Below are 57,671 nucleotides of genomic sequence, written 5' to 3'. Positions count from 1 at the left end.
AGTTTCACGCCTTCGAGTCCGTCGGCCTGGGTGGCAAGCAGGCTGCCGTCATTCAGGCCCTGCAGGCTGATCAGCCCGGCAACCTGGCCATCTTCCGTCTGCCCCAGCCAGAGTGGTCGCCAGGGTTCGCCCAGCGGTGCTGCGAGCACCGCCTCGATATCCGGGGTTGGCAGGCTCTGCAGATGGCGGACCTCCGCTGCGATGGCCGTGAGGGGGATGCCGAGTGCAGTGAGTGCGCCGCTGTGCTCGGTGAGCGCCCCCACGGCCTGACGCAGCCGCTGCTGTTGCGTTTCGGTGGCGACCAGCTGGCTCAGCGCCAGGTAACTCGTCAACTGTCCCTGTTCCACCAGCGTATCGAGACGCTTGCTCAGCAGCTGCTGGCGTTGCAGCAGTTGTTCCTCGTCCTGCCCGCGAACCAGGAAGAACTGGCTGGTGGGGCGGGTGCCGATGATCCGACCGATGGCTGTCGATTGCTCCAGCAGTTGCGGCGGTATGCTGGCCCACTGGCGCAGGTCGTCCTTGTGCGACAGCTGCAGCACGCCACCCAGGCAGAACAGCGCGAAGATCAACAGCAGCCAGGGTGTCGGTACCCGGCGCAGCAGGGCGTGGCGCCAGTCGATCAGGCTCTGTGCCAGCGCCATGGGCGCCTGCCTGGGGCGGATCTCGGCCTTGCCAAGCAGCGGTGGCAGCAGGTACAGGGTGCTCAGGTAGGTGCCGAGCAGGCCGGCGGCAGAGAAGACGGCCACCTGCTTGAGTGCCGGAAACGGGGTGAAGGCCAGCGCCAGATAACCGATGACGTTGCTCAGCAGGCCCAGCGTCAGGCCAAGCAGCGTGGCGCGCAGCGCACGCCTGCTGTCCCATGGTTGCAGCGTCCAGCTCTTGGACAACAGATGCAGGGGGTAGTCGATGGCCACGCCGATCAGGCTGGCGCCCAGCACCAGTGTCATCACATGAATATGGCCGAAGACCGCGACGCAGGCGGTGAGCCCGGCGAGCACGCCGATAGCGGCCGGAATGAAGGCCAGCACGATGCGTATCCGGCGGAACACCAGCAGCATCAGGAGCACGGCGCCGACGCTGGCGATGCTGCCCATCAGGCTGATCTCGCGTGTGGCCTCGCGCTGGCCATGGGCTGAATAGAGCAGCCCGCTGCTGGCGAGCAATTGCCCGCCGCGCGCTTGTACCTCCTGGCGCGCCTGTGAGACCAGATCGTCCACGCTCATCGCCAGGTTGCCGTCGAAGGCCCCGGCTGTGGTGCGCGCGCGCAGCAGCGCCCAGGTAGTGCCTTCGCTTTCGGCGATCAGGGCGCCGCTGAGATCGACCTGCAGGTTGTGGATGTGAGGCAGGCTCTTCTCGATCAGGGTGCTCAGACCCAGGAGATCGTCATTGGTGGCGACCAGGCCCTGGCTGCGGAACGGGTCGAACAGGTCCTGCACGCGCCTTTCGATGAATGCTTCGGGATCGTCGATCAGCAACTCGCGTTCGGCAGCCGGCAGCAGCGCCAGGCGCTGCTCCTGCAGCTGCTGGCGCAGGCTGCCCAGGTCGAGCTGGGCAGCCCATTGCACCTTCTCGAACGGTGCCTGCTGCTGCCAGCGCTTGCCCAGCTCGGCTGCGAGCGCCATGGCCTGTTCGCGTCGAGGGTGACTGATCAGCACCAGCAGTTCGCGGTTGAGCGGCTCCTGCATGCGCTGCACGGCCTGCTCTTCGAGCGCGTCCGGCGTGCCGCTGGGCACCAGCTCCAGCAGGTTGGCGGAAATCGGTGCGGCACCACGCCACTGCCAGACGGCAACTGCGATGAGCAGGAGCAGGGCGAGCGGAAAGAGCCGTGAGCCCCAGTGTTCAGCTCTGAAAGTCATGCCGCTCCACATCGCTGAGGGATTGATCGGCTCGGCTGTTTTCGAGACGCAGCACGGTGCTGTCACCCTGGGTTTCCTGCAGCTCGATGCGTTGCACCAGGTCGCCGCCGTCGATCAGGATGCGGCTGAACACCTGCTTGAGCAGCATGCTGCGTGGTGTCAGCTCGAGCTGCCAGGCCTCGGCGCTGCCGCTCAGGCTGAGCTCGAAATCCTCGCGCAGGCCGCTGCTGTCACCTTTGAGCACCGCAAGGAAGAGGCGGTTCTGCTGGGCGGTGGCGCTTCGCTGAGCGATCGGTTGCCAGCCCTGCTTGGTGCGCCTGGCAATACCTTGTGCGTCGATACGGTAGTCCTGGCGCAGCGGGCTTGCGAGCAGCCAGAGCAAGCCCAGCTCCTTGGCCAGAACGAAGGTGCCGCGACTGGTCAGCGGTTGTGGCAGGGCACGCAGGTGTTTCTCCTGAACGAAATCGCCACGTACAACCTGAGGCTGGGACAGTCGGGCACTGAGCTCATCGAGGTCGAAGGCATGAACGAGCGGCGCAAGGGTGGCGAGCAGCAGCCCGGAGACGATCCGCGCCACGAGGCCCCGTGCACTGGTGGCCCGTGCCGATGCTCCGCTCGACGGGCGTTTCACGCGATGGCCCTCTGTACGGCATCGATGAAGATCTGTGGCGAGGCGAACTGCATTTCCCGCGTGGCGATTTCCACCGCGACCTGCACGCTGCTGCCACGAGTCATTCGCTCACCGGTTTCGGCATCGCTGATCAGGTAGTTGATCTTCAGGCGACTCTCCCACTCGACGAGATCGGCCCGCACGACGAGGCGCTGGCCGAACTGGGCGCCGCGCACGTAGCGCACCTGCAGGTCGATCACCGGCCAGGCGTAGCCGGAGTCGCGCATCTGCCGATAGTTGTGGCCCAGCTTGTCGAGCAGGGCGCAACGCGCCTGCTCGAAGTACTTGACGTAGTGGCCGTGCCAGACGATCTCCATCATGTCCACGTCGTAGAACTGCACCTGCAGTTCGACCTCGGCCTGCAACACGCCTGACTTACGCATGCCGAGCTCCTTCGCGGGCACACCCAGCTCGCTCGATGGCCACGGGGGGGAGCAGAACGGATTCAGGCATACAGCCTCCAGTGCTGGTTGCGGATACGCTCCAGGCACAGACGCAGCTCGCCCTCCAGCGCCCGGTCTTCGATCACCGGGGGGAAGTCGCCGGCCAGTTGCTCGCGCATTGCCGCCAGCGGCGCCGGAATGTCGCGCTTGCCGGCGCGCTCGCGCAGCCACACCCCCTGGTTGGCCGCCAGCAGGGTGGCGGCGGCGACCTGCTCGGTCAGCTCGAGGCTGCGCAGCGCATCGCGTGCGGCGATGGTGCCCATGCTCACCTTGTCCTGGTTGTGGCACTCGGTGGAGCGCGAGAATACGCTGGCCGGCAGCGTGTTCTTCAGGGCTTCGGCCGTCCAGGCGCTGGCGCCGATCTGCACGGCCTTGAAACCATGGTTGATCATCGCGGTTGCCGCCGGTGCACCGGACAGGTTGCTCGGCAGGCCATGGTTGTAGCGGCTGTCGACCAGCAGGGCGAGCTGACGGTCGAGCAGGTCGGCGACGTTACCGACCAGGTTCTTCAGGCTGTCCATGGCGAAGGCGATGTGCCCGCCGTAGAAGTGGCCGCCGTGCAGGGTACGCTCGGTTTCGGCGTCGAACAGCGGGTTGTCGTTGGCGCTGTTGAGCTCGATCTCGATGAACTGGCGCAGCAGGCCCAGGCTGTCAGCCAGCACGCCGAGCACATGCGGGGCGCAGCGGATCGAGTAGCGATCCTGCAGGCGATGCAGCGGCGGCAGCGGTGCCTCGACTGCCAGATCCTGGCGAATCCAGGCTGCGACCTGGGTCTGTCCCGGGTGCGGCTTGGCGGCGAACAGACGCTCGTCGAAGTGCTCCGGGTTGCCTTCCAGGGCGATGACGTTGAGCGCGGTGATGCGTGTGGCCAGCTTCAACAGGTAGTCGGCGCGGGCGTAGGCCAGGCAGGCCAGTGCCGTCATCACAGCGGTGCCGTTCATCAGTGCCAGGGCTTCCTTCGGGCGCAGGGTCAGGGGCGTCCAGCCCAGTTCCCGGTGCACGTCGGCGGCACTGCGGCGCTCACCCTTGTAGAGCACCTCACGTTCACCGGCCAGCGTCGCGGCGACGTAGGACAGTGGCGTCAGGTCGCCGCTGGCGCCAACCGAGCCTTCCTCCGGGATCAGCGGCAGCACGTCCTGTTCGATGAAGGCCTGGAGGCGTTCGAGCAGCTCCACACGTACCCCGGATACCCCGTGGCACAGCGACTGCAGGCGGGCTGCAAGCACGGCGCGGGTGCTTGCGGCATCGAGCAGCTTGCCCAGGCCACAGCCATGGAAGGTGAACAGGTGCTTGGGCAGCGCCTCGACCTGATGCAGCGGCACGGCCACCACGCAGGAGTCTCCGTAGCCGGTGGTGACGCCGTAGATCACGCCCTCCTTGTCCAGCAGGGTGTCGAGAAAGCGCGCGCCCTTGGCGATTTTCTCGCGATAGGCGGCGTCGTCCTGCAGGCTCGCGCGCGCCTGGCGCTGCGACAGGGCGACGATGTCCTCGATGTTCAGGTGGCGCTCGCCGAAGATCACCGGCTCAGGCTGGTATGTCGTCATCTTGCTTCCAGAAGGGGTAGAAGTTGAACCATTGTTGTGGCGCGTCCAGGCAGTGCTCACCCAGCCGCTGCGCGTAGCGTTGTGCCCACTCGGCGATGACCCGCTCGCGATCGCGGCGTGTCCAGCGCACGCTGTCGGCAAAGTGTTCGAGACGCACCTGATAGTGGCCATCGATCTTCAGGCAATGCATCAGGCTTACCGGGCATTGCAGCAGCCCGGCCAAGAGCCAGGGGCCCTGTGGAAAGGCGGCTGGGTGGCCAAGGAAATCGACCACGGCATGGCGACCGCCATGCAGCGGCACACGATCACCGGCGATGGCCAGCCATTCGCCGCGCTCCAGGCGTTCGGCCAACTGCAACATGATTGCCGGATCCAGCTCGCTGACCTGGATCAGGCGCAGGCGGCTGGCGCCTGCTTCGCCGAGCAGGCGGTTGAACCGCTCGGCATGCTTGGTGTGTACCAGCACGTTCATGCGTACGCGCTCGCCAAGCTCGGCCAGGGCTCGGCAGACCTCCAGGTTGCCCAGGTGGGCGCCGACCAGCAATTGCCCGCGGCTGCCATCATGCAGTCGGGCGCGCAGGTTGTCGGGGTCGACGAGCTGCAGTTGCTGCAACGGCAGGCGGCCGTTCCACACGTCGAGCTTGTCCAGCAGGCTGTCGGCGAAGGCGAGGAACTGACGCAGCACCGAGCCGGGCCTCGGGTTCAACTGCGGCCGCCCGCTCCAGGTCGCGAGGTACTGCTGATATTGTCTGATGCTGCTGCGCGCCCGGCGCCCGAAGATGAAGAAGTACAGGACGATCAGATACAGCAGCGGGGTCAGCGGGCGCCTGCCCAGCAGGCGTACGGCAGCCGCGGTAAGACGCATCAGCAGGAAGCTGCCGCGCTCGCCCTGCCGGGCCCAGTGATCGCTCTGCCGCATCGCCTTCATGCGACCAACCTGCGCCAGATGATCCGGGGAGCACGTACCAACATGCCGAAGAAGAGCCGGGCGTGCATGCCCGAGATCAGCACGTTGTCGTGCCACAGGCGAAAGTGCGACAGGCCATCCTCCGGATAGTGCACGCGGGTCGGCAGCCAGTGCATGGGCTGCTCGCGCCAGGCCATGCGCACCAGTATTTCGGTGTCGAAGTCCATGCGCTGTCCGATGCGACAGCTGTCCAGCACGGCCAGGGTCTGTGCCAGCGGATAGATGCGAAAGCCGCACATGGAGTCGCGGATCTGCAATGACAGGCAGTTGATCCACACCCAGACATGGGTCAGGTAGCGGGCGTAGAGGCGACCCTTGGGTACGCTCGCGTCGTACTCGGGGTAGCCGCAGATCACGGCCTGGGGATACTGCCTGGCAGTGTCGATGAAGGCTTCGAGCGTGCTCAGGTCATGCTGGCCGTCGGCATCCACCTGCAGCGCATGGCTATGGCCCAGACGCGCTGCCTCGCGCAGGCCAGCCGCTACCGCTGCGCCTTTGCCCTGATTGCTGGGTAGACGCAGCAGCTCGACCTGCGGTTGGCGGGCCAGCTCATCCATGACCGCGGCGCAACTCGCGTGCGAGCCGTCGTCCACCAGCACGCAGGGCAGGCCGGCATTGCGCAGTGCGCCGACCACATGAGGCAACGGCTGTTCGTGGTCGTACACGGGGATCACTGCGCAGGGGGCGAAGCTGGCCTCAGCCATGGGCAGGCTCCAGCAGAATACGTCCGGAGGAGCAGGCCGCCTCGCCATTGCGGTAGGCAAAGTACAGCTTGCACCGTTCTGCATCGAAACGCAGGGACAGCTGCAAGGTGTCGCCAGGGCGCACCAGTTGCTGGAACTTGAGCACCTCCATGCCGGCGAAGCGCGGTGGCAGGTCGCTGATCAGCTGACGGGCCAGATGCTGGGCCCAGTCGACCTGAACTACACCTGGTAGCACCGGGGTCTGCGGGAAGTGGCCGGTGAAGTGGGCAAGATCCGGCGGCACGGACAGTTGCAGCAGCCACTCGCCATCACGTTCTTCACAGCTGCTGGGCTCCACGCGGGTCGGTCGCGGTGCCAGCAGCAGTGCGTCGATCGCTTTCTGCGGCAGTTTGCCCTGGCTGCTGTAGGGCAGCTCCAGCAGCAAGCGCCAGCGCCGGGGCAGGGCCATGACCTCGCTGTGTTCGGCCAGGTGCCGGCGCAGGGTTTCGGTCAGTGTGCGGCGGCCCCGGTTGCGTAACGCATGCATGCCCTCAGGGCTCAGCGCCAGCACGGCACCCAGGAAGGCTCGGCCCTCCTGGATCACACCTACACGGGCATCGGCAACCCATTCGTGGCTGATCAGCGCCTGCTCGATCATCGGCAGCGAGATGCGCTTCTCTTCCAGCTTGACGATCCGGTCGAGTCGACCCCGCAGGAGAAAACGGCCGTCGGCCTGCAGCTCGGCGGCATCCATGCTGTGCTCCACGTGTCCGGCAGGCAGATAGGGAGAGGCGACGAGCAGGGCACCGTTTTCATCGAGGCCGAGCTCGACGCCCGGGAATGCCTGCCAGGGTGTGTCTCCCTGGCGCCAGCCGATACCGCCGGTTTCCGAGCTGCCGTATATTTCGCTGGGCAGTTGGCCAAGACGCTGATGCAAGCTGTCCGCTGCATCCTGAGGCAAGGCTCCGCCCGAGGAGAACACTCGCTTTACCTGGGCCAGGGCAGCCCAGTCGAGGTTGTCGCCCATGCGCTTGAGCAAGGCAGGGCTGGCCACCCAGGCAAACGCGCTCTGGCTCAGGCTGACGCGCTGCAGGTCTTCGGGAAATGGCAGGGCCTGGCGGTAGAAGGGCCGGCCGGCGCACAGCGGCCAGAGCAGGCGAAACAGCAACCCGTAGATATGCTGGCAGGCCACGCTGCCGAGGATGGTCGCCTGGCCGAGGCTGTCGCCCCACAACCTTTCCAGCGCGCTGACCTCGTTGCTCAGCTGCACCAGGTTCTTGTCGATCAGCTTGGGCTCACCACTCGAGCCAGATGTGCACAGGGTCAGGCGACAGTCTTCGGGGCGCAGGCGTGCGGCGGCCAGTGGCTCGGCATCGAGCCCGTCGAGGTCGTCCAGCCACAGGTCGACCTGCTGCGCCAGGCGCTGGCGGGTCTGTGCCTGGGCATCGGCCGGTAGCAGCACCTGAACGCCGGCACGCCAGGCACCGAGCAGGGCGATGCTCAGTTCGCCGGCATCTTCCAGGTACAGTGCAACGCGCTGTGCTCCGCGCGCTTGCAGCGCTGCGGCCAGCGACAGCGCCCGCAGGCGCAGTTGCGCGTGATCCAGATTCGGCTCCACGGCAACCTGGCGCTCGGGATGAGCCTCCAGCAGCAGCTCGGTGAGGGGCAACCAACTCATGCGTGTTTCCTTACTTGCTGGCGCACCAGCCATTCACCCGCGAACAACAGGCCGATGAGGCCGTAAGAGATCAAACCGGTATACAGCGTCCACCACGACAGCGGTGCCCACATCGCCAGCGCCATCAGCACCAGGGTGTTGCCGAGAAAGAACAGCGCCCAGACCTGGGTCACCTTGCGCGTGTAGCGCACGGCGACTGCCGGCAGTTCCGGTTCACGCAAGCGAGCCATGCGCTCTACCAGCGGCGGGCCGAACCTGAGGCTGAGGCCGAACAGGGCCAGCAGCATCAGGTTGAGCAGGACCGGATACCAGCGCAGCAGGGCCGGGTCGCCCGCGATGCCGAGCAACAGGCAGAACGCCAGCGCCGAGATCGCCAGCCACAGGCCGCCAGGGCGGCGACTGGCCGTCAATGCGCGGGCCAGCCACAGCCCGCCGAGCAGCACCGCGAACCAGCGTGGTGAAAGATGCTCCATGCCGAAATACACGGCGAAGGGGTAGAGCACGCCAGCCAGTAGCAGGAGCAGGCCAAACAGCCGAGCCATGGTGTCAGTCTTGTGCCTGGGGGGTGTTGATCAGCCGATAGACCGCTTCCACCACGTCGCCCACCGTACGTACGCTCTTGAACTCTTCGGCGGCGAGCTTGCGGCCTGTCTGGCGCTTGATGTGGTCGATCAGGTCGACGGCGTCGATGCTGTCGATTTCCAGGTCTTCGTAGAGGTTCGCATCCAGGGTCACACGCTCGGCGTCCAACTCGAACAACTCCACCAGCGCGCTGCGCAAGGTGGCGAAGATTTCATCGCGGTTTTGCATGGGCGGCGATCCTCAGGCGGCTTGGCGGGCAGAGATGAACTCGGCCAGGCTGGCGACATTGGCGAAGTGCTTGCGGGTGTCCTTGGCTTCGGCGTCGATCTTGATGCCGAAGCGCTTCTGGATCGCCAGGCCAAGTTCCAGTGCATCGACCGAGTCCAGCCCCAGCCCCTCGCCGAACAGCGTGAGATCAGCGTCGATGTCGTCGGCGCTCATGTCTTCGAAGCCAAGGGCATCAATGATCAGGTTCTTGATTTCAAGTTGCAGATCGCTCATCTGTTGCGAGCTCCTTCATGAAGTGTTGGTGCAGATGGTCATTGAGCTTGCGCGATGCAATAGGCAATGGAGCCTGCTCGGTGAATTGCCGCGGGTCGATATCCTCCCCGACTCGCAGGCGAAAGTGGAAACGGCGCGACGGAATGCTGTACCAGGGTTCGGCCTTCGTCAGGGTCGTCGGCGTTACGCTGATCACCACCGGCGTGACGATGCTGGCGCCGCGCACGGCGATTGCTGCAGCTCCCCGGTGAAACGCCGGGTTGCAACCGGGGACGGTGCGTGTGCCTTCGGGAAAGACGATCAGCGTCTCGCCGTTGTGCAGGGCCCCGGCGGCTTCGTCGAGCATGTCCAGGCTGCCGCTGTTGCTGATGTACTGGGCTGCGCGAATCGGTCCACGCATGCAGGGGTTTTCCCACAGGCTCTGCTTGACGACGCAGTTGGCGTCGCGGATGAAGGCGATGAGCACGACGACATCGATCAGCGAGGGGTGGTTGGCGATCACCATCTGTCCGGGACGACCCAGTCGCTCCGCACCCTCGACCTCGTAGGTGAGTACGCCCATGCGGTACATGAACTGGACGAACACGCGAAAGGTCCAGCTGACCACGGCACGGGCACGGGTACGCCGTTGCAGGGTATCGCCAGGCAGGAGCGCGAGCAGGGGGAACACCAGCACGCGCAGGAGCACGCCACCGATGCCGAACAGGGCAAAGCTCAGTGCCGTGGCGACCAGCCTCCAGACATAGGGCGGGCTGTAAGGGCTCAGTCCTCGTTGCGTGACCAGGTCCATTGGCGGCCTTTGCAGTAATGAGTCAGTGTTCGCTGCTCGCCGTGAAGGGCGCGTAGCAGATTCAGCGGATGTGGCCAGGCGGCGGGTAAGCCGGATTCGGCGGGAGCGAGGCTCAAGGTCCAGGTTTTGCCCGGTTTCAGCAGTAGCGCCATCGCGTAGGAGAAGGGTACGTCATCTATGTAGGGCGTGTAGAGGTCGGGCGGCAATTCTTCGGCGATGACCAGCAGCACTGCGGGGGCACCTTCCGCAAGCAGCCCGCCGGCCTCGAGCATGGCTTGTTCCAGGCCGTCTCCGGCGGCGGCCATGGCCGTCATTTCACTGGTGTCGCCGCGCAGTATCGACCACAGGCCGATGACGGCGTTGTGCACCGACAGGCTGAACTGGGTCGGAGACAGCGGCTCGTCCCGCGCCAGGTCGCCGAGAATGGCCAGCGTCCGTGGCGTTTCACCGTGGCGGGAGGCGAACACCAGCGGCAGGTGGCCTTGCTCATCGGCCAGCGGCCAGGCCACATGGAACATCATCCGCGCCAGTCGGCTGAGGCGCCGGCGCTGCATGGCCGGCAGAAAACTCACGTCAGGCTGTTGCTGGTCGTCGGGCACGACCCTGGGGGCGCTGCTCCAGGCACGCCAATCATCCACTGACTCCAGGCCCGGGGCCCAGGCGCGCAATCCTTCGATCTGGAAATTCATAGCACGAGGCTTTTCGCCACTCCGGGCAGACTGATGGGCACGACAGGACGCCTGAAAGAAGCGGTATCAGTCAGTGCCATGGCATAGTGCCGGTACTAGTTCGGTCGGGCATTATCTAGATGCGCGCGGCACTGTGCAAATGTTGCGCAGTGTCTTCTGATGGGCGGATGATGGCGATGTGGTCTGCGTCTCGTGCTTGTCATGGGCTTTGCATAGAATTCGGAACATTCGAGATCAGGGAGAGCAACGATGCGACGTGTGGTGTTCAACCAGAAAGGGGGCGTAGGCAAGTCCAGCATCGCGTGCAATCTCGCTGCGGTGAGTGCCGCGCAGGGTTATCGGACGTTGCTGATCGACCTCGACGCCCAGGCCAACTCGACCCACTACCTGACCGGGCTGACCGGTGAGGAAATCCCCGTTGGCATTGCCGACTTCTTCAAGCAGACCCTGGCGTCCGGGCCGTTCTCCAAGAAAGGCAAGGTGGACATCTACGAAACCCCCTTCGACAACCTCCATGTGGTCACCGCGACGGCGGAACTGGCGGAGCTGCAGCCCAAGCTGGAGCAGAAGCACAAGATCAACAAGCTGCGCAAACTGCTCGACGAGCTGGCCGAGGATTACGACCACATCTACCTGGATACGCCGCCTGCGCTGAACTTCTACACGGTGTCCGCACTGATCGCGGCTGACCGGGTGCTGATCCCCTTCGACTGCGACAGCTTCTCGCGTAATGCGCTGTACGGCCTGCTGGCCGAGATCGAAGAGCTGCGCGAGGATCACAACGAGGCGCTGGAGGTGGAGGGCATCGTGGTCAATCAGTTCCAGCCGCGCGCCTCGCTGCCGCAGCAACTGCTGGACGAGCTGCTTGCCGAGGGGTTGCCGGTGCTGCCGGTCAACCTGATGAGCTCGGTGAAGATGCGTGAGTCGCACCAGGTGTGCACGCCGCTGATCCATCTGGATGCACGGCACAAGCTGACTCAGCAGTTCGTCGAGCTGCACGACCTGCTCAACCAGGCCTGATCATCCGGCAAAGAGAAGGCGCCCTTGGGCGCCTTTTGTTCATCAGCGCACCACGAACACGTCGCACGGCGCCTTGTGCAGGAAGTGCTGGGCCAGGCTGCCGAGCAGCGCCTGGGAGAAGGCGCTGCGACCGTGGCTGCCGAGGACCAGCAGCTCGCCGCGGCGACTCTTGATCTGCTCCTGCAGGCTGCGCAGGATGCCGCCCTGCAGCACCTCGTGGCTGAGCGAGGGGCCGCCTGGTGGCAGGCTCTGCGACTCGTCGTGCAGGAGCTGGTCGATCAGGCCGCGCTGTGTCTCGAGTTGCTGTTCGACCTGCTGAGGCGTGCCCTTGTCCGGCTCGAAGACGTGCAGCGCGTGCAGCTCGGCGCCTTCGGGCAGCAGCCGATAGGCCTGTCCCAGGGCGCTGCAGGCGCACAGCGAGAAGTCGATGGCGGCCAGTGCTCGCTGGTAGGGGGCGAAGTCGTTGCGCGCGACCAGCAGCAGCGGCACGGTACAGCGGCGGGCGATGCGGTCCAGGCTGGTGCCGGAGAAGAAGTCATGGCGCTGGTGATGGCCGCCCAGCACCAGCAGGTCGCAGCCGGTTTCCTGCACCTGCTGCAAGACCACTTCCGAGGGTTTGCCGCTGAGCATGCGCAGCGCGGTCCCGGCTGGTGCGTACTGGGTCAGGCTGCGGTCCAGGGCCTGGCGGGCTTTCTCGTGCTGCTCGCTGCTCTGGCTCGGGTCCAGGACGTGCAGGATGGTCAGGCGGGCGTTGTGCTGCTTGGCCAGCTGGGTGGCACGGCACAGGGCCATGTCGGCGGTGTCGCGCAGGTCGTGGGCGATAAGAATGTGGTTGAACATGGTGACGGCTCTCCTGCCGATACCCGTCGGCAATTTTATTGTGCCTGTTCAGATAGCCGCTCTTTTGACCTATGGCAAGGCCGGGAACTGTTACCGATTGCGAATGCCGGTGGCGGCGTCGTTCAGCGTAAACGCAATTGATAGTGGCCGCGACTTTCCGCGACCACTTCTCCGTTGCCGTCGGTCAGTTGCAGTTCCAGCAGGTAGGACGCCTTGCCCTGCTGGCGCGCCTGCTCCTCCAGGCCCTGGATTTCCTCGGGCGACAGGCGCGCTTCGACCTGGATGTCTCCGCTGGCCGGGCGCCGGAAACGCAGGTTCATTTCGGTGACGATGGGATAGAAGCGCTGGGTGTCGAAGCTGGTCAGGAACAGGGCGCCGCCCGGAATTTCCGCCAGGGTGAAGAGGGCGCCCGCGTACATGCTGCCGATGTGGTTCTGGTTGCCTTGCAGGGGCATGCGCAGGCGCACGAAGCCGGGCTCCAGAACCTCGGCCTTGAGGCCGCTGCGGTGGACGAAGGCGATCTGTTCTTCGGTCAGCTGACGAGCGATTTCCGTGGGCAGAGGCATGGCGCGACTCCATGGGCGATGATCGCCCCAGCCTAAAGGCTGGACCCTGCCCTGCAATTGACCTCAGCGCCCGAGCGCGTTGACCGAAGCGCTCACAGGCCTTGCTGGCGCAGCCAGGCCAGCAGTTGCGGCAAGGGCATGGCGCCGCTCTGGCGGGCCACTTCCACACCGCCCCTGAACAGGATGAGGCTGGGGATCGAGCGGATGCCCAGCTGGCCGGACAGCTGGGCATTGGCCTCGCTGTCCAGCTTGCCCAGGCGGCAACGTCCTTGCAGCTGCGTCGCGGCCTGCTGGAAGGTGGGGGCGAACGCCTGGCAAGGGCCGCACCAGCTCGCCCAGACATCCACCAGCAGGGGCAGGTCGCCCTTGAGCTGGCTGGCGAAGTTGCTCTGCGTCAGCTCGATGGGGGCTGCCGGCAGCACCTGCGCCTTGCAGCGGCCGCAGCGCGGGCTGTCGTGCAGGCGCTCGCCTGGGATGCGGTTGAGCCCGTTGCAGTGCGGGCAGGGAATCAGCAGGGGATCGGACATGACGGCGACGCTCCAGGGAACATGTCGAGCAGATGGAGTCGCCACCGGCGGATATCAAGTCAGATCGGCGTCAGCGGGAAGAACCAGGGGATGACCACGGTGGCCACGGCCCAGAGCAGCAGATTGAGCGGCACGCCGACCTTCATGAAGTCGGTGAAGCGGTATCCCCCCGCGTTGTAGACGAAGGTGTTGGTCTGATAGCCGATCGGGGTGGCGAAGCTGGCGCTGGCGGCGAACATCACCGCGACCACGAAGGCGCGAGGGTCGACGCCGAGGTGCTGGGCCAGGCCGATGGCGATCGGCGTCACCAGCACGGCGACGGCGTTGTTCGACAGCATCTCGGTGAGGACCGAGGTGAACAGATAGATCACGCTGAGCATCAGCAGGGGGCCGGCCCAGGGCAGCCAGCCCATGACGTTCTCCACCAGCAGCCTGACCAGGCCGACCTTGTCCATGGCGATGCTGATGGCCAGCATGCCGAAGATCAGGCTGAGGATCTTCCAGTCCACCGCCTTGTAGGCGTCCTCGACGTCGAGGCAGCGGGTTGCCAGGACGGTGACGGCGCCGATGATCGCCAGGCCCTCGATGGGCATCACGCCGAAGGCGGCCAGCAGCATCACCGCCAGCGTGGCGATGATCGCGATCGGCGCCTTGTCGCGGCGGAAGGCGCGTTCCTGCACGGCGTTGAGGCTGATCAGTTCGCCGTTGTCGGCGAAGCGCTTGATCTGCGCCGGCGTGCCTTCCACCAGCATCACGTCGCCGAACTGCAGCTGGAAGTCGTCGAGGTTGCCCTGCACGTTCTCGTCCTGGCGGTGGATCGCCAGGACCGCGATGCCGTAGCGTGCGGTCAGGTCGAGGTCGCGCATCGGCCGGTGGCTGTAGCGCGAGTTACGCCCGACGATGGCCTCGGCGAGGATCACGTCGTGGCTGCTGATGGTCTCGAAGGCGTCGCCGCGGTTGAAGCTCAGGTGACCGCTTTCACGCAGTTCCACCACGTTCTTCACCTGGCCGTGGAGCATCAGGCGATCGCCGCTGGCCAGCAGGGTGTTGGGGCCCGGCTCGGTCAGCTCCTGTTCGTCGCGAAACAGCTTGAGCACCTGCAGGCCGCTGCCGCCGTTGAGGTTGGCCTCGTGCAGGGTCTTGCCGATCATCGGCGAGTCGTGCGGGACCAGCAGTTCGGTCATGAAGGTGCGTGACAGGTCCGGGCGCAGCTGGCGCGAGAGGGTCTCGCGCTCCGGCAGCAGGCGCCGGCCGATGGTCAGCAGGTAGGCCATGCCGAACGCGGCCATGATCAGCCCGGCGCCCGTGATCTCGAAGATGCCGAAGGGCTCCAGGCCCGCCTTGCGTGCCACTCCGTCGACCAGAATGTTGGTCGAGGTGCCGATCATGGTCAGGGTGCCGCCGAGGATGGTGGCATAGGACAGCGGGATGAGCAGCTTGGATGGCAGGGTGCCTGCGCGCCGCGCCAGGGCGATGGCCACCGGGGTGAGGATGGCCACGACCGGGGTGTTGTTGAGGCAGGCCGAGACCACCAGCGCGGTGACGGTGAGGCCGGAGAGCACGCGGATCGGGCTGGTGCCGACCAGGTTGCCCAGCCAGTTGCCCAGCGCGTCGATGCAGCCGGTACGTTCCAGGGCGGCGGAGAGCACGAACATGCAGGCGATGGTGACCGGTGCCGAGTTGGACAGCACGCTGAGCACTTCCCCTGGCGTCAGCAACTGGCTGACCAGCAGCGCAGCCACGGCGATGGCAGCGACGATGTCCGGGCTCCACTTTTCCCGCACGAAGGCGTAGAGCACCCAGATCAGCAGGGCGCCGACGAACAGCAGGGGCAGGGAGTCCCAGGGCATGAAAATCCTTGGCAGCGAATCTCGTGTGAGGTATCGGGCACGCACGGGGCGGCCTGGCTGGGCGCCAAGATAGAGGGCTTCTCTTAGATAGTCTAAGAATGTTTGGGCAGATTGATATGCCTTTTCGATTTAACAGATAAGACGGCCAGCGGGGTTGTCCGGGGCTTCGACAGCCGCTCAGGACGAGCAGCTGATCTCCAGGTGCTTGCCCCACTGCGGCGGGCGCTCGGCGTAGCGCTGCATGTCCGGCTGCTCGTCGAACGGCCGTGACAGCACCGCGTGCAGCTCACGTACCGGGCCGTAGTCGCCTCGTTCGGCGGCCTCGATGGCCTGCTGGGCCAGGTAGTTGCGCAGGATGTACTTGGGGTTGCACGCCTGCATGCGCGCCTGCCGCTCGGCCTGCTCGCCGCCCTCGCGTGCGCAGCGGGCGAGGTAGTCGCCGCCCCAGGCGTCGAAGCCGGCGAGGTCGACGAAGTCTTCGCGCACCACCTGCAGCGCGTCTGCGGGCGCACGCTCCCCCAGGTTGCGGAAGAACAGTGTGTAGTCGGTGGCCTTGCCGGCCTGCATCAGCTGCAGCAGGCGCTGGACCAGCGCCTCGTCGTCGTCCTCGGCCCGGGTGAAGCCCAGGCGCCTGCGCATCAGGTCCAGGTAGTGGGCCTGATACAGCGGCAGGAACAGCTCCAGCGTCTCGCGCAGGCGCTCCACGGCGACGAAGGGGGTCAGCGCCTGGGCCAGGGCCGCGAGGTTCCAGTGGGCGATGGGGACCTGGTTGCTGAAGCTGTAGCGGCCACTGTCGTCGGAGTGATTGCAGATGTGCTGGGCATCGAAATCGTCGAGGAAGGCATAGGGGCCGTAGTCGAAGGTGATGCCGAGGATCGACATGTTGTCGGTGTTCATCACCCCGTGGCAGAAGCCGTAGGCCTGCCAGTGGGCGATCATCTGCGCGGTGCGTTCGATCACCTCGCGCAGCATCGCCAGCCAGGGATCGTCCTGTTCCAGGCAGTGCGGGAAGTGGCAGCTCAGCACGTGCTCGCCGAGCATTTTCAGCTGCTCGTGCTGGCGCGTGTAGTAGAAGTACTCGAAGTGACCGAAGCGCACATGGCTGCGGGCCAGGCGCAGGACCATGGCGGCGCTTTCCTGCTTCTCGCGCCACACCGGGGTGCTCGAGGCGGTCACGCACAGCGCCCGTGAGCTGGGGATGCCGAGCGCGTGCAGGTGTTCGCTGGCGAGAAACTCGCGGATCGACGAGCGCAGCACCGCGCGGCCGTCACCCATGCGCGAATAGGGGGTCATGCCGGCGCCCTTGAGGTGCAGGTCCCAGTGCTCGCCGGCCGTGTTCAGTACCTCGCCCAGCAGCAGGCCTCGGCCGTCGCCCAGGCGTGGCGTGTAGCCGCCGAACTGGTGCCCGGAGTAGACCATCGCACGCGGTTCGGCTTCGCCCCACAGCTTGTGCCCGGCGAACAGCTCGGTGAACTCGCTGCGCTGCGCCTCGGCCGGATCGAGATCGAGCAGGGCCATGGCCGACTCGCTCGCCACCACCAGGCGCGGTTGCTCGATGGGCTCGGGCAGCACCTCGGTGGAGAAGGCATCACCCAGGCGGGCGAAGCGGTTGTCGAAGGTCAGCGCGTCGAGGCGTTTCACCTGGGGCTCCTCTGCGGGTCAGGGCGTGGCGGGGGGAGGGGGCGTGTCTTGCACCGCTGCGGCACCCGCCGCAGCAGCCTTGATCAGGTCCTTCTGGTCGAGCTTCTGCTCGCCATGCTCCAGGTTCTTCACGTACACCTCGACCTGGCGGAAGGCGATGTTGATGCCGTTCCTGGGGAATTCCTTGTCGATGAAACGGTTGATTTCGTCGGTGGCCGGGTTGCGGTCGCCGAGGTCGCGCACGTGAATGCGCAGCTCGTGATCCAGGGTGCTTTCGCCGAAATTCAGGAAGTAGGCAATCGGCGCCGGGTCTTTCAGCACCCGAGTGTTTTCCTGGGCAGCCTGCAGCAGCAGTTTGCGCACCAGGTCGAGGTCCGAGCCGTAGCCGACACCGACCTTGAGGGTGACGCGGGTCACGGTGTCGCTCAGCGACCAGTTGATCAGCTGGCCGGTGATGAAGGTCTTGTTCGGAACGATGATTTCCTTGTGGTCGAAATCGGTGATGGTGGTCGCGCGGATGCGGATCTTGCTCACCGTGCCGGACAGGTTGCCGATGGTCACCACGTCGCCGATGCGCACCGGGCGCTCGAACAGGATGATCAGGCCGGATATGAAGTTGGCGAAGATTTCCTGCAGGCCGAAACCCAGGCCGACCGAGAGCGCGGCCACCAGCCATTGCAGTTTGTCCCAGCTCACGCCCAGGGTGGACAGGGTGGTGACGATGCCGATGGCGACCAGGGCGTAGGACAGCAGCGTGGTGGTGGCGTAGGCGCTGCCCTGGGCCAGGCGCATGCGTGACAGCACCAGCACCTCGAGCAGGCCGGGCAGGTTGCGCGCCAGGGCCACGGTGATGGCGACGATGATCAGCGCGCCGATCACGTCCATCAGGCTGATCGGCACCAGGGTGGCGGCCTCGCCGGTGCCGCTGCTGTACTCGTAGAGGTTGACCGTGTCGAGGTAGGTGAATACGCCGATCAGCTCGGCCCAGACCCAGTACAGGCACACCAGGAAGCCACCCAGCAGGGCCAGGCGGATCAGGCGCAGCGACTGCTGGTTGACCTGCTCGATGTCGAGCGTCGGCTCCTCCACCGCCACCTCGCCTTCCGGGCCGTCCTTGCTCTGCGTCTGGCGCTTGGCCAGCGCACGCTGATAGGCCAGGCGCCGCGCCGCGACGCTGAGGCCGCGTACCAGTGTCGCCTCCAGCACCAGCCAGATAATCACCAGGTAGAGGGTGTCGATCAGGCGATCGGTCAGCTTGAGCGCCGTGTAGTAGTAACCGAAGGCGACGGCGCCGATCAGTGCCAGTGGCAGCAGGTTGAACGCCAGGCCGATAGCGGTACGTAGCGCCGAGGTGTTCTTGCGCAGCGGCGCGCTGAACTGCAGGTGAAACAGCTGCCAGGCCATCAGGGCGTAGCAGGTCAGCACCACGGCGATGCCGATCACGTCGTTGGCGAGGCTCGCCGGCTGGTGTTCGGCGATGCTCACGACCGCCACCAGCGCCATCACCACCAGGCCCAGGCGGCGCAGGTGCTGGCGGAAGAAGGCGACGTTGGCCGGTGGCCAGTGGAAGTGCAGGATGGCCACGCCGTCCGGCGAGAGAATCCGGTGCAGGGTGTAGAACACCAGCCAGGCTTCCGCCATCTCGTACAGCGCGCCACCCAGGTAGAGATTCTGGCCGCGTGCATCGTGCAGCAGGGCATAGCCGCAGAGCGCGAGGAACAGCGCCACCGGCAACGCCAGGATCAGGTTCAGCCCCAGGGCCAGTGGGGTATGCAGCTGGCTGTCGAGCTTGTAGTGGCCGATATCGCCGTGCAGGCTGCCGAGCTTGCGGAACAGGTACTGGCGGCGCCAGAGGATCAGGGCGCAGAGCAGGATCAGCGGCAGGAACACCAGGGGGCGGTCGATCAGGCCCGCGCCCAGTTCGCTGATGGCGATCGCCCAGGGCATGTCGGTGAGCTGCTGTTGCAGGTAGTGCGGCGCCGACTTCAGCCAGTCGAGGTCGAGTGGCTTGTTGCTCGGGATCCAGAACATCTGCTCGTCGATGGTGGCGCGCAGGCTGCTGGAGGTGCTCTGCAGTTCCTTCTGGTTGAGCTGCAGGGTGATCGATTCGTTGAGCAGCGCATTCAGCGAGCGGCTGAGGCGATCGAGCAGTTCGCGGCGGGTATCGAGCTGGTCGAGCAGGGCGCTGCGCAGCTCGGGGCTGACCTGCTCCCCCGGCTGGTTGTCCAGCAGATCGTTGACGTAGCGCGACGGGTCGCGAATCTCTTCGCGCTGCTTGTTCAGCTCGAACTGGTACAGGCGGATGTCGGCGATTTCATCGGCGAGCGAGCCGTCCTCCAGCTTGAGCTGCGGCAGCGCCTGCTTCTGCTGATAGAGAATCTTCGACAGCAGCAGGCTGCCCTGCAGGACCCGGATCTGTTCATCCAGTGCCTGTTCTGCCTGGGCCAGGTTGTCCAGCTGCTGGCGCGTCTGCAGGTTCTGCTCGGTCAGGCGGTTGAGGCGGTCCGTGGCCCGCAGCAGGTAGTCGGAAAGCTTGAGATTGAGCGTGCTCTCCTTGGCCAGCAGCTTGTCCGAGCTGGCGCGTTCGGCCTCCCGCGACTGTTCGGCGACGGTCTGTTCCGACTCGGCGCGGCGGCGTTCGTTGATCAGGCTCTGCAAGGCCTGACGCTCCTGCTCGGCACGGTTGATGCGCTCTTCGAGCAGGGCGCGCTGGGCGCTGCCGAGGTCCTGCAGCAGGCTGTTGCCGGCCAGCTCCTGGCGGCGCAGCTGGGTCTGCGCCGCGAGCAGCGCGAGTTCCGCATTGAGCTGGTCGCGGCGTTCCCGGCTCAGCGACTTGCCGTCGTAGCGGCCGCTCTTCAGGCTGTCGTTGATCAGTTGGCTGCGCGCCTGGTTCTGGCTGATCTCCGCTTGTGCGCGCTCCGGGCGGGTCTGTGCGGTAATCACCAGGCTGTTGGCCTCGATGATGGCCTTGTTCCAGTCGCTGAGCTGGCTGGAGCGTTCGTTCAGCAACTGCTCCAGCTGGGGCAGGGTGGTACGCGCGTGGCGCTCGGCGATGGGCCGTTCAGGGCTGGCCTTGAGCCTGCTCAGCTCGCGCTGGGACTCGGTGATGAGGCGTGGCGCCTCGTCCAGTTGCTTGCGCAGATCGCCCAGGCGTTTCTCGGCGTCGTCGCGATCCCTGAGCATGCGCAGCGTCTGTTCCAGCGTCTGCTTCATGGCCAGTTGCTCGGCTTCCGGCAGCTTGCGGTCGGCCAGGCTGTCCAGGCTCTGCTGGACGTTCTCGGCTTTGGGTGGTTCGTCGGCGAACGCTGGCGGCAGGCCGAGGCACAGGGCGAACAGGACGGCAACGAGGGGCAGGCGCGACAGGTGCATGGTGCAGTGATCTACCGATGGCGGTGGCGACGAAAGGTGCTGGCGACGTGACGCAGGCACAGGCCTGAGGCCCGTGTCTGCTGCTGATGCTAGCAGAGTCCTTGCAGCGGTTTTCTAGAAGTGCAGCCCAGGGCCTGGGCGAGCGCCTTCGGGGAATCTGACGCCAACCTTGCGTACCTTGTTCCCTTCCATGGCGGCCACGGTCCAGGTCATGCCCTGCCATTCCACCTGGTCGCCGACGATCGGTTCGCCGCCGATCTCCTGCGCGATGAAGCGGCCCAGCGGCTGGTTGCCTTCGACCTCGCCGAGCTTGAGGCCGTAGAGCGCTGCCACCGCATTCAGCTCGGCATCGCCCTCGAGCACGAAATCGCCGAAGAAACGCAGGTCCTGGCCGCGCTTGGGCGCCTGGCTGAACAGCTTGCCGAGGGCTGGCAGGTCATGTTCGTGGCCGATCACGCAGAGCAGGTCGCCGGCTTCCAGGCGCGTGCTGCCCGATGGGTGCAGCAGCTCGCGGCCACGGAACAGCGCCGCGATACGCGTGCCCTCGGGCATGTTCAGTTCGCGCAGGGCGGCGCCGATGCACCACTTCTCCGCGCCCAGGCGATAGACGAACAGTTCCCACTGGCTGGTCGGGTGCACTTCCAGGCCGGCGCGCGACACCGGTGCCGGCTCCGGCGGTACGGTGACGCGCATCAGCTTGGCCGCCAGCGGCAGGCTGGTGCCCTGCAGCAGCAGGGAGATGATCACGATGAAGAAGGCCACGTTGAAGAACAGCTGGGCGTTGGGCAGCCCGGCCATCAGCGGGAACACGGCGAGAATGATCGGCACGGCGCCGCGCAGCCCGACCCAGGCGATGAACATCCGCTCGCGGTCGTGGAAGGCGCGAAATGGCAGCAGACCGAGGAAGATCGACAGCGGCCGGGCGAAGAGGATCATCCACAGCGCCAGGGCCAGCGCCGGCAGGGCGATGGGCAGCAGCTCGTGCGGCGTGACCAGCAGGCCGAGTACCAGGAACATGCCGATCTGTGCCAGCCAGGTGAGGCCGTCGAGCATGTGCAGGATGCCGTGGCGCGAGCGAATCGGGCGATTGCCCAGGAGCAGGCCGCACAGGTAGATGGCCAGGATGCCGCTGCCCCCCACCGCCGTGGTGATGGCGAAGATGATCAGGCCGCCGCTGACCACCAGCAGCGGATACAGGCCGGTGGCCAGCTCCATGCGGTTGATCAGGTTGAGCAGCAGCCAGCCGCCGCCCAGGCCCAGCAGGGTGCCGAGGCCGAACTGCTGCACCAGCTGGATCGGCAGGTCCCAGCTGAAACCGGTCTGGCCGCTGGCGAGCATGGCGATCAGGGTGATGGTGAGGAACACCGCCATCGGGTCGTTGCTGCCGGATTCGATCTCCAGGGTGGAGCTGACCCGTTCGTTGAGGCCGCGGCCGCCGAGCAGGGAGAACACCGCCGCCGCATCCGTGGAGCCGACGATGGCGCCGATCAGCAGGCCTTCCAGCAGGGTCAGGTCGAACAGCCAGGCTGCCGCCAGGCCGGTCAGGCCGGCGGTGATCATCACCCCCACGGTGGCCAGCGACAGCGACGGCCACAGGGCCACACGGAAACTGGAGACCCGCGTGCGCATGCCGCCGTCGAGCAGGATCACCGCCAACGCCAGGTTGCCGACCAGATAGGCCAGGGGGTAGTTGTTGAAGATGATGCCGCCAGGGCCGTCGGTGCCGGCGAGCATGCCGACGCCCAGGAAGATCACCAGGATGGGGATGCCGAAACGTGTCCCGAAAGCGCTGACCAGAATGCTGGCCGCTACCAACAAGGCGCCGATCAAGAACAGATTGTTGATGGCGCTGGCATCCAAATGCGCATACTCCTGGCTGGGTGGATGGAGCGCCGTCATGCATGGCGCGTGCCAGGGATTCTAACCGTAGCCTTCGTACCGCTGTCAAAAAGGTTATTACATTTTCACAAGCCACAAGCCACAAGCCACAAGCCACAAGCCACAAGCCACAAGCCACAAGCTTGAGCGGAGTGCGCTGCCGCTTTCTCTTGTCGCTTGAGGCTTGCAACTTGTGGCTGCTCTTTAGAACCAGCCGTCCTGCATGCCCAGGCAGGTGTCGTCGCGTGCCTCGAGCACGGCCAGATCGTGGTGGCAGCCCGGCACTTCCCAGGTCAGGAAGTAACGCGCGGCCTGCAGCTTGCCACGGTAGAAGGCCTGTTCCTCGGCGTTGTCGGTGCGCGCCAGGCCCTGTTCGGCGTGAATCGCCTGCTCCAGCCAGCGCCAGCCGATCACGGTGTGGCCGAACACCTTGAGGTACAGCGCCGAGTTGGCCAGGCCTTGATTGACCTTGCCGCTCATCAGGTCGCCGAGCAGTGCCAGGGTGACCGCTTGCAGGCGCGCCACCAGTTGCTCCAGCGGCTGGCGCAGGGCCGTGAGCGACTCGTGCTGGCTGGCGCGCTGGCAGCATGCGTTGATCAGCTTGAGCAACTGCTTGAGCGCGGCGCCGCCGTTCTGCGAGACCTTGCGCCCGAGCAGGTCGAGCGACTGGATACCGTGGGTGCCCTCGTGAATCGGGTTGAGCCGGTTGTCGCGGTAGTACTGTTCCACCGGGTACTCGCGGGTGTAGCCGTGGCCGCCGAGGATCTGGATCGCCAGTTCGTTGGCCTTGAGGCAGAACTCCGAGGGCCAGGACTTGACGATGGGGGTCAGCAGGTCGAGCAGCTCCAGTGCCTGGGTGCGCTCCTCGGCGGTTTCCAGGGTGTGGGTGTCGTCGAACAGCCGCGCGGCGTACAGGCCGAGGTCGAAGGCGCCTTCGACATAGGCCTTCTGCGTCAGCAGCATGCGCCGCACATCGGCGTGCTCGATGATCGAGATCTGCGCGCTGGACGGGTCCTTGCCGTCCGGCTGGCGGCCCTGCGGACGGTTGCGTGCGTAATCCAGCGAATAGAGGTACCCGGCGTAGCCGAGCATGATGGCGCCCATGCCGACGCCGATGCGCGCCTCGTTCATCATCTGGAACATGTAGGACAGACCCGCGTGCGGTTTGCCTACCAGATAACCGACGCATTCGCCGTTGTCGCCGAAGTTCAGCGCGGTGGAGGTGGTGCCGCGCCAGCCCATCTTGTGGAACAGCCCGGCCAGGGTCACGTCGTTGCGCGGGCCCAGGCTGCCATCGGCGTCGACGTGGAACTTGGGCACGATGAACAGGCTGATGCCCTTCACCCCGGGCGGTGCATCCGGCAGCTTGGCCAGCACCATGTGCACGATGTTCTCGGAGATCGGCTGGTCGCCGCCGGAGATGAAGATCTTGTTGCCCTTGATGCGATAGCTGCCATCGGCATGCGGCTCGGCCCTGGTGCGGATGTCCGACAGCGAGGAGCCGGCGTGCGGCTCGGTCAGGGCCATGGTGCCGAAGAAGCGACCGTCGATGATCGGCTGCAGGAAGCGCTCTTTCTGCTCGTCGCTGCCGAAGGCTTCGATCAGGTTGGCCACGCCCATGGTCAGCATCGAGTACGAGCTGGTGGCGCAGTTGGCGGACTGGAAGTGAGCGAAGCAGGCCTGCGACAGCAGGTTGGGCAGCTGCATGCCGCCCTGCTCGAAATCCCGTGTGGCGTTGAGGAAACCGGCTTCGTGGAACGCGCGCAGCGCGGGCTCGACCTCTGGGATCAGCACGGCGCTGCCGTCCACGTACTGCGGCTCGTGTTCGTCGCTCTTGCGGTTGTGCGGGGCGAACAGTTGTTCGGCGATGCCGCGCGCGGTGCTGATTGCCGCATCGAAGGTCTCGCGGTTGTGATCGGCGAACCGTGGGCGTTGGGTCAGGGCTTCGGCGTCGAGTACTTCATAGAGTTCGAAGGCCAGGTTGCGGGCGCTGAGCAGGGTCTCGGACATGGAACGGGTCTCCTGATGATCGTCCGAGTCTAGGCAGTCCGTTGCCCGACTGCCCAGCATCATCAGTCACGGTGATAAAGCGCCACACCACCCTGCCGATCCCGGCACCGCAGGAGCGGCCTCAGTCGCGATGGGACTCGAAGCCCCGCGCCAGCGCGCGGGTCAGCTCGGCGGCCGGCATCGGCCGGCAGTTGGCGACGTTCTGCCCGGCCCAGAGTGGCGAGAAGTCGCTGTCGCCCCGCGCTTCGGCTGCCGCGCGCAGCGGCGCGATGGCCGCCGTTGCCAGGGGGAAGGTGGGCGTCAGGGGACTGAGCGGGCCCTGCTCGCGCATCAGGCGATTGACGATGCCACGCGCGGGCCGACCGCTGAACAGGTTGGTCAGTGCCGTGTGTTGCGCTGCCGGGCTCTGCAGGGCCGCGCGGTGGAGGGCGCTGGTGCTCGCCTCCGGACACAGCAGGTAGGCACTGCCGACCTGCACGCCTGCGGCGCCAAGTGCCATGGCCGCCGCCACCCCACGTGCATCGCTGATGCCGCCCGTGGCGATCACCGGGACGTCGAGGGCATCCACGAGCTGCGGCAGCAGGGCGAAAGTCCCCAGCTGGCGGCTCAGGTCGTGATCGAGAAAGTGCCCGCGATGACCACCGGCCTCCAGCCCCTGGGCGATCACCGCGTCGACGCCGCGTTCCTGCAGCCACAGGGCTTCCGCCAGCGTGGTGGCGCTGGAAAGGACCCTGGCGCCACTGTCGCGCACCCGTTGCAGCAGGGCGTCGTCCGGCAGGCCGAAGTGGAAGCTCACCACGGCCGGGCGAAACTCCTCGACCAGTTCCGCCGCCTCGGCATTGAACGGCAGGCGCCCGGGGCCGCCTGCGATCGTTGCCTGATCCACGCCGAATTCCTGGTAGTACGGGGCCAGTGCCTCACGCCAGGTCGCTTCCCGGGCGGCATCCGGCTCAGGTTGCACGTGGCTGAAGAAGTTGAGGTTGAACGGTCGCTGCGTCAGGCCGCGCAGCGCCTCCAGCTCCTGGCGCAGGGCGGCCGGCGTGAGCATCGCACAGGGGATCGAACCCAGGCCTCCGGCCTCGCAGACGGCGGCGGCCAGGCGGTGATTCTGCGAACCGGCCATGGGCGCCTGGATCAGTGGCAGCGGGCTGCCAAACAGGTCATTCACGAGCATGGGGCGAGCTTCCTTTCGGTAGGTGAGTCGGGGGTGGGCGCCCGCCAGGTCCAGAACAATGACCAGAGCAAGGCCAGGGCGCCGATCGAGAAGCTGCTGGTCAGGCTGTGACCGGCGGCGGTCCAGTGCTCGACGAACCAGGGGCCGACCAGTTGGCTGCCGCCGTAGAGGCTGATCAACAGCGCGGCCAGGCGCGGTCCCTGGCTCGGTTTGAGCGCGCGGGCCAGGCGCTGCGTCAGCAGGACGGTGCCGAGGAAGGTACCGCCGACCAGCACGGCGCTGCCCAGCACACCGACAGGGCCGGGCAGCAGAACCGGCAGGGCGGTCCCCAGCAGTTGCAGCACGTAGTTGACCTGCAGGGCACGGCGGTCGCCGAGCCAGGCACCGACACGATTCCACAGGGTCGCGGAGATCAGGCAGGCCAGGGCGGTCCACCACCAGTTGCCGATCAGCAGGGGATGGCCGGGCGGAAGCTGTTCGCGGGCCAGTGCGGGGAGAAAGGTCAGCGGCAGGATGTAGCCCAGGCCGGCGCCCAGGTAGGCGAGCAGCAGCGGCAGGCTGCGACGGTCGATCAGTCGCCCCGATGCACTGGCCTGGGCGCTGGCGGGCAGCTGCTGGGCCAGGCGTCGCAACATTCCGGCGCTGATCAGGGCAAGGGGCAGGGCGACCAGCGCGATGGGCAGCCAGCGCAGCGGCCCCTGCCAGGGCGTGAGCACGACCAGCGCGCCGCACAGCAGCATGCCGCCTCCCAGGCCCAGGTAGACCAGGCCACTCAGTGCCGTGGCCTGACGCACGGCCAGCCATTCCAGCACCAGTGCCGGGGCGAGGACGAAGACCACACCGTTGCTGATGCCGTTGCTCAGGCGCAGGAAGGCCAGCATGTCGATGTCGCGGGTGAATACCTGGGCCAGGGTCAGCCCGGCGTTGAGCAGCAGCGCGACCGGCAGGCCCAGGCGCAGCCCCCGGGGGCTGGCCATGGGCAGGGCGAGCAAGGCGCCGAGCAGGTAGCCCAGATAGTTCCAGGTGGCCAGCTGGGCGCCCTGGGCCAGACTGAACAGGCCATCGTCGAGCAGCAGCGGCAGCAGCGGGGTGTAGGCGAAACGGCCCAGGGCATGCACCGCCACCAGTGCCAGGGCGGCGGCGAGGATGGCCTGGAAGCAGTCGCGGTCGAGTTTGAGCATCGGGCCTCCGGTCGTGCTGCGCACCATAGTCGTTGTTCTGTATGGACTGTTAGTGAAAAATACTGCGCTCAGTTTTCACTTTTGGTGAAAGATCATGGATGCCTGGCAACGTCTCAACCCGCAACTGCTGCGCTATTTCCTCGCCGTCGCGCGTGAGGGCTCCCTCAGTGCCGCCGGTGTGCGGCTCAATTGCGTGCCGTCGAACGTCTCGGCGCGCCTGCGCCAGCTGGAGCAGCAGCTCGACACGCGCCTGTTCCGCCGTCAGGGCCAGCGGCTGCGCCTGAGCCAGGCGGGCGAGCGCCTGCGACCGCATGCCGAGCACCTCGAGCAGCTCTGCCAGCTGGCCTGGCGCAGCGTGCAGGAGGATGTGTGGAGCGGTGACTTGCGTCTGGGCTCCATGGAGACCACCGCTGCCGTGCGTCTGCCCGAGCTGCTCGCGGCGTTCCATCAGCGTGCGCCACGGGTCAACCTGCAACTGAGCACCGGGCCGAGTCGGCGCCTGGTCGAGGAGGTGCTGGCCGGGGAGCTGGATGCCGGCCTGATCGGTGGGCCGTTCGAGCATCCGCAGCTCGATTGCCTGCCGATCTGGCAGGAGGAGCTGATGCTGGTCCTGCCACCCGCCCAGGACGCCGCCAGCCTGGGCGCGCGCCCGCAAACGCTGCTCGGCTTTCCCGAAGGCTGTCATTACCGCGAGCGCCTGGAGCGCTGGGCGCTCACCAGCGACCTGCAGGTGGCGGCGCGGCAGAGCTATGGTTCGATCGATGCGATCTTCGCCGGTATCGCGGCGGGCATGGGCATCGGCCTGCTGCCACGCAGCCTGCTCGAGCGCCATCCACGTGTGCACCTGGTGCAGTATCAGGCCATCGCCCCGCAGCTGGGGGCGACCACCACGCTGCTGGCGCGGCGCCGCGATGCCGGCGAGCACCCGCCGTTGTCCCTGTTGCTGGAGCTGATGCGCGCGCAAAGTCCGCTCAACGAGTAAACTCGACGGCTGTTTCGGAGACCCTCATGAACTACCGCCACGCCTTCCATGCCGGCAACCATGCCGATGTGCTCAAGCACCTGCTGCTGACCCGCCTGATCGCCCTGCTGTCGAAGAAGGAGGCGCCTTTCGCCTACCTCGACAGCCATGCCGGGATCGGCCTGTACGACCTGCAAGGCGATCAGGCCAATCGCACCGGCGAGTACCTGGAGGGCATCGGCCGTCTGTGGCAGGCCGAGCAGTTGCCGGATGCGGTCGAAGCCTACCTGGACGTGGTGCGGGCGATGAACCCCGATGGCACGCTGCGCTACTACCCTGGCTCGCCGGAGCTCGCGCGGCTGCTCAGCCGCGAGCAGGATCGCCTGCTGCTCAACGAGAAGCACCCCGAGGATGGTCGTCTGCTCAAGGACAACATGCGTGGTGACCGCCGCGTGGCCGTGCACCTGGGCGAGGGCTGGCACGTGCCCCGCGCCCTGATGCCCACCCGCGAGAAGCGCGTGTTGCTGCTGATCGACCCGCCGTTCGAGCAGGCGGACGAATTGCAGCGCTGCGTCGAGGCGCTCAACGAGGCGCATGGGCGCATGCGCCAGGCCATCGTGGCGATCTGGTACCCGATCAAGGATGAGCGCCAGCTTGCGCGCTTCTACGCCGGCCTGAGCAAGAGCAACGCGCCCAAGCTGCTGCGTGCCGAGCTGTACGTCCATGCCCCGGACGATGCCAGTCGCCTGAGCGGCTCCGGGCTGGTGATCAGCAATCCGCCATGGGGCCTGGAGGACGAGCTCAAGCAACTGCTGCCCTGGTTGGCCGATGCGCTCGGGCAGAGTCAGGGCGGCTGGCGTCTGGACTGGTTGGTAGAAGAAGCGGCAAGCGGCAAACCATGAACGCGTAGCCCGGATGAAGTCCGGGACCCGTGGCCGCCGAGCCCCGGAGTGCATCCAGGCTGCCAGGGCTCAACCGCGCGCGTGGTTCGGTTCGATGTGATAGCTCAGGTTGCGCCGCGGGCTGAGGTACTCCAGCACTTCCAGCGGCAGTTGTGACGGGCGCAGGCTGCGCGCGATGGCCAGGTCGCTGTCTTCGGCCAGGTCGACGATCAGCGCTTCGTGCTTGGCCACGCTGGCGTCGTAGAGGATCAGCGTCGGCCTCAGTGCCTGGGTCGGGTTCATGCCCAGCACCAGCGCGTAGCGCTCGTCTTCCAGCTGCACCAGGCTGCCAGGCGGGTAGATGCCCATGACGCGGACGAAGGCCTTCAGCGCCACCTCGTCGAACTGTTCGCGCTGCTGCTTGAACATCTGCACCAGCGCCTCGTGCGGGCTCAGGGCCTGGCGCGGGTCGAGCGGGTTGCACAGGCCGTCGAAGTGATTGGTGATGGCCACCAGGCGACTGAGGCGGCCGATGCCCGCCTCGCGCAAGCCGCGCGGATAGCCCGAGCCGTCACAGTGCTCATGGTGCTCGTGGATGATGCGCAGCACCTCGTCGTCGAGCATGAGCTTCTGCCCCATGCGCAGGCCGAAATCGGTGTGCATCTGCAGCAGCTGCTGTTCCGGGCGGGTCAGCGGCTCCGGCTTGAGCAGCACCTTGCTCGGTACCTCCAGCTTGCCGATGTCGTGCAGCAGCGCCCCCAGGCCCAGGCTGTGGCAGGCCTCGCTGTCGAGACCCAGCTGGCGCCCGAGCAACAGCGCCAGCACGGTGACGTTGAGGGCATGAAAGTAGCTGTCTTCGGCGGCTTTGCCGGTGATGCCGTGCAGCACCACGCCGGGTGCGCCAAGGAGTGTCTCGACCATTTCGCTGACGATGGCGCCGGCCTGCTGTACGGCGTCCTCGGGACGGCTGCGCAGGGTCTGGTTGAGGGTCTTGATGCGTTGGCTGGCTTCGCTGAAGCGCCGGTCGACCTCCGCCAGGCGGCTGCGCAGGTGACGCAGTTTCTGCGCACGCTCCTGGCGGGCCTGGTGCTGCGGGTCGACAGGTGGTGCCTCGACTGCGGCTTCGCCGGGGCTGTCGGCCGGCTCCAGCGGCGCGCAGTCGCTGCGTGCCGGGTCGTAGCGCAACCGTTCGAGGTTCAGCGCGCGCAGGGCGCGAATCTGCGCTTCATCCTTGATCTTGAAGTTGCTGAAGGCGAAGTCGTGCTCCCACCAGCTCAGCTCCAGCTGAACGTAGAGGCCGATGCACAACTGCTCGGGAGAAATGTAGACAGGGCTGGCGGACATGCCGTGTACGCACAAGGATGGCTATTTGCCGGCAGTGTAGTCCGACAGGCGCGGGCGGTCATCAGGCCATCACGTCGATGCTGTTGCCGAGGTGGGGCGGATTGCTCGGCGCGCTGGCCGGCGCAGCCGACTGCACCAGGCCGGCGATGTTGGCGGCCTGCAGGTCCAGCGTCTTGCGCAGCAGCAGAAGCGACATCTGCGCGGAGATCTGCGCAGATGCCTGGGTGGATACCTGGCTGGCGAGGCTGCTGACTTCCACGAGGGTCTACCGGTTTCAGGATTCAGGGGGTAGACATACGCCTGTTCCGCCGAGGCCGCAATAGCCGTTGGGGTTCTTCGCCAGGTACTGCTGGTGATAGGTCTCGGCGTAGTAGAAGGTCGGCGCATTGCCGATCTCGGTGGTGATGGTGCCCAGGCCCGCCTTGTCCAGCTCGGCCTGGAAGCGCGCCTGGCTGGCCAGGGCCGCGTTCAGTTGCGCGGCGTCGTGGCAGTAGATCGCCGAACGGTACTGGGTGCCCTGGTCGTTGCCCTGGCGCATGCCCTGGGTCGGGTTGTGCGCTTCCCAGAACACCTTGAGCAGGGCCTCGAAGCTGGTCTGCTGCGGATCGAACACCACCAGCACCACTTCGGTGTGCCCGGTCAGGCCCGAGCAGACTTCCTCGTAGGTCGGGTTGGGGGTCAGGCCGCCGGCATAGCCCACCGCCGTGCTGTACACGCCTGGCTGCTGCCAGAAGCGTCGCTCGGCCCCCCAGAAGCAACCCAGGCCGAATACGGCCTGCTGCAACCCGGCAGGGAAGGGCGGCTTGATCGGGTGGCCGTTGAGGTGATGGACATCGGCCACCGGCAGCGGCTCGTTGCGCCCCGGCAGAGCCTGTTCGGCGCTCGGCAGGGCCAGCTTGTGGACGAGTATCTGGGAACGCAGAACCATGGCGGTCTCCTGAAGGTGGGCAGGTCTTTGACTTGGTGTGACGCCGCGTATTACAGCCGCTGGTCGGCCTGTGGGCGGCAGGGGTAGCGGCGCAGGCTGTCGATCAGCTCACGGCCCGAGATCGGTTTGTCGAACAGGTAGCCCTGGCCGACATCGCATTGCTGGCGCCGCAGGAAGCCGAGCTGGGCGCCGGTCTCGATGCCCTCGGCGACCACCTTGAGCTTGAGGTTGTGGGCCATGGCGATCACCGCCGAGGTGATCTCCATGTCGTCCTGGTTGTCGGGAATGTCCTTGATGAAGCTGCGATCGATCTTGATCACGTCGATGGGGAATTTCTTCAGGTAGCTCAGCGAGGAGTAGCCCGTACCGAAGTCATCCATCGCCAGGGTCAGGCCCAGGCTCTTCAGGCGGCCGAGCTGGTGGCGGGTGTCTTCGGTGGCTTCCAGCAGCAGGCTCTCGGTCAGCTCCAGCTCCAGCAGCCGAGGGTCGAGCTGTTCCTCGTTGAGGATGGCGGCGACGGAACCGACCAGGTCGGGGTCGGAGAACTGCTTGGGCGACAGGTTGATCGCCACCTGCAGCTGCCCCAGGCCGATGGCGGCGATCTGCTTGCTCATGCGGCAGGCCTGGCGCACCACCCACTTGCCGATGGGGATGATCAGGCCGGTTTCCTCGGCCACGCTGATGAACTGGTCCGGGCGGATCATGCCCTTTTCCGGGTGCTGCCAGCGCAGCAGCGCTTCCATGCCGAGCAGTTGCCCGCTCTTCAGGCAGAGCTTGGGCTGGTAGAAGACTTCCAGTTCGTTCTGGGTCAGGGCGCGGCGCAGGTTGTTCTCGACGAACAGCTTGTAGTTGGCCTCGGCGTTCAGGGCTTCGGTGAACAGCTGCACCTGGTGCTTGCCGTTGGCCTTGGCCTTGTGCAGGGCCAGGCCGGCGTGCTTCATCAGGGTCTGTGGGTCGTCGCCGTGCTCCGGGGCGATGGCCAGGCCGACGGAGCCGGTGATGCTGATCAACTGGTTGTCGACGAACAGCGGCTTGTCCAGCGTCTGCAGGACCTGCTGGGCGATGCGCATACCGCCGTCCTGATCGCTGCCATCGAGGAGGATGGCGAACTCGTTGCTGGCGAAGCGCGCCAGCGTGCCCTGGGTGCCAAGGCTGTTGCGCAGGCGCCGGGCCAGGGCCGAGAGCAGCTTGTCGCCGGTCTGGTGGCCGAGGCTGTCGTTGATGCGCTTGAAGTTGTCGATGTCCACCAGCAGCAGCCCCATGGGGCGCCGGGCATGGCGCGCGAAACGCTCTTCCAGGCTGCGGATGAAGGCGGGCCGGTTGCCGAGGTTGGTCAGGTTGTCGGTGTAGGCCAGGCGCTCGATACGTTGCTGCGCCAGCTTGGCGTCGGTGATGTCTTCGTAGATGCCGATGTAGTGGGTCAGCTCGCCATCGTCGCCGTAGACCTTGGAGATCGACAGATGGCCCCAGTACGGCTCCTGGCTCTTGCGCCGGCTGCGGAACTCGCCTTGCCAGCTGCTGTGCTCGGCCAGGCTGGAATCGGCGTCGAACAGCAGGTCGCTGAGGTTGGACAGCGCCGGCAGCTCGGACAGGCGGTGGCCGCAGACTTCGTCGCTGCTGTACAGGGTGATGGCGGTGAAGCTCGGGTTGACGTACTCCACGCGACCGTCGCGGTCGACCAGCAGGAAGGCGCTGGCGCTCTGCTCCACGGCGCGCTGGAACAGGTGCAGCGCGTTGGTGGCGGAGCGCTTCTCCTGATTGATCAGGACCTGGGCGAACTGGTCGGCCAGCTCCCCGGCGAAGGCGATCTCGTCGGCCTGCCAGATGCGCTTGGCGCCGATGTGCTCGAGGCAGAGGATGCCCACCACCTCGCCTTCGATGCGGATGCTGGCATCGAGCATGGAACTGATCCCCAGCGGCTCCAGGTAGGTCGGCTTCAGTTCGCGGGTGCGCAGGTCGTGTTGCGCGTCGTGGGCATCGATGGCGCGGCCGCTGTGCAGCGCTTCCAGGTAGTGGGGGAAGCTGCGCGCATCGATCGGCGGCAGTTGTTCGTGGCGATCCAGGTCGCGGCGGTACAGCGAGATGCAGTCGAGGCTCTGGCTGTTCAGGTGCCAGATGCCCGCACGGGCGACGCCGTAAACCTCGCAGGCAGCCTGGGTGATGAGCTCGGCCGCCTCCTGCTGCGGATCGCTGGAGACATAGCGCTGGCGCGACAGGCGCACGATCAGCTGCTGCTGGGTATGCGAGCGGGCCAGGTGCTGCAGGTGGTCGCGCTGAGTGCGCTGATACTGCTGCAAGGCGTTGCGCAGGTTCTGGTTCTGCGCCAGCAGCTCGCTCTCGTCGGGGGTATGGGCGGCGAGGCGTTCATCGGCGATCAGCAGGTAGCCACGCAGCAGCTGACGGTTGTGCTGCCTGAAGGGCTCGCCCATCTCCAGCAGGTTCAGTGCGCCCTGTGGCGTGTGCAGGGTGTAGCGCACCAGGTAGTGCTGTCCCTGCAGCAACTGTTGCTGGATGCTGTCGTGCAGGCGATAGCGTGCCTCGGGCTCCATCAGGCTGGCGTAGGGGGCGTCGATCAGCGCACACAGATCGGCGGCGCTGATGCCCAGCTTGCGTTCGCAGGCCGGGTCGAGAAACAGCAGTGCCCAGCTTGGCTCGTTCAAGCGCTCGAAACGCAACATGCCGAGCCGTGATGGCACTGGCAACTGCGTCACAACCTCGGCTGCCGAACGGGGGCCGGCATCGGGATGGCTTTTCATTGGGCGTTGGGCTTCCAGTATGCTGACCAGGCGAGGCATCCGTTCTCGGTACAGAGTCACCACCGCCGCAGGGCGCGGTGACATGGACGGAGGCTAGGGCTCAGGCCTACTTCACTATAGCGTTCGGCAAGGGTGCATCATGCAAGCGAGACTGACAAGAAAACTGATGGCCATCGTGCTGGGCGGGGCGCTTTCCGCCGCCTTGCCCGCTGTTTCCAGCGCCGACCAGAGCAAGGCGCTGCAAGGCGATGAGCAGGTCGTCTACCTCGACGGACTCAAGCGTCTCTACCTCACCGGCAACGAACGCCAGGCGCTGCTGGCGCACAGCAACGCACTGCTTGAAACCTACGCCCTGCGCGCCGGCTACCAGGTCGGGCAGGCTCAGCCGGAGGACCTGCTCTATCGCTTCAGCGTCGCCGATACCGGTGAACTGATCCTGCGCGAGGAGCGTCGTGGGGCGGAGGGCAGCGCCATCGCCGTGCACAATCAGCGGCTCGCGGTGTTCGGTGTCGATCCGTTCATCCGCTATGAATGCCCGACCAGCGGTATCCGTTGCGTGCTGTTCAACCCGGCTGACGGCAGCCCGTTGCTGACGATCGTGCGCGATCACCAGGGCGCGGGCGAACTGGCCAAGGCACTGAGCTTTCTGATTCGCAACGTGCAGAAGGGCTGAGAACGGGAGGAAGGATCAGCTCCAGGGCAGGTGACAAAAAACTTCCGGGAGAAGTTTTTGACGTTGCTTGCAACGGCCCGAAGGGTCCCTGCCAGGGGTGGTAGGTGACAAAAAAAACCCCGCCTGAACAGACGGGGTTGAGGATGCGAGCGTGGCGTGCTCGAAACGATTTACAGCAGGATGGTGCGGATGTCCGCCAGCAGCTGCGACAGGCGCAGGGTGAAGCGGGCGGCAGCGGCGCCATTGATCACGCGGTGATCGTAGGACAGCGACAGCGGCAGCATCAGGCGCGGCTGGAAGGCCTTGCCATCCCAGACCGGTTGCATGCTGGCCTTGCTCACACCGAGGATCGCCACCTCCGGCGCGTTGACGATCGGCGTGAAGCCGGTGCCGCCAATGTGACCGAGGCTGGAGATGGTGAAGCAGGCACCCTGCATGTCATCGGCAGAGAGCTTCTTCTTGCGGGCCTTGTCAGCCAGTTCGGCGGCTTCGCCAGCCAGCTGCAGCAGGCTCTTCTGGTCGACGTTCTTGATCACCGGTACCAGCAGGCCATCCGGGGTGTCCACGGCGAAGCCGATGTTCACGTACTTCTTGCGGATGATCGCCTTGCCGCTCGGGGCCAGCGAACTGTTGAAGTCCGGCAGCTCCTTGAGCAGGTGCGCGCACGACTTGAGCAGCAGCGGCAGCACGGTCAGCTTGACGCCGGCCTTCTCGGCCACGGCCTTCTGCGCGACGCGGAAGGCTTCCAGGTCGGTGATGTCGGCGGACTCGAACTGAGTGACGTGCGGCACGTTGAGCCAGCTGCGGTGCAGGTTGGCGGCGCCGACCTGCATCAGGCGGGTCATCGGCACTTCTTCGATTTCGCCGAACTTGCTGAAGTCCACGGTCGGGATCGGCGGAATGCCGGCACCGCCGGTGGCAGCGGCTGCAGCAGCCTGCGGTGCGGCCTTGGCCTTCTGCATCATCGCCTTGACGTGAACCTGCACGTCTTCCTTGAGGATGCGGCCTTTCGGGCCGGTGCCGGCGATGTCCGCCAGTTCGACGCCGAAATCACGGGCCAGCTGACGCACGGCCGGGCCGGCATGCACCTTGGCACCGTCGCGCTTGGGCGCGTTGGCGACTTCGGCAGCCGCCGCCGACAGCGAGGCAATGGCGCGCACTTCGGCGGCCACTTCCGGGGCGGCGCCTTCCGGCACGCGGTGCACTTCCTGGCTGGCTTGCGCCGGCGCAGCTGCCGGGGCAGAACCGGCCACCTTGAGCTTGAGGATCAGGTCGCCGGTGCCGATCTCGTCATCCAGCTTGACCAGCACTGCTTCCACCACACCGGCAGCCGGCGCGGGGATTTCCATGGAGGCCTTGTCGGACTCCAGGGTCAGCAGGCTCTGGTCGGCTTCGATGCTGTCGCCGGCCTTGACCATGATCTCGATGACCTTGCCCTTGGCGCTGGAACCGATGTCCGGCACGTGCACGTCCTGCACGCTGCTGCCGGTCGGCGCGGCGGCCGCTGCCGGAGCAGCAGCGGGAGCGGCTTCGGCTTTCGCGGCAGCCGGGGCGGCGCCTTCGACCTTGAGCTTGAGGATCAGGTCGCCGGTGCCGATCTCGTCATCCAGCTTGACCAGCAGTGCTTCCACCACGCCGGCGGCCGGCGCGGGGATTTCCATGGAGGCCTTGTCGGACTCCAGTGTCAGCAGGCTCTGGTCGGCTTCGATGCGGTCGCCGACCTTGACCATGATCTCGATGACCTTGCCCTTGGCGTCGGAACCGATGTCCGGCACGTGCACGTCCTGCACGCTGCTGCTGGTCGCAGCCGCCGGGGCAGCAGCCGGAGCGGCCGCTTTCGGGGCTTCGGCCGGTGCCGCCGCGGCTTTCGGCGCAGGCGCCGCTTGCGCGGCACCTTCGACTTCCAGCACCAGCAACTCGTCGCCTTCCTTCAGGCGATCACCGATCTTGACCTTCAGTTCCTTGATCACGCCGGCCTTGGGCGAGGGCACTTCCATGGAGGCCTTGTCGGACTCCAGGGTCAGTACGCTCTGCTCGGCTTCGATACGGTCGCCGACCTTCACCAGCAGTTCAATGACCTCGCCTTCACCGCCGAGGTCGGGTACGCGAATCAACTCACTCATCGCTACGCTCCTTAGCAGTCCAGGGGGTTGGCTTTATCGGCGTCGATGCCGAACTTGGCGATGGCATCTGCCAGCACCTTGGCTTCGATCTCGCCACGGTCTACCAGGGCTTCCAGGGCGGCCAGCACGACCCAGTTGCGGTCCACTTCGAAGAAGTGGCGCAGCTGCTTGCGGCTGTCGCTGCGGCCGAAGCCGTCGGTGCCCAGGACCTTGTATTCCTTGCTCGGGATCCACTGACGAACCTGCTCGGCGAACAGCTTCATGTAGTCGGTGGAGGCGATGACCGGCCCCTTGCGACCGTTCAGGCACTCTTCGAGGTAGGTCTTCTTGGGCTTCTGGCCCGGGTGCAGGCGGTTGCTGCGCTCCACGGCCAGGCCGTCGCGACGCAGTTCGTTGAAGCTGGTGACGCTCCACACATCGGCGCCGATGTTGAACTCGTCGCGGAGGATCTTCGCCGCTTCGCGGACTTCGCGCAGGATGGTGCCGGAACCCAGCAGCTGCACGTGGTGCGCGGCTTCCTTCTTGTCTTCCTCGAGCAGGTACATGCCCTTGATGATGCCTTGCTCGACACCTTCCGGCATGGACGGCTGCTGGTAGGACTCGTTCATCACGGTGATGTAGTAGAAGACGTCCTGCTGCTCTTCGGTCATCTGGCGAATGCCTTCGCGGATGATCACGGCGAGCTCGTAGCCGTAGGTCGGGTCGTAGGTGCGGCAGTTGGGAATGGTCGCCGCCAGCATGTGGCTGTGACCGTCTTCGTGCTGCAGACCCTCGCCATTGAGGGTGGTACGACCGGCGGTGCCGCCGATCAGGAAGCCACGGGTGCGGCTGTCGCCAGCGGCCCAGGCCAGGTCGCCGATACGCTGGAAGCCGAACATCGAGTAGAAGATGTAGAACGGCAGCATCGGCTGGTTGTGGCAGGAGTACGAGGTGCCTGCGGCGATGAAGGAACTCATGGCGCCGGCTTCGTTGATGCCTTCCTCGAGGATCTGACCTTTCTTGTCCTCTTTGTAGAACATCACCTGGTCTTTATCGACCGGCTCGTAGAGCTGACCGACCGAGGAGTAGATGCCGAGCTGGCGGAACATGCCTTCCATACCGAAGGTACGGGCCTCGTCCGGAATGATCGGGACGATGCGCTGGCCGAGTTCCTTGTCCTTGACCAGCTGCGCGAGGATGCGCACGAAGGCCATGGTGGTGGAGATTTCACGATCGCCCGAACCGTCGAGGATGGCCTTGAGGGTATCCAGCGGCGGGGTGGGGATGCTGAAGCTCTGCTGGCGACGCTGCGGTACGAAGCCGCCCAGCGCGTTGCGGCGCTCGTGCAGGTACTTGTACTCGGGGCTGCCCGGCTCCGGACGAACGAACGGCAGGTTCTCCAGCTCTTCGTCCTTGACCGGAATGTCGAAGCGGTCGCGGAACTGGCGCAGGCTGTCGACATCGACCTTCTTGGTGTTGTGCGCGGTGTTTTTCGCTTCACCGGCGCCGGTACCGTAGCCCTTGATGGTCTTGGCCAGGATCACGGTCGGCTGGCCGCTGTGGTTGACCGCCTGATGATAGGCCGCGTAGACCTTGTACGGGTCGTGGCCGCCACGGTTGAGCTTCCAGATCTCGTCGTCGGAGAGGTCCTTGACCATCTCCTGCAGCTCGGGGCTGTTGAAGAAATGCTGGCGTACGTAGGCGCCGTCTTTGGCCTTGTAGTTCTGGTATTCACCGTCGACCACTTCGTCCATGCGACGCTGCAGGGCGCCGTCCTTGTCCTTGGCGAACAGCGGGTCCCAGAAGCGGCCCCAGACCACCTTGTTGACGTTCCACTGGGCGCCACGGAACACGCCTTCGAGTTCCTGAATGATCTTGCCGTTGCCGCGAACCGGGCCGTCGAGGCGCTGCAGGTTGCAGTTGATGACGAAGATCAGGTTGTCCAGCTTCTCGCGGCCCGCCAGGGAGATGGCACCGAGGGATTCCGGCTCGTCGCACTCGCCGTCGCCCATGAAGCACCAGACCTTCTGCTTGCCGGCCGGGATGAAGCCGCGCGCTTCCAGGTACTTCATGAAACGCGCCTGGTAGATCGCCTGGATCGGGCCCAGACCCATGGATACGGTCGGGAACTGCCAGAAGTCCGGCATCAGCCAGGGGTGCGGATAGGAGGACAGGCCCTTGCCGTCGACTTCGCGACGGAAGTTCTTCATCTGGTCTTCGTCGATGCGGCCTTCCATGAAGGCGCGGGCGTAGACGCCAGGGCTGGCGTGGCCCTGATAGAACACCAGGTCGCCGCCGTGCTCGTCGGTCGGGGCCTGGAAGAAGTAGTTGAAACCGATGTCATAGAGCGTCGCCGAGGAGGCGAAGCTGGAGATGTGGCCGCCCAGATCCGGGTCGTCCAGGTTGGTGCGCATCACCATGGCCAGGGCGTTCCAGCGCACCAGCGAGCGGATGCGGCGTTCCATGAACAGGTCGCCGGGCATGCGCGCTTCATGGGTAACCGGAATGGAGTTGCGGTACGGCGTGGTGATCGCGTAGGGCAGTTGCGCACCGCTACGGGTGGCCAGCTCGCCCAGACGGGTCATCAGGTAATGGGCTCGGTCTTCACCCTCACGGTCGAGGACGGATTCAAGGGCGTCCAGCCATTCCTGGGTTTCGATCGGATCGAGGTCTTGCATGGCTTGCTCCAGGGCGGAAAGGCTTCCAGAATCGGAGGCCAGTTGGGTCTCGCCGGCTTTTTGGGCGGGCAAGTTGAAATTCTTGGATTTACCGGGGGTAGGACCGGCCGCTTGTAGTTTTACTACATTTCGACGGCGGATTCAGCCCTCTGGATACAATTCTTTAGTAGTAAAACTACAATTCGCGGCGCTGCCGGCCGCGCGTGCCCCGCAGGAGCGGGGTTCCGGGCGTTTGCACCGTGCGTCCGGCAGTCCGCCAAAAGGATAGACCATGAGCCTGCCGTTGCTGGTCGAGTTGCCCCCTTCCCTTATTGCCCTGTCCGAACGCGCCGAGCAGTCGCTGCAGACCGCGCTGGCCGAGCATGAGGGGCTGTCTGCGCGCTTCGCCGCCTGGCCGCAGGCGCGGCATGACGCCTGGCGACAGGTCGCGGCCCTGAGTGATTTCGTCGCAGAGCAGGCGCAGCGTGATCCACAGATGTTCAGCGCGCTTGCCGAGTCGGGGGAGCTGGAGCGCAGCCTGGCGCCGGGCGAGCTGCGTCAGCAGCTGCAGGCGCTGTTGGCCGACTGTGCCGATGAGGAGGCGCTGGGGCGTTGCCTGCGGCGCTTCCGCAGCCGCCAGCAGTTGCGCATCATCTGGCGTGACTTCAGCCGTCAGGCGGCGCTCGGCGAAACCTGCCGCGACCTCTCCGACCTGGCCGACGCCTGCATCGACCTGGCCTACCACTGGCTCTATCCGCGCCATTGCGAGCAGTTCGGCACCCCGGCCGGCCGGCGCAGCGGCCAGGCGCAGCACATGGTCATCCTCGGCATGGGCAAGCTCGGCGCGCACGAGCTCAATCTGTCCTCGGACATCGACCTGATCTTCGGCTACCCGGAGGGCGGCGAGACCGAGGGCGTGAAGCGCCCGCTGGACAACCAGGAGTTCTTCATCCGCCTGGGGCAGAAGCTGATCAAGGCGCTGGACGCGATCACCGTCGACGGCTTCGTCTTCCGTACCGACATGCGCCTGCGCCCCTATGGTTCCTCCGGTGCGCTGGTGTTCAGCTTCAATGCCCTGGAGCAGTACTACCAGGATCAGGGGCGCGACTGGGAGCGCTACGCGATGATCAAGGCGCGCGTGGTCGGCGGTGACCAGCAGGCGGGCGCCGAGCTGCTGGAGATGCTGCGGCCCTTCGTCTATCGCCGCTACCTGGATTTCTCCGCCATCGAGGCACTGCGCTCGATGAAGCAGCTGATCCAGCAGGAGGTGCGGCGCAAGGGCATGAGCGAGAACATCAAGCTCGGCGCCGGTGGTATCCGCGAGATCGAGTTCATCGCCCAGGCCTTCCAGCTGATCCATGGCGGGCGCGATCTCAGCCTGCAGCAGCGGCCGCTGCTCAAGGTGCTGGCCACGCTGCAGGGGCAGGGCTACCTGCCGCCGGCGGTGGTCGCTGAAATGAAAGAGGGCTACGAGTTCCTGCGCTACGCCGAGCATGCCCTGCAGGGCATCGGTGACCGGCAGACGCAGATGCTCCCGGCGGACCCGCTCGACCAGGCGCGCGTGGCGGCGATCATGGGCTTCGCCGACTGGGCGAGTTTCCACGAGCGCCTGATGCACTGGCGTGGGCGCATCGAGTGGCACTTCCAGCAGGTGATCGCCGATCCCGACGAGGACGAGGCGCAGGGCAGCGAGGCCTGTGTCGGCGCCGAATGGCTGCCGCTCTGGGAAGGCGCGCTGGATGAGGAGGCCGCCGTGCAGCAGTTGCAGGAGGCCGGGTTCGGCGAGGCCGGAGCGGCCTTCCGGCGCCTGGTCGACCTGCGCAATGGTCCGCAGGTGCGGGCCATGCAGCGCCTCGGGCGTGAGCGGCTGGATGCCTTCATTCCGCGCCTGCTGGCCCAGACCATCGAGCACGACAGCCCCGACCTGGTGCTGGAGCGCGTGCTGCCGCTGGTGGAAAAGGTGGCGCGACGTTCCGCCTACCTGGTGTTGCTCAGCGAGAACCCCGGTGCGCTGGAACGCCTGATCACCCTGTGTGCGGCCAGCCCGTGGATTGCCGAGCAGATCGCGCGCTTCCCGCTGCTGCTCGACGAACTGCTCAACGAGGGGCGGCTGTACTCGCCGCCGCTGGCGCCGGAACTCGCCGCCGAGCTGCGCGAGCGGCTGATCCGTATTCCCGAAGAGGACCTCGAGCAGCAGATGGAAGCGCTGCGCCACTTCAAGCTGGCGCACAGCCTGCGCGTGGCGGCGTCGGAGATCGCCGGTACGTTGCCGCTGATGAAGGTGTCGGACTACCTGACCTGGCTGGCCGAGGCGATTCTCGATCAGGTGCTGGCGCTGGCCTGGCAGCACACGGTGCAGCGCCACGGCCGCCCGTCGCGTGCCGATGGTACGCCTTGCGCTCCGGATTTCATCATCGTCGGCTACGGCAAGGTCGGCGGCCTGGAGTTCGGTCATGGCTCGGACCTGGACCTGGTGTTCATCCATGATGGCGACCCGCAGGCCGAGACCGACGGCGCCAAGCCTATCGACGGGGCGCAGTTCTTCACCCGGCTGGGGCAGCGCATCATCCACCTGCTGACGACCCAGACCACCTCCGGCGCGCTGTACGACGTGGACATGCGCCTGCGTCCATCCGGCGCGGCCGGGCTGCTGGTCAGTTCGCTGGGGGCCTTCCAGCGTTACCAGGAAAACGAAGCCTGGACCTGGGAGCACCAGGCGCTGGTCCGTGCGCGGGTGCTGGTGGGCTGCCCGCGCCTGGCGGGCGAGTTCGCCCGGGTGCGCGCCGAGGTGCTCGGGCGCCAGCGTGACGTGGTCGCGCTGCGCGGCGAAGTCAGCGAGATGCGCGCGAAGATGCGCGACAACCTCGGTACCCGCGCCACGGCGGCCGGCACCGGGGAAAACGCCTTCGATGCGGCGAGCTCCTTCGATCTGAAGCAGGATGCCGGTGGTATCGTCGATATCGAATTTATGGTGCAATACGCGGCTCTGGCCTGGTCGTGGCAACACCCGCAACTGCTTGAATTCACCGACAACATCCGCATCCTCGAGGGGCTCGAGCGGGTCGGTCTGATGTCGGCGGAAGATGCCGGGTTGCTCCGCGAGGTCTACAAGGTTTACCGCTCGGCCGCTCACCGCCAGGCGCTGCAGAAGCAGCCCGGGGTGGTGCCGGGTGATCAGTTCCAGGATGAGCGCCACGCCGTGATGCGGCTGTGGCGCCAGCTGGAACTGGGTTGATGGCCGCAGGGCCGTACGAATGATCGAACCGCGAAGCGAATTGAGGAGCAGGCAAGATGTCGATGTCCGACCGTGATGGCGTGATCTGGTACGACGGTGAACTGGTACCGTGGCGCGAAGCGACTACCCATGTGCTGACCCATACCCTGCACTACGGCATGGGTGTGTTCGAGGGCGTGCGCGCCTACAACACGCCGGACGGCACCTCGATCTTCCGCCTGCAGGCGCACACCGATCGCCTGTTCGACTCCGCGCACATCTTCAACATGCAGATTCCCTTCTCCAAGGAAGAGATCAACGAGGCGCAGCGCGCCGCCGTGCGTGAGAATGGCCTGGAAAGCGCCTACCTGCGCCCGATGGTGTTCTTCGGCAGCGAAGGCATGGGCCTGCGTGCCGCCGGCCTGAAGGTGCACGTGATCGTCGCCGCCTGGCACTGGGGCGCCTACATGGGCGAAGAAGCCCTGCAGACCGGTATCAAGGTGCGCACCAGCTCCTACACCCGTCACCACGTCAACATCTCCATGACCCGCGCCAAGGCCAACGGCAACTACATCAACTCGATGCTGGCCCTGCAGGAAGCGATTTCCGGCGGCGCCGACGAGGCCATGCTGCTGGACCCGGAAGGCTACGTGGCCGAGGGTTCGGGCGAGAACATCTTCCTGGTCAAGGATGGCGTGGTGTACACCCCGGAGGTGACCTCCTGCCTCAACGGCATCACCCGCAACACCATCCTCACCCTGGCCGACGAGCTGGGTATCAAGGTGGTCGAGAAGCGCATCACCCGTGACGAGGTGTACATCTGCGACGAGGCCTTCTTCACCGGCACCGCCGCCGAAGTCACGCCGATCCGCGAAGTGGATGGCCGTCAGATCGGTATCGGCCGTCGTGGCCCGGTTACCGAAAAACTGCAGAAAGCCTATTTCGACCTGGTAACCGGCAAGACCAGTGCGCACGCCGAGTGGCGTACGCGGGTCAAGTAAGCCGGTCATCTGGGCTATGACGGGGAGGCGCTGAGCCTCCCCGGTCGTTTCTGGAAAGGATATGAAGATACTGATCGTTGGGCCCAGTTGGGTGGGCGACATGGTGATGGCGCAGACGCTGTTCCAGTGCCTGAAGCAGCGTCATCCGGCGTGCGAGATCGACGTGCTGGCGCCGGACTGGAGCCGGCCCATACTCGAGCGCATGCCCGAGGTGCGTGCGGCGCTGAGCCTGCCGCTGGGCCATGGCGTGCTCGACCTGGGTGCGCGTCGACGCATCGGCAAGTCGCTAGCCGGTCAGTACGACCAGGCCATTCTGCTGCCCAATTCGCTGAAGTCCGCCCTGGTGCCCTGGTTCGCCGGCATCGCCAAACGCACGGGCTGGAAGGGCGAGATGCGCTATGGCCTGCTCAACGATATCCGCACGCTGGACAAGGCGCGCTATCCGCTGATGATCGAGCGCTTCATGGCGCTGGCCTTCGAGCCCGGCGCCGAGCTGCCGCAGCCCTATCCGCAGCCGCGCCTGGTGATCGACGAGGCCAGCCGTGGCGAGGCACTGGCCAAGTTCGGTCTGCAGCTGGATCGTCCGGTGCTGGCGCTGTGCCCTGGCGCCGAGTTCGGCGAGGCCAAGCGTTGGCCGGCGGAGCACTACGCCAAGGTCGCCGAGGTCAAGATCCGCCAGGGCTGGCAGGTCTGGCTGTTCGGTTCGAAGAACGACCATGCCGGTGGCGAAGACATCCGCATGCGCCTGATCCCCGGGCTGCGCGAGGAAGTCAGCAACCTCTCCGGGCAGACCAGCCTGGCCGAGGCCATCGACCTGATGTCCGCCGCCACCGCCGTGGTGTCCAACGACTCCGGGTTGATGCATGTGGCCGCGGCACTGAATCGCCCGCTGGTGGCCGTCTACGGTTCCACCTCGCCGGGGTTCACCCCGCCTTTGGCCGATCGTGTCGAGATCGTCCGCCTGGGCCTGGAATGCAGCCCCTGCTTCGAACGTACCTGCCGTTACGGGCACTACAACTGCCTGCGCGAACTCAAGCCGCGCCCGGTGATCGAGGCGCTGGATCGATTGGTCGGTGAAACCCTGACCCTGGTCGAGGGCGACTGATCTTGCGGGTACTGATCATCAAGACGTCGTCGCTGGGCGACGTGGTACACACCCTGCCGGCGCTGACCGATGCGGCTCGCGCTATCCCCGGTATCCGCTTCGACTGGGTCGTGGAAGAAGGCTTCGCCGAGATTCCTGCCTGGCATCCGGCCGTGGCCCAGGTAATTCCGGTGGCCATCCGCCGTTGGCGCAAGCACCCGCTGCGCACCTGGCACAGTGGCGAGTGGGCACGCTTCAAGCAGCGCCTGCGCGAGACCCGCTACGACCTGGTGATCGACGCCCAGGGGCTGCTCAAGAGCGCCTGGCTGACACGCTATGTGCAGGCCCCCGTGGCCGGGCTGGATCGTGATTCGGCGCGGGAGCCGTTGGCCAGCCGCTTCTACGATCGTCGCTACGCGGTGGCCAAGGAGCAGCATGCCCTGGAACGAGTGCGCCAGCTGTTCGCCAAGGCGCTGGGTTATGCACTGCCATCGGGCAGCGCTGACTACGGCCTCGACCGAGCGGCACTGATGGACGCTGCGGCGCCGCCCTATCTGGTGTTTCTCCACGGTACCACCTGGGCCAGCAAGCACTGGCCTGAGGCCGATTGGCGCGCGCTGGCCGAACGCATGGACGAACTGGGCTGGGCTGTGCGCCTGCCCTGGGGCAGCGAGGCCGAGAAGGCGCGTGCCGAGCGCATCGCCGCCGGGCTCGCGCATGCGGCCGTGCTGCCGAAGCTGAACCTGGCCGGAGTGGCCAAGGTGATCGCCGGGGCCAGTGCCTGCGTGTCCGTCGACACCGGGCTGGGCCACCTGGCGGCGGCGCTGGATGTGCCCAACATTTCCCTTTACGGGCCGACCTTGCCGGGCAAGGTCGGCGCCTATGGCCGTGGCCAGATTCATCTGTGTGCCAGTGGCCCGGGTGCGGGCAGCGGTGATCGCGACAAGCCCTGCTTCGACGGCCTGGGCGCCGAGCGTGTCGGCCTGGAACTGGAGGCACTGCTGCTGGCGCCTCCTGGCACCCTTTAAGGAGCGGCTATGCAGCTGGCCTTCGTTCTCTACAAGTACTTCCCGTTCGGCGGGCTTCAGCGTGACTTCATGCGCATCGCCCTGGAGTGCCAGGCGCGCGGCCACGCCATTCGTGTCTACACCCCGATCTGGGAAGGCGACACTCCCGCAGGCTTCGACGTGCGCGTGGCGCCGGTGCGGGCACTGTTCAACCACCGTCGCAACGAGAAATTCAGCGCCTGGCTGCAGGCCGACCTGGCGCGTGATCCGGTCGACCGGGTGATCGGTTTCAACAAGATGCCGGGGCTGGACGTCTACTACGCCGCCGATGGTTGCTTCGAGGACAAGGCGCAGACCCTGCGCAATCCGATCTACCGGCGCTGGGGGCGCTACAAGCACTTCGCCGACTACGAACGCGCGGTATTCGCGCCGGAGTCGAAGACCGAGATTCTGATGATCTCCGAGGTGCAGCAGCCCCTGTTCATCAAGCACTACAAGACCCCGCTGCAGCGTTTCCACCTGCTGCCACCCGGTATTGCCCAGGATCGCCGGGCGCCGGCGAACGCCGCCGAGATGCGTGCGGACTTCCGCCGCGAGTTTCAGCTGGGCGACGACGACCTGCTGCTGGTGCAGATCGGTTCGGGGTTCAAGACCAAGGGCCTGGACCGCAGCCTCAAGGCGCTGGCCGCGCTGCCGCGGGAGCTGCGCAAGCGCACCCGGCTGATCGCCATCGGCCAGGACGACCCCAAGCCCTTCCTGCTGCAGGTCAAGGCCCTGGGCCTGTCCGACCAGGTGCAGATACTCAAGGGGCGCAGCGACATCCCGCGCTTCCTGCTCGGTGCCGACCTGCTGATCCATCCGGCCTACAACGAGAACACCGGCACCGTGCTGCTGGAGGCGCTGGTTTCCGGTCTGCCGGTGCTGGTCACCGATGTCTGTGGCTACGCCCACTACATCGCCGAGGCCGATTGCGGGCGGGTGCTGCCCAGCCCCTTCGAGCAGGAACGCCTCAATCGCACCCTGGCCGACATGCTGGCCGACCCCGAGCGCCGCGCGTTCTGGGGGCGCAACGGCCTGGCCTATGCCGACAGTGCCGACCTCTATTCCATGCCGCAGAAGGCTGCGGATGTGATCCTGGCCCCGAGGTGCCCGTGAAGCTGATTCTCGCCGAACCCTTCAAGCGCCTGTGGGCGAACCGTGACGCCTTCGCTGCCGTCGAGGCGCTGCAGGGGCAGGTCTACCGCGAGCTGGAGGGGCGCCGTACGCTGCGCACCGAAGTCGACGGCCGCGGTTATTTCGTCAAGATTCATCGCGGCATCGGTTGGGGCGAGATCGTCAAGAACCTGCTGACCGCCAAGGCCCCCGTACTGGGCGCCGCTCAGGAGTGGCAGGCGATCCAGCGCCTCGGCGAAGCCGGCGTGGCGACCATGACGGCGGTGGCCTACGGTGAGCGCGGCAGCAACCCGGCGCGCCAGCACTCGTTCATCATCACCGAGGAGCTGGCGCCGACCGTGGATCTGGAGCAGCTCAGCCTCAACTGGGCGCAGCAGCCACCCCGGCCCGAACTCAAGTGGGCGCTGATCCGCGAAGTGGCGCAGATGACCGGTACCATGCACCGTGCCGGGGTCAATCACCGCGACTGCTATATCTGCCACTTCCTGTTGCACACCGACCGGCCGATCCAGGCGGGTGACCTGCGCCTGTCGGTCATCGATCTGCATCGTGCCCAGGTGCGCGAGCGAACCCCGCGCCGCTGGCGCGACAAGGACCTGGCTGCCCTGTATTTCTCGGCCCTGGACATCGGCCTGACCCGCCGCGACAAGCTGCGCTTCCTGCGCACCTACTTCCAGCGCCCGCTGCGCCAGGTGCTGCGCGACGAAGCGCGCCTGCTCGCCTGGCTGGAGCGCAAGGCGGCGAAACTGTATGAGCGCAAGCAGCGCTATGGAGATCGACTGTAGATGTCGGATAGAAAGACATTGATCGTCCCGGGGATGAAGGTCGCGCTTGTGCCGTGCCCGGCACTGGGGGATACCACGTTGTTCCTGCGCCTGGCCTGGCGCCTGCAGGCCGCTGGTGCGCAGATCACCTTGGCCTCCGTTTCGCTGGCTTCGATACGTGAATATCTGCCAGGCCTGATCGTGGCTGGTGATGCACCGCCAGACGTTGTCGGCTTGGCAGCGTGCAATGATCTGGTGATCTGCGCTGTCGATTGGCTGGTGGAAACGAAGCTGGATAACGTTGCCTACCTGGCCGGCAAGAAACTGCCGCGCCAGTTCAAGCCAGAGGAGCAGCCGGTATCGCTCAGGGGGCAGGTGATCCCCGGGGCGCACAACGTGATCTGCCGCAACCCCAAGGCAGGCAAGACGATGGTGCAGTGGATCGATCTGTACGCCGAAGAAATTCTGGGTTTGGATCTGGCAGCGCCGATCACCGGGTTTCAGGCATTGCCGAAACCCGCGGATGATGCCGAGCGCCGCGTGGCGATCTTCCCGACCACTCCCCATGTCAGCAAGAATTTCTCGACCTCCGGCTTCAGGCGCCTGGCCCGACACCTGGCAGTGAAGGGCTGGCAGGTGGAGTTCGTCGGCATTCCGCCGGAGCAACAGGCGTTGAGCGCGCAGTATCCGGGCTGCACGGTGCATGCATTCGCCGACCTCAAAGGGCTGGTCGACTATCTGCGCACCTGCTCCGTGGTCATCAGTAACGATTCGGGGGGCGGGCATCTTGGCTCGCTTCTTGGGCTGCGCACATTCACCATCACGCGTCGTCGTAACGATTTCACCTGGCGTCCCGGTTTCAACGATCTCAACCAGGTCATCAATCCAGTGATCAGTTTCAAGTGGATGGGTAATACGGTCTGGCGGCCTTTCATTCCCTTGCGACGTATCTTGAGTGCGCTCGCCGATGTGAGGGGTTGCTAGTTATGTCGGCGTGGAAGCATCACGTGAATGAGCCGATTCTGCTGGCGGCCTTTGGCTCGCTCGAGGCTGTGTTCGCTCTGCAGGGGGAGCGGCTCACCAAGGACCCTCTATCGGAAGTCATCCGGATCGAGCGCGAAGGCGTGCGTTATTACGTCAAGCGATATTGGGGCGCCGGAAAGGGGTTGCGTCGCTATCTTGGGCGGCCGCGGGTCAAGGCGGAATGGCAGAACCTGAAGCTGTTCGCCAAGTGGGGTATCCCGACGGCTCCCATAGTTGCCTACGGGCTTGAGAGGAATGCTGGTGCCTTCGTGCGGGGGGCGCTGGTGACGCGCGAGCTGGAAGGCACCCTTGACCTTGCCGAGCTTGCCAATCGTGAGGACGAGCGTCTGGCCGACCCTGACTGGGTCATGCGCGTCAGCCGACAGCTGGCCAAGGGCACGCGGACGTTGCACGATCACCACTTCACCCACAATGACCTGAAGTGGCGCAACCTGCTGGTCAACGAGAAGGCCGAGCTGTTCTTCATCGACTGTCCCACCGGCAGCTTCTGGTGGGGCCCCCTGCTGCGCTATCGCATCGTCAAGGACCTGGCCTGCCTCGACAAGGTAGCCAAGCGCGTGCTGTCGCGAACGCAGCGCCTGCGTTTCTATCTGCAGTACCGTGGCCGTGACCGCCTCGGCGCACGCGACAAGCGGCGCCTGCGTCAGGTGCTGAAATTTTTCGAGGGTAGGGAATGACGGATTTCGTCTCGCAGCAGGATCGCGCGCTGCTCGAGCAGCATGGTCTGGCCAGTTTCGATGCACTCTGGGCGTTGAAGCTGGAGGCCGTGGATGAACCGAACACCGAGCGGGGCGGCTGGAGCAGCGTCTATCGGTTGGACCTGGGTGAGCGGGCGTTCTACCTCAAGCGGCAGAGCAACCACCTGACGCGCAGCGTCCTGCATCCATGGGGAGAGCCGACCTTCGCCCGTGAGTTCCGCAACATCCGTCGTTACGCCGAGCTGGCGATTCCGGCGTTGCAGGCCGCCTTCTTCGGCGAGCGGCGCATGCCCGGCGAGCGCCGCGCGATCTTGCTGACGCGTGCGCTGGACGGCTGGCAGGATCTGGACAGCTGGCTGGCGCAATGGCCGACGCTGGGTGCGGCGCAGCAGAATGCGATCCTGCGGGCCACGGGCGACCTGGCGGGCGTCCTGCACCGGGCAGGGCAGATGCATGGCTGCTTCTACCCCAAGCACATCTTCTTGCGTGAGCAGGGGGGCGGTTTCGAGGCGCAACTGATCGATCTGGAGAAGACCCGCCCGTTGCTTTTCGGCCGCCGCGACCGGATCAAGGACCTGGAACCGCTGCTGCGTCGCGCGAGCGTCTGGAGCGAGGCGAACGTCCGCACCCTGCTGGCGGCGTACCTGGGCCACAGTGACAGCGTAGACACCTGGTGGCATCAGCTGGAAGCGCGCAAGCGCTACAAGGAGGCACGCTGATGTCGCTGCGGGACCTGAGCCAGGCTGGGCGTACGCCGGCACTGCCGCTGCAGGTGCAGATGGCCGATACCACCGTGCAGGTGAGCGAGTGGCTGCGGGTGCTGCCGGGCCAGCGCTACGTGGGCGTGGCCACCTGGCAAGGGCGCGAGGTGCTGGCCAAGCTGCTGGTTGGCGGTCGCGCGCAGCGCCATTATCAGCGCGAGCTGGATGGCGCCCGCCTGCTGGCCGGGCAGGGGCTGCCGACGCCGGCGCTGCTGGCGCATGGCTTCGTCGAGGGGCAGGGCGGCTGGTTGCTGTTCGAGTATCTCTCGGGGGCGCAAAGCCTTTGGTCGGCCTGGCAGGCCGTCGCCGCCGAACCACTGCTGACGGATGCGCAGCAGGCGGTGCTGGGGGAGGCGCTGGCGACGGTCGGCAGCCTGCATGCGCAAGGCCTGTGGCAGGCCGACCTGCATCTGGACAACCTGTTGCGTCATGACGGCAGCCTGTACCTGATCGACGGTGGCGGGGTATGCGCCGAGACGCCTGGCCAGCCGCTGTCGCGGGCGCGTGTGCTGGAGAACCTGGGAGTGTTCTTCGCCCAGTTGCCAGCCGAGCTGGAGCCCTGCCTCGAGGAGCTGCTGATCCATTACCTGCTGGCCAATGGCGAACACGCGCTGCCGCTGGAGATGCTCCAGGCCGAGGTGGCCAAGGTGCGCCGCTGGCGCCTGCGTGACTACCTGAGAAAGGCGGCGCGTGAGTGCAGCCTGTTCACCGCGCGCATTGGCGCCTTCGGCCTGCGCGTGCTGCGTCGTGAGGCCGAGCCGGCCCTGCAGCCGCTGCTGGCCGAGCTGGATGCGCGCATCGAGGGCGGGCATATCTACAAGACGGGTGGCGCGGCCACGGTGGCGCGCGTCGATGTCGATGGCAGGCCGCTGGTGGTCAAGCGCTACAACGTGAAGAACCTGCTGCACTGGTTCAAGCGCTTCTGGCGTCCGAGCCGAGCCTGGCACAGCTGGCGCGAAGGCAATCGCCTGCAGTTGCTGGGCATCGTCACGCCGACGCCGCTGGCGGTAATCGAGCGCCGCTGGTGCTGGCTGCGTGGACGTGCGTACCTGATTACCGACTATTGTGGTGGGCAGGATATAATCGCGCGTTTCGAGGCATATCAGCAGGCAACGCCCCCGGAAATCGAGCTGCTGGCGCTGGATCGACTGTTCGCGGCGATGCTGCGTGAACGCATCAGCCATGGTGATTTCAAGGGGCACAACCTGTTCTGGGATGAGGTGCAGGGCGCCTGGTCGCTGATCGACCTGGATGCCATGCGTCAGCATCGCAGTGCGCGCAGCTTCGCTCGGGCCTATGCCCGCGACCGCGCCCGTTTCCTGCGCAACTGGCCGGCGGACTCCGCCTTGCACCAGTTGCTCGACCAACGTTTACCGCAGGTGCCAGGCACCTGCCCGAATTAGAGGCTCAAACCTGTGGCATTGACCATTCTCGGCCTGTCCGGCGCCCTCAGTCACGATCCCTCCGCCGCGCTGTACATCGACGGCAAACTGATCGCGGCGGTGGAAGAGGAGCGCTTCGTGCGCGACAAGCATGCGAAGAACCGCATGCCCTACGAGTCGGCCAAGTTCTGTCTGGAACAGGCGGGTATCAAGCCCTCTGACGTCGATGTGGTGGCCATTCCCTTCGCCCCCATCAGCATCTTCGAGAAGGCTCGCTGGCAGTACGCCAAGCGCTACGCCTACGCGCCGGATCGCGCCCTCGATGCGATCCTGTTCGGCAACCGCCGCTACAAGCGCTACAAGAAGCGTATCGAGTGGTGCCTGGTGCAGCTCGGCTTCGATCTGAAGAAGGTCAAGATCGAGCCGGTCGAGCACCACCTGGCGCACGCCTCCAGTGCCTACCACTGCTCGGGTTTCACGGAAAAGACCGCGATCCTCGGCATCGATGGCAAGGGCGAGTACGCCACCACCTTCTTCGGCTACGGCGAGAACGGCAAGATCCACAAGATCAAGGAGTTCTTCGATCCGGACTCGCTCGGCGGCCTGTATGGCGCGATCACCGAATACCTCGGTTTCGAGATGCTCGACGGCGAGTTCAAGGTCATGGGCATGGCGCCCTACGGCGATGCCGCCAAGTACGATTTCTCGCGCCTGGCCAAGTTCGAGAACGGCGAGCTGATCATCAACACCGAGTACGCCAACGTCATCGGTTTCCGCCGCTACAAGGAAAACGGCAAGGGCTACTACTTCTCGCCCAAGCTGATCGAGTGGCTCGGGCCGAAGCGTGAGGGCGACATCGCCGACGACCCCTACATCCATTATGCCGCCAGCATGCAGGCGCTGTTCGAGAAGCTGGCGCTGCAGATGATGGAGCACTACCTCGGCGACATCCTCAAGGAAACCGGCAAGATCGCCTTCGCCGGTGGCTGCGCGCTGAACGTCAAGCTGAACCAGAAGATCATCGCCCGCGACGACGTCAAGGAGCTGTTTGTGCAGCCGGCTTCCGGCGACGCGGGGACCGCCGTCGGTGCGGCAGCTTACGTGTCGAACCAGCGTGGCGTGCCGGTGGAGAAGATGGAGCACGTCTACCTCGGCCCCTCCTATTCCAACGAAGACGTCATCGCCGCCTGCGCCAGGCACCCGCACCAGCCGGTATTCAAGCGCATCGACAACACCCCGGAGCGCATCGCCCGGATCATGGTCGACGGCAACCCGGTGGCCTGGTTCCAGGGCCGTATGGAGTTCGGTCCGCGCGCCCTCGGCGGGCGTTCGATCATCGGCTGCCCGAGCGTGCCGGGCGTGGCTGACCGCATCAACGAGCAGATCAAGTTCCGCGAGCGCTGGAGACCCTTCTGCCCGTCGATGCTCGACAGCGTGGCGGCGAAGATGCTCAAGGTCGATCACCCGAGCCCGTTCATGACCTTCACCTTCGAGGTCAACGACGAGTGGAAGGAGCGTGTGGGTGAAGTGGTGCACGAGGACGGTACCTCGCGTGCCCAGGTGCTGGAGCGCCAGTACAACCCGCGCTGGTACGACCTGATGCTGGAGCTGGAGAAGCTCACCGGCAACGGTGTATCGCTGAACACCTCGCTCAACCGTCGCGGCGAGCCGATGATCTGCTCGCCGACCGATGCCCTGAACATGTTCTACGGCTCGGACCTGCAGTACCTGATCATGGAAGACATCCTCGTGGTCAAGGACGGCAAGGACTGGTATGACGGCGTCTGAACAGGCCCCGGGCCCGGCGCAGCGCTGGGTCCTGCAGTTCTGTCACGGCTATGACGGCCCGTTTCTGGATTGCGCGCGGCAATACGCGGTGCTGTTCAAGGGCACGCCGTACAAGGTCTGCACCGTCTACCTGACCGGCGCGCCTTCGGCCGAGATCGAGCGCGGCTCGGCCTCCGACGAGGTGATCTTCCTCGACTATTCCAGCGCGCAGGTCCGTGGTCTCAAGTTGGGGGCGATCCGTGATTTCCGCCGCATCGCGGCCTCGCGCGACTTCGCCCTGTGCATCGCACACCGCTTCAAGCCGATCTACGTCGCGCTGCTGGGCAGTGCGTTGCCGGTGATCGGCGTGCACCATGCGTTCGGCGACTACAAGCGGCGCTCCCGGCAGCTGTTCGCCAACTGCTTGCGCAAGCGCCTGAGCCTGCTCGGCGTGTCCAACGCCGTACGCGACGACATGCGCGCCTGCCTGCCCTCCTGGCCAGCCGAGCGTATCGAGACCCTGTACAACCGCATCGACATCGCGGCCGTGCAGGCCGAACAGGTTTGCCGCGAGCAGGCCCGTGAGCATCTGGGTTTGCCGGCGGACGCCTGGGTGGTCGGCAACGTCGGTCGCCTGCATCCGGACAAGGACCAGGCCACGTTGATTCGCGGCTTCGCCCAGGCATTGCCGCAACTGCCGGCCGGCAGTTTGCTGGCGATCATGGGCAGTGGCCGGCTGGAGGCCCAGCTCAAGGCCCTGGCAGCCGAACTGGGTGTCGGCGATGCCGTGCGCTTTCTTGGCCAGGTGGCCAACGGCCGGCGCTATTTCAAGGCGTTCGACGTGTTCGCCCTGACCTCCGACCACGAGCCGTTCGGCATGGTGTTGCTGGAGGCGATGGCGGCTAGGGTCGCGGTGCTGGCAACGGAGTGTGGTGGGGCTCCAGAGGTGGTAGGGGCCGCTGAGGCGCTGTTCCCCCTTGGCGATGACGCGGTGCTGAGCGCTCGCCTGATCGAGACATCCCGCTCCGGCTCCGCTCAGGACGGCGTGATTCGGGTTCAACGCTGTTTCACGGACGAGGTTGCGTGTGCGCATTTCTGGTCGCTTCCCAGCGTACGCCTTCTCATGCAGGAGATTGCATAATGCCCAGCCGTGAACCTCGGCAGCTGGTTTATCTCGTTTATGGCGGGAAGCCTGAGTATCACCGGGAGGCCAAGTACAGCATTCTCTCGGCCTACTACCACGCGCAGGGAAAATGTCCGCGGATTCTGCTCTACACCGATGAGCCCGCCCAGTTCGCTGGCTGGCCGGTGGAGGTGATCGAACTCGATGCGGCCACATTGAAGGAGTGGACCGGACCAGCGTCCTACCTGCACCGGCGCAAGGCGGCGGCCATTCGTGATGCCCTGGCGTATGCGGATCAGAGCATATTCATCGACACCGATACCTTCTTCACGTCCTCGCCGTTGACGCTGTTCGAGCGCCTGGCGAACGCTCCCTGGCTGGTGGACGAGATCGAAGGCGTGTGGAAAGAGCACAAAGGCAAGGTGCTGCATGATTTGCTGGCGCCTCATCTGGCGGATCGTCACGGTGTGGATCAGAACATGTTGCTGATCAATTCCGGTGTGCTGGGATTCCAGGCGGATGCCTCTCGGATCATGGATGAGACACTGGCGTTGATCGATGAGATGCATCCGATGGTTCCTGACATTCATATCATCGAGCAATTCGCCGTGGGCGTCGCGGCCAGGCACCTGGGGAGACCCGCCGAGTCTGTCGGTGTGCTCAAGCACTATTTCTCCGGCAAGAACTACTGGCGCCACATCGTCGGCGCATTCTTCATGCAGCACGGAGAAACGTTCTCGGAGGCGTTGGTTCAGGCCTCTCGTGAGGTTCCGCAGAGCAAGCCGAGACCTGCGTGGTGGCATCGCCTGAACTTCAGAGTGCGAAGCCTGTTTCTACCGTCCCGGGTTCGCTCCCATGCCAAGCTGGCATATTACGCGTCGGTGATGCATGCCGATCGCTATGCGGAGGCTTGTGGTCGCGGATACGCAGAAGAGTTGCGGCGCAAAGCAATTCCTCAAGGCGCGAGCCTGAGTGCGCAGCCGTGGAGCCGAGTGTTGAGCAAGCAACATAGACAGTATCTCGCCCAACTGCTGGATATCCCGGAGTAGGTGCTTAGTGGTTCTTGGCCGGGTGGCAGAGAGACCGGTGTGTAAAGGGGAGGGGCCGCATGAACCGTCGGCCTCATCAAGGTTGTCAGCAGCGTTTTTCGAGGTGTGTCAGTGAACGTTCTTTTCCTGGTCCAGGCCGAGCAACGAGCGATACTGGATCGGCTGTATGACGGTATCGCTGATGCGTGCAGTAGTTGCGACACCCGTTGGCTGAGCAGCGATGAGCAGGCTAACCTGAAGCGATACTTCCGCGAGCATGTGGATGTTTCGCGGTACGACCGGATTCTTTTCTTTCTGCGGTTCAAGAAAGAAATGCGTCAATGGCGCTTCATTCGTACCCTGCCCAATGTGGTGATTCTGGAACACGATGCCTACCAGAACTACATCCCTTGCAAGTACACGGGGAAGTTCAGTGCTCACTACCGGCGTATGCCATGGGTACGCATCATCAGCTCGGGCGCCCAGGTCAGCCAGCGTTTGCGAGACGAAGGCTTCGACGCCTGTTTCGTACCCAAGGGATACGACCAGGCCTTGCTCTCTTATCAAGGCCGAACGCGCGATATCGAACTGGGTTTCGTCGGCAGTACCAAGAGTGTGGCGTACAGCGGCCGCAAGGCGCTGCTCGAGGAACTGGGGCGGCACGAGGATCTGCTCGTGACCAAGACCAAGTCCGGCGAGGAGTATTGCGACACCCTGAACCGTATTCGTTTCTTCGTGAGTGCGGATGTGGGAATGGGCGAATACATGATCAAGAACTTCGAGGCCATGGCCTGTGGCTGCGTGCTGCTCGCCTATGATCACGGTGAGCTGGAAAGCTCGGCCATCGGGTTCGTCGACATGCAGAATGTCGTGCTGTTCCGGACGGTGGAGCAGCTGCGGGAAAAACTGGCCTTGCTACGATCGGACCCGGAACTGGCGCAGCGCATTGCACAAGCTGGCCGCTCAACGGCAGAGGCGCAGTATGGTTTCAATCAGATCGGTCGCAAGATCGTCGAGGTGATGCAGCCGGCACTCAGGCCCGTTGAGCAACCAGCAGGTTGGTTGGCGTGGCTGGGCTTCTAGGTACTGTTTCCGTGACATCTTTGGCCCGTCGTGCAGTACACGGCGGCTGTAGTGGTGATGACAATGTTCTTGAATAGGTTGATGGAGAGTGCCGGTGAGTGAATCAGATCAGTTGCCCCGCGACTGTGCAGAGCGAGATTTGCCACTCGTTTCGGTCATCATCGCGTCCTACAATCACGCACCCTATATCGAAGCCAGCATTCGCAGTGTGATGGGGCAGACCTATGCCAATTTCGAGCTGCTGGTGGTCGACGATGGCTCCAGTGATGACAGTGTCGAGCGCATCACTCGCCTTCAAGCGGAATATGGCTTCGATTTCCAGGCTCAACAGAACAGCGGTTTGAGCAGAACGCTCAATGCGGCGATTGCCAGGAGTAAGGGCAGCCTCATCGTGCCTTTTGGCTCTGACGATATCATGCGTCCTCAGCGCCTGGCTGTTCAGGTCGATTACATGCAGGGCAAGCCTGAAGTGGGCATCTGCTCGGCCAATATCGATATCATCGACGCTTCTGGCATGCCGTTGCCGGACAAGGAGCAGAAACAGCGTCACCTGCCTTTTCGGCGACTTAACTTTGATGACCACTTCCTTGATCTTAAGCCTGGGCCGCAAGCGGCTACCCTCATGTTCAGGCGTGAGGCTCTGGAGGCCGTAGGTGGCTTCAATCCGGATATTCGCCTGGAAGACGTGTACATCTGCCTCAGTATTCTCAAGGCCGGGTACGTCATCGATATTCTTCCGGACGTATTGGCGGATTACCGCAAGCACGAGAGCAACACGTATAAGCACTTGCGCTTCATGGTGGAGAACATGCAGAAGACTTATGCGCTGTTCTCCGACCACCCGGCCTACGCGGATGTCAGATTGAAATACATGATTTCCATGTTTCTCAAGGCCTCGAGCCGGGACAAGGCTCTCGCACGAGAACTGCTGAGCGAGCTGCCAGTGCGCAAGTGGAACGCCAAGGTCATTCGTGGCATTTGGCGCTTGTTGTTTTCCTAATTGACGCCCAGGTTTGCCAGGCAAGTTTCGTAGGTTGGACTTTCACGTATGTGGTGTGAATCGTTGTTCAAGGGGTATGTTCGGTACTGGCTGCCGGCTGCGTTGGTATTGCTGCTGACAGGAATGTTCTGGGTCGGAGAGCGTTCGCTTTATCACAAGTTGTACTATCTGAGCTTCGCCTTGCCGACCCTTATCGTCGCGCTCGTCTGCTGGCGCCGATTCCTTTTTTTGCGGCAGGCTCCGCTGTTCTGGCTGTTTGTCGCTTTTTCGGCATACGTCGCGCTGTCGCTGGCCTGGTACTCCGGGAACGTTGACTACTCGAAACTCAAGCATCCGTTGTACATCTGCATGTTGCTTCTGGGTGTTGCTGCGCTGGGCGATGTCGATATGCGGCGTCTGGTGCATTCCGTGGGGCTGGCTGGAGCTGTTGCTGCCCTCGCGGCGCTGATCAGTATCGTTGCTTATCTCTGGGGTGATAGCCGACATCCGCGCCTGGAAGGCTACGGTGCCTTGTACAACCCGTTATTGACCTCGCATGTGTACGGTTTTTTTGCCGCCCTTTGGCTGGGGGCGCTCATGAGCTCTGCGAAACAATGGCCCCTGAAACTCATGATGCTGGTTCCCCTGGTCCTGTTGCTGTTCCTGACAGGCTCGCGGACTCCCTTCATGGCCTTGTTCGCATGCTTTATCTGGTTGCTGGTCATGGTCGCAGATAGGCGGGGGCTCTGGCTTGTGCTGGCATTAGCCGGTATCGGTGCGACGGGCGTGTGGTTTTTCGGCG

At 65.4% G+C, this 57,671-nt stretch carries 48 protein-coding genes (2 of these 48 only partly in view); 20 read left to right on the top strand and 28 right to left on the bottom strand.

Annotated features, from left to right (window positions below):
- The 12 genes from EPK82_RS06395 to EPK82_RS06340 all read right to left on the bottom strand — a co-directional run.
- Positions 1 to 1,856, bottom strand: the 5' portion of a protein-coding gene (locus EPK82_RS06395) for an MMPL family transporter (RefSeq protein WP_134676082.1). It extends 472 nt beyond the left edge of the window; 1,856 of the gene's 2,328 nt are visible here — the first part of the coding sequence; its start codon is at positions 1,854 to 1,856; its stop codon lies beyond the left edge, outside the window.
- Complete coding sequence (locus EPK82_RS06390) at positions 1,840 to 2,433, bottom strand: outer membrane lipoprotein carrier protein LolA (protein WP_134676180.1); 594 nt, start codon at positions 2,431 to 2,433, stop codon at positions 1,840 to 1,842. Before EPK82_RS06390 ends, EPK82_RS06395 begins: the two co-directional genes overlap by 17 nt.
- A 50-nt stretch (positions 2,434 to 2,483) precedes the next feature.
- Positions 2,484 to 2,909: an acyl-CoA thioesterase gene (locus EPK82_RS06385; RefSeq protein ID WP_134676081.1), complete on the bottom strand. Its 426-nt coding sequence runs from the start codon at positions 2,907 to 2,909 to the stop codon at positions 2,484 to 2,486.
- Between the two features lie 62 nt (positions 2,910 to 2,971).
- On the bottom strand, positions 2,972 to 4,513 hold the full coding sequence (locus tag EPK82_RS06380; RefSeq protein ID WP_134676080.1) for an HAL/PAL/TAL family ammonia-lyase: 1,542 nt from the start codon (positions 4,511 to 4,513) through the stop codon (positions 2,972 to 2,974).
- Positions 4,494 to 5,441, bottom strand: coding sequence for an LpxL/LpxP family acyltransferase (locus tag EPK82_RS06375; protein WP_394346188.1), 948 nt, complete (start codon positions 5,439 to 5,441; stop codon positions 4,494 to 4,496). The genes EPK82_RS06380 and EPK82_RS06375 overlap by 20 nt, the downstream gene beginning before the upstream one ends.
- Positions 5,438 to 6,184, bottom strand: a complete 747-nt coding sequence (locus EPK82_RS06370; protein WP_134676079.1) for a glycosyltransferase family 2 protein — start codon at positions 6,182 to 6,184, stop codon at positions 5,438 to 5,440. Before EPK82_RS06370 ends, EPK82_RS06375 begins: the two co-directional genes overlap by 4 nt.
- Positions 6,177 to 7,841, bottom strand: a complete 1,665-nt coding sequence (locus EPK82_RS06365) for an acyl-CoA synthetase family protein (protein ID WP_134676078.1) — start codon at positions 7,839 to 7,841, stop codon at positions 6,177 to 6,179. Before EPK82_RS06365 ends, EPK82_RS06370 begins: the two co-directional genes overlap by 8 nt.
- Positions 7,838 to 8,383, bottom strand: a complete 546-nt coding sequence (locus EPK82_RS06360) for a COG4648 family protein (protein ID WP_134676077.1) — start codon at positions 8,381 to 8,383, stop codon at positions 7,838 to 7,840. The genes EPK82_RS06365 and EPK82_RS06360 overlap by 4 nt, the downstream gene beginning before the upstream one ends.
- A 4-nt stretch (positions 8,384 to 8,387) precedes the next feature.
- Positions 8,388 to 8,651, bottom strand: coding sequence for an acyl carrier protein (locus tag EPK82_RS06355; protein WP_134676076.1), 264 nt, complete (start codon positions 8,649 to 8,651; stop codon positions 8,388 to 8,390).
- Positions 8,652 to 8,663: 12 nt separating this feature from the next.
- A complete protein-coding gene (locus EPK82_RS06350; RefSeq protein WP_134676075.1) occupies positions 8,664 to 8,924 on the bottom strand; it encodes a phosphopantetheine-binding protein in 261 nt (86 codons plus the stop codon).
- Entirely contained in the window at positions 8,905 to 9,714 is an 810-nt protein-coding gene (locus tag EPK82_RS06345) for a lysophospholipid acyltransferase family protein (RefSeq protein ID WP_208651094.1), read from the bottom strand. Before EPK82_RS06345 ends, EPK82_RS06350 begins: the two co-directional genes overlap by 20 nt.
- Positions 9,687 to 10,403: a beta-ketoacyl synthase chain length factor gene (locus EPK82_RS06340; protein WP_134676074.1), complete on the bottom strand. Its 717-nt coding sequence runs from the start codon at positions 10,401 to 10,403 to the stop codon at positions 9,687 to 9,689. Before EPK82_RS06340 ends, EPK82_RS06345 begins: the two co-directional genes overlap by 28 nt.
- A 249-nt stretch (positions 10,404 to 10,652) precedes the next feature.
- On the opposite strand from EPK82_RS06340, the gene EPK82_RS06335 reads away from it, so the two are divergent.
- A complete protein-coding gene (locus tag EPK82_RS06335; RefSeq protein ID WP_037049815.1) occupies positions 10,653 to 11,423 on the top strand; it encodes a ParA family protein in 771 nt (256 codons plus the stop codon).
- A gap of 42 nt (positions 11,424 to 11,465) precedes the next feature.
- Here the strand turns inward: EPK82_RS06335 and EPK82_RS06330 are convergent, their stop codons facing one another.
- From EPK82_RS06330 to EPK82_RS06285, 10 genes are all read right to left on the bottom strand, one after another.
- A complete protein-coding gene (locus tag EPK82_RS06330; protein WP_134676073.1) occupies positions 11,466 to 12,263 on the bottom strand; it encodes a universal stress protein in 798 nt (265 codons plus the stop codon).
- A gap of 122 nt (positions 12,264 to 12,385) precedes the next feature.
- Complete coding sequence (locus tag EPK82_RS06325; protein WP_134676072.1) at positions 12,386 to 12,829, bottom strand: YiiD C-terminal domain-containing protein; 444 nt, start codon at positions 12,827 to 12,829, stop codon at positions 12,386 to 12,388.
- 92 nt (positions 12,830 to 12,921) lie between these two features.
- Complete coding sequence (trxC, locus tag EPK82_RS06320) at positions 12,922 to 13,356, bottom strand: thioredoxin TrxC (protein WP_037049812.1); 435 nt, start codon at positions 13,354 to 13,356, stop codon at positions 12,922 to 12,924.
- A gap of 59 nt (positions 13,357 to 13,415) precedes the next feature.
- A complete protein-coding gene (locus tag EPK82_RS06315) occupies positions 13,416 to 15,206 on the bottom strand; it encodes an SLC13 family permease (protein WP_134676071.1) in 1,791 nt (596 codons plus the stop codon).
- A 177-nt stretch (positions 15,207 to 15,383) separates the two neighbouring features.
- Positions 15,384 to 16,847 (bottom strand): protein adenylyltransferase SelO, encoded by a 1,464-nt coding sequence (gene selO, locus EPK82_RS06310; protein WP_134676070.1) that lies wholly within the window; start codon positions 16,845 to 16,847, stop codon positions 15,384 to 15,386.
- Between the two features lie 18 nt (positions 16,848 to 16,865).
- Positions 16,866 to 20,216, bottom strand: coding sequence for a mechanosensitive channel MscK (gene mscK, locus EPK82_RS06305; protein ID WP_134676069.1), 3,351 nt, complete (start codon positions 20,214 to 20,216; stop codon positions 16,866 to 16,868).
- Between the two features lie 114 nt (positions 20,217 to 20,330).
- Entirely contained in the window at positions 20,331 to 22,076 is a 1,746-nt protein-coding gene (locus tag EPK82_RS06300) for a potassium/proton antiporter (protein ID WP_037049802.1), read from the bottom strand.
- Positions 22,077 to 22,298: 222 nt separating this feature from the next.
- Positions 22,299 to 24,104: an acyl-CoA dehydrogenase gene (locus tag EPK82_RS06295; RefSeq protein ID WP_134676068.1), complete on the bottom strand. Its 1,806-nt coding sequence runs from the start codon at positions 24,102 to 24,104 to the stop codon at positions 22,299 to 22,301.
- Positions 24,105 to 24,225: 121 nt separating this feature from the next.
- Positions 24,226 to 25,278 (bottom strand): NAD(P)H-dependent flavin oxidoreductase, encoded by a 1,053-nt coding sequence (locus EPK82_RS06290; protein ID WP_134676067.1) that lies wholly within the window; start codon positions 25,276 to 25,278, stop codon positions 24,226 to 24,228.
- The gene (locus tag EPK82_RS06285) at positions 25,269 to 26,459 is read right to left on the bottom strand and encodes a YbfB/YjiJ family MFS transporter (protein WP_134676066.1); all 1,191 of its coding nucleotides are present in this window, start codon (positions 26,457 to 26,459) and stop codon (positions 25,269 to 25,271) included. Before EPK82_RS06285 ends, EPK82_RS06290 begins: the two co-directional genes overlap by 10 nt.
- Positions 26,460 to 26,553: 94 nt before the next feature.
- Between EPK82_RS06285 and EPK82_RS06280 the strand changes: the two genes are divergently transcribed.
- The gene (locus tag EPK82_RS06280; protein ID WP_037049796.1) at positions 26,554 to 27,441 is read left to right on the top strand and encodes a LysR substrate-binding domain-containing protein; all 888 of its coding nucleotides are present in this window, start codon (positions 26,554 to 26,556) and stop codon (positions 27,439 to 27,441) included.
- A gap of 26 nt (positions 27,442 to 27,467) precedes the next feature.
- The gene (locus tag EPK82_RS06275; protein ID WP_134676065.1) at positions 27,468 to 28,322 is read left to right on the top strand and encodes a 23S rRNA (adenine(2030)-N(6))-methyltransferase RlmJ; all 855 of its coding nucleotides are present in this window, start codon (positions 27,468 to 27,470) and stop codon (positions 28,320 to 28,322) included.
- Between the two features lie 69 nt (positions 28,323 to 28,391).
- Here the strand turns inward: EPK82_RS06275 and EPK82_RS06270 are convergent, their stop codons facing one another.
- From EPK82_RS06270 to EPK82_RS06255, 4 genes are all read right to left on the bottom strand, one after another.
- Entirely contained in the window at positions 28,392 to 29,645 is a 1,254-nt protein-coding gene (locus tag EPK82_RS06270; RefSeq protein ID WP_134676064.1) for an HD-GYP domain-containing protein, read from the bottom strand.
- A 61-nt stretch (positions 29,646 to 29,706) separates the two neighbouring features.
- Positions 29,707 to 29,904: a putative motility protein gene (locus tag EPK82_RS06265; RefSeq protein WP_134676063.1), complete on the bottom strand. Its 198-nt coding sequence runs from the start codon at positions 29,902 to 29,904 to the stop codon at positions 29,707 to 29,709.
- Between the two features lie 15 nt (positions 29,905 to 29,919).
- Positions 29,920 to 30,573 carry a peptide-methionine (S)-S-oxide reductase MsrA gene (msrA, locus tag EPK82_RS06260; RefSeq protein ID WP_037049787.1) on the bottom strand — a complete coding sequence of 218 codons (654 nt, stop codon included), beginning with the start codon at positions 30,571 to 30,573 and terminating at the stop codon, positions 29,920 to 29,922.
- Positions 30,574 to 30,623: 50 nt separating this feature from the next.
- Entirely contained in the window at positions 30,624 to 33,329 is a 2,706-nt protein-coding gene (locus tag EPK82_RS06255) for a sensor domain-containing protein (RefSeq protein ID WP_134676062.1), read from the bottom strand.
- Positions 33,330 to 33,495: 166 nt separating this feature from the next.
- Here EPK82_RS06255 and EPK82_RS06250 point away from each other — a divergent pair, with 166 nt between their 5' ends.
- Positions 33,496 to 34,002 (top strand): hypothetical protein, encoded by a 507-nt coding sequence (locus EPK82_RS06250; RefSeq protein WP_037049782.1) that lies wholly within the window; start codon positions 33,496 to 33,498, stop codon positions 34,000 to 34,002.
- A 170-nt stretch (positions 34,003 to 34,172) separates the two neighbouring features.
- Here the strand turns inward: EPK82_RS06250 and aceF are convergent, their stop codons facing one another.
- Positions 34,173 to 36,125, bottom strand: coding sequence for a dihydrolipoyllysine-residue acetyltransferase (aceF, locus tag EPK82_RS06245; RefSeq protein ID WP_134676061.1), 1,953 nt, complete (start codon positions 36,123 to 36,125; stop codon positions 34,173 to 34,175).
- A gap of 11 nt (positions 36,126 to 36,136) precedes the next feature.
- The gene (aceE, locus tag EPK82_RS06240) at positions 36,137 to 38,782 is read right to left on the bottom strand and encodes a pyruvate dehydrogenase (acetyl-transferring), homodimeric type (RefSeq protein ID WP_134676060.1); all 2,646 of its coding nucleotides are present in this window, start codon (positions 38,780 to 38,782) and stop codon (positions 36,137 to 36,139) included.
- A 271-nt stretch (positions 38,783 to 39,053) separates the two neighbouring features.
- On the opposite strand from aceE, the gene glnE reads away from it, so the two are divergent.
- The 16 genes from glnE to EPK82_RS06160 all read left to right on the top strand — a co-directional run.
- Positions 39,054 to 41,996 (top strand): bifunctional [glutamate--ammonia ligase]-adenylyl-L-tyrosine phosphorylase/[glutamate--ammonia-ligase] adenylyltransferase, encoded by a 2,943-nt coding sequence (glnE, locus tag EPK82_RS06235; RefSeq protein WP_134676059.1) that lies wholly within the window; start codon positions 39,054 to 39,056, stop codon positions 41,994 to 41,996.
- Between the two features lie 56 nt (positions 41,997 to 42,052).
- Entirely contained in the window at positions 42,053 to 42,976 is a 924-nt protein-coding gene (locus EPK82_RS06230; RefSeq protein ID WP_037054925.1) for a branched-chain amino acid transaminase, read from the top strand.
- 61 nt (positions 42,977 to 43,037) lie between these two features.
- A complete protein-coding gene (waaF, locus tag EPK82_RS06225) occupies positions 43,038 to 44,081 on the top strand; it encodes a lipopolysaccharide heptosyltransferase II (RefSeq protein WP_037054923.1) in 1,044 nt (347 codons plus the stop codon).
- 2 nt (positions 44,082 to 44,083) lie between these two features.
- Positions 44,084 to 45,088: a lipopolysaccharide heptosyltransferase I gene (gene waaC / locus EPK82_RS06220; protein WP_134676058.1), complete on the top strand. Its 1,005-nt coding sequence runs from the start codon at positions 44,084 to 44,086 to the stop codon at positions 45,086 to 45,088.
- Between the two features lie 9 nt (positions 45,089 to 45,097).
- Complete coding sequence (locus EPK82_RS06215) at positions 45,098 to 46,222, top strand: glycosyltransferase family 4 protein (protein ID WP_134676057.1); 1,125 nt, start codon at positions 45,098 to 45,100, stop codon at positions 46,220 to 46,222.
- Positions 46,219 to 47,025, top strand: a complete 807-nt coding sequence (rfaP, locus tag EPK82_RS06210; protein WP_134676056.1) for a lipopolysaccharide core heptose(I) kinase RfaP — start codon at positions 46,219 to 46,221, stop codon at positions 47,023 to 47,025. Before EPK82_RS06215 ends, rfaP begins: the two co-directional genes overlap by 4 nt.
- A complete protein-coding gene (locus EPK82_RS06205) occupies positions 47,026 to 47,988 on the top strand; it encodes a glycosyltransferase family 9 protein (protein WP_134676055.1) in 963 nt (320 codons plus the stop codon). It abuts the gene before it with no gap.
- 2 nt (positions 47,989 to 47,990) lie between these two features.
- Positions 47,991 to 48,725 carry a lipopolysaccharide kinase InaA family protein gene (locus EPK82_RS06200; RefSeq protein ID WP_037054907.1) on the top strand — a complete coding sequence of 245 codons (735 nt, stop codon included), beginning with the start codon at positions 47,991 to 47,993 and terminating at the stop codon, positions 48,723 to 48,725.
- Complete coding sequence (locus EPK82_RS06195) at positions 48,722 to 49,465, top strand: lipopolysaccharide kinase InaA family protein (RefSeq protein ID WP_134676054.1); 744 nt, start codon at positions 48,722 to 48,724, stop codon at positions 49,463 to 49,465. Before EPK82_RS06200 ends, EPK82_RS06195 begins: the two co-directional genes overlap by 4 nt.
- Positions 49,465 to 50,910: a lipopolysaccharide kinase InaA family protein gene (locus EPK82_RS06190; RefSeq protein WP_134676053.1), complete on the top strand. Its 1,446-nt coding sequence runs from the start codon at positions 49,465 to 49,467 to the stop codon at positions 50,908 to 50,910. The genes EPK82_RS06195 and EPK82_RS06190 overlap by 1 nt, the downstream gene beginning before the upstream one ends.
- Positions 50,911 to 50,922: 12 nt before the next feature.
- Positions 50,923 to 52,677: a carbamoyltransferase family protein gene (locus EPK82_RS06185; protein ID WP_134676052.1), complete on the top strand. Its 1,755-nt coding sequence runs from the start codon at positions 50,923 to 50,925 to the stop codon at positions 52,675 to 52,677.
- A complete protein-coding gene (locus tag EPK82_RS06180) occupies positions 52,664 to 53,797 on the top strand; it encodes a glycosyltransferase (RefSeq protein ID WP_134676051.1) in 1,134 nt (377 codons plus the stop codon). Before EPK82_RS06185 ends, EPK82_RS06180 begins: the two co-directional genes overlap by 14 nt.
- The gene (locus tag EPK82_RS06175) at positions 53,797 to 54,828 is read left to right on the top strand and encodes a hypothetical protein (protein WP_134676050.1); all 1,032 of its coding nucleotides are present in this window, start codon (positions 53,797 to 53,799) and stop codon (positions 54,826 to 54,828) included. The genes EPK82_RS06180 and EPK82_RS06175 overlap by 1 nt, the downstream gene beginning before the upstream one ends.
- A 111-nt stretch (positions 54,829 to 54,939) precedes the next feature.
- On the top strand, positions 54,940 to 55,890 hold the full coding sequence (locus tag EPK82_RS06170; RefSeq protein ID WP_134676049.1) for a glycosyltransferase: 951 nt from the start codon (positions 54,940 to 54,942) through the stop codon (positions 55,888 to 55,890).
- A gap of 94 nt (positions 55,891 to 55,984) precedes the next feature.
- On the top strand, positions 55,985 to 56,890 hold the full coding sequence (locus EPK82_RS06165) for a glycosyltransferase family 2 protein (RefSeq protein ID WP_279634971.1): 906 nt from the start codon (positions 55,985 to 55,987) through the stop codon (positions 56,888 to 56,890).
- A 63-nt stretch (positions 56,891 to 56,953) separates the two neighbouring features.
- Positions 56,954 to 57,671 carry the 5' portion of an O-antigen ligase family protein gene (locus EPK82_RS06160; RefSeq protein WP_167494327.1) on the top strand. It continues 461 nt past the right edge of the window, so the window shows 718 of its 1,179 coding nt (coding positions 1-718); it begins with the start codon at positions 56,954 to 56,956; its stop codon lies beyond the right edge, outside the window.

It is taken from the genome of Ectopseudomonas khazarica (assembly GCF_004521985.1).
In the GTDB taxonomy this organism is placed as follows: Bacteria; Pseudomonadota; Gammaproteobacteria; order Pseudomonadales; family Pseudomonadaceae; genus Aquipseudomonas; species Aquipseudomonas khazarica.
Note: the sequence above shows the minus strand (reverse complement) of the source record. Positions and strands in the feature narration are given on the sequence as shown.

Excerpts from the sequence above, each read along its gene's own strand:
- EPK82_RS06385 (WP_134676081.1), bottom strand. The coding sequence starts at position 2,909 with ATGCGTAAGTCAGGCGTGTTGCAGGCCGAGGTCGAACTGCAGGTGCAG.
- EPK82_RS06380 (WP_134676080.1), bottom strand. The coding sequence starts at position 4,513 with ATGACGACATACCAGCCTGAGCCGGTGATCTTCGGCGAGCGCCACCTG.
- EPK82_RS06375 (WP_394346188.1), bottom strand. The coding sequence starts at position 5,441 with ATGAAGGCGATGCGGCAGAGCGATCACTGGGCCCGGCAGGGCGAGCGC.
- EPK82_RS06370 (WP_134676079.1), bottom strand. The coding sequence starts at position 6,184 with ATGGCTGAGGCCAGCTTCGCCCCCTGCGCAGTGATCCCCGTGTACGAC.
- EPK82_RS06365 (WP_134676078.1), bottom strand. The coding sequence starts at position 7,841 with ATGAGTTGGTTGCCCCTCACCGAGCTGCTGCTGGAGGCTCATCCCGAG.
- EPK82_RS06360 (WP_134676077.1), bottom strand. The coding sequence starts at position 8,383 with ATGGCTCGGCTGTTTGGCCTGCTCCTGCTACTGGCTGGCGTGCTCTAC.
- EPK82_RS06355 (WP_134676076.1), bottom strand. The coding sequence starts at position 8,651 with ATGCAAAACCGCGATGAAATCTTCGCCACCTTGCGCAGCGCGCTGGTG.
- EPK82_RS06350 (WP_134676075.1), bottom strand. The coding sequence starts at position 8,924 with ATGAGCGATCTGCAACTTGAAATCAAGAACCTGATCATTGATGCCCTT.
- EPK82_RS06345 (WP_208651094.1), bottom strand. The coding sequence starts at position 9,714 with ATGGACCTGGTCACGCAACGAGGACTGAGCCCTTACAGCCCGCCCTAT.
- EPK82_RS06340 (WP_134676074.1), bottom strand. The coding sequence starts at position 10,403 with ATGAATTTCCAGATCGAAGGATTGCGCGCCTGGGCCCCGGGCCTGGAG.
- EPK82_RS06335 (WP_037049815.1), top strand. The coding sequence starts at position 10,653 with ATGCGACGTGTGGTGTTCAACCAGAAAGGGGGCGTAGGCAAGTCCAGC.
- EPK82_RS06330 (WP_134676073.1), bottom strand. The coding sequence starts at position 12,263 with ATGTTCAACCACATTCTTATCGCCCACGACCTGCGCGACACCGCCGAC.
- EPK82_RS06325 (WP_134676072.1), bottom strand. The coding sequence starts at position 12,829 with ATGCCTCTGCCCACGGAAATCGCTCGTCAGCTGACCGAAGAACAGATC.
- trxC (WP_037049812.1), bottom strand. The coding sequence starts at position 13,356 with ATGTCCGATCCCCTGCTGATTCCCTGCCCGCACTGCAACGGGCTCAAC.
- EPK82_RS06315 (WP_134676071.1), bottom strand. The coding sequence starts at position 15,206 with ATGCCCTGGGACTCCCTGCCCCTGCTGTTCGTCGGCGCCCTGCTGATC.
- mscK (WP_134676069.1), bottom strand. The coding sequence starts at position 20,216 with ATGCACCTGTCGCGCCTGCCCCTCGTTGCCGTCCTGTTCGCCCTGTGC.
- EPK82_RS06295 (WP_134676068.1), bottom strand. The coding sequence starts at position 24,104 with ATGTCCGAGACCCTGCTCAGCGCCCGCAACCTGGCCTTCGAACTCTAT.
- EPK82_RS06290 (WP_134676067.1), bottom strand. The coding sequence starts at position 25,278 with ATGCTCGTGAATGACCTGTTTGGCAGCCCGCTGCCACTGATCCAGGCG.
- EPK82_RS06285 (WP_134676066.1), bottom strand. The coding sequence starts at position 26,459 with ATGCTCAAACTCGACCGCGACTGCTTCCAGGCCATCCTCGCCGCCGCC.
- EPK82_RS06280 (WP_037049796.1), top strand. The coding sequence starts at position 26,554 with ATGGATGCCTGGCAACGTCTCAACCCGCAACTGCTGCGCTATTTCCTC.
- EPK82_RS06275 (WP_134676065.1), top strand. The coding sequence starts at position 27,468 with ATGAACTACCGCCACGCCTTCCATGCCGGCAACCATGCCGATGTGCTC.
- EPK82_RS06270 (WP_134676064.1), bottom strand. The coding sequence starts at position 29,645 with ATGTCCGCCAGCCCTGTCTACATTTCTCCCGAGCAGTTGTGCATCGGC.
- msrA (WP_037049787.1), bottom strand. The coding sequence starts at position 30,573 with ATGGTTCTGCGTTCCCAGATACTCGTCCACAAGCTGGCCCTGCCGAGC.
- EPK82_RS06255 (WP_134676062.1), bottom strand. The coding sequence starts at position 33,329 with ATGAAAAGCCATCCCGATGCCGGCCCCCGTTCGGCAGCCGAGGTTGTG.
- EPK82_RS06250 (WP_037049782.1), top strand. The coding sequence starts at position 33,496 with ATGGCCATCGTGCTGGGCGGGGCGCTTTCCGCCGCCTTGCCCGCTGTT.
- aceF (WP_134676061.1), bottom strand. The coding sequence starts at position 36,125 with ATGAGTGAGTTGATTCGCGTACCCGACCTCGGCGGTGAAGGCGAGGTC.
- aceE (WP_134676060.1), bottom strand. The coding sequence starts at position 38,782 with ATGCAAGACCTCGATCCGATCGAAACCCAGGAATGGCTGGACGCCCTT.
- glnE (WP_134676059.1), top strand. The coding sequence starts at position 39,054 with ATGAGCCTGCCGTTGCTGGTCGAGTTGCCCCCTTCCCTTATTGCCCTG.
- EPK82_RS06230 (WP_037054925.1), top strand. The coding sequence starts at position 42,053 with ATGTCGATGTCCGACCGTGATGGCGTGATCTGGTACGACGGTGAACTG.
- waaF (WP_037054923.1), top strand. The coding sequence starts at position 43,038 with ATGAAGATACTGATCGTTGGGCCCAGTTGGGTGGGCGACATGGTGATG.
- EPK82_RS06215 (WP_134676057.1), top strand. The coding sequence starts at position 45,098 with ATGCAGCTGGCCTTCGTTCTCTACAAGTACTTCCCGTTCGGCGGGCTT.
- EPK82_RS06205 (WP_134676055.1), top strand. The coding sequence starts at position 47,026 with ATGTCGGATAGAAAGACATTGATCGTCCCGGGGATGAAGGTCGCGCTT.
- EPK82_RS06200 (WP_037054907.1), top strand. The coding sequence starts at position 47,991 with ATGTCGGCGTGGAAGCATCACGTGAATGAGCCGATTCTGCTGGCGGCC.
- EPK82_RS06195 (WP_134676054.1), top strand. The coding sequence starts at position 48,722 with ATGACGGATTTCGTCTCGCAGCAGGATCGCGCGCTGCTCGAGCAGCAT.
- EPK82_RS06190 (WP_134676053.1), top strand. The coding sequence starts at position 49,465 with ATGTCGCTGCGGGACCTGAGCCAGGCTGGGCGTACGCCGGCACTGCCG.
- EPK82_RS06180 (WP_134676051.1), top strand. The coding sequence starts at position 52,664 with ATGACGGCGTCTGAACAGGCCCCGGGCCCGGCGCAGCGCTGGGTCCTG.
- EPK82_RS06175 (WP_134676050.1), top strand. The coding sequence starts at position 53,797 with ATGCCCAGCCGTGAACCTCGGCAGCTGGTTTATCTCGTTTATGGCGGG.